Source organism: Janthinobacterium sp. TPC_1, from assembly GCF_056037845.1.
On the sequence record NZ_CP195157.1, the window covers coordinates 2,510,586 to 2,568,256 of the forward strand.

Annotated in this window: 41 protein-coding genes, 1 other RNA gene and 15 pseudogenes (2 of these 57 cut by a window edge); 40 read left to right on the plus strand and 17 right to left on the minus strand. The window is 62.7% G+C overall.

The window, feature by feature from the left end; genetic code table 11:
• From ACQVLG_RS12320 to ACQVLG_RS12340, 5 genes and pseudogenes are all read left to right on the plus strand, one after another.
• Positions 1-73: the final stretch of a DUF475 domain-containing protein gene (locus ACQVLG_RS12320; protein WP_474294785.1), read on the plus strand. Its footprint begins 1,001 nt before the window's first position; 73 of the gene's 1,074 nt are visible here — the last part of the coding sequence; the start codon falls outside the window, past its left edge; it ends in the stop codon at positions 71-73.
• A gap of 131 nt (positions 74-204) precedes the next feature.
• Positions 205-780 carry a TerD family protein gene (locus ACQVLG_RS12325; protein ID WP_077399765.1) on the plus strand — a complete coding sequence of 192 codons (576 nt, stop codon included), beginning with the start codon at positions 205-207 and terminating at the stop codon, positions 778-780.
• A 73-nt stretch (positions 781-853) separates the two neighbouring features.
• Positions 854-1,551, plus strand: a pseudogene (locus ACQVLG_RS12330) (TIGR00266 family protein).
• Positions 1,552-1,590: 39 nt separating this feature from the next.
• Positions 1,591-2,171: pseudogene (locus ACQVLG_RS12335) on the plus strand (TerD family protein).
• An 81-nt stretch (positions 2,172-2,252) separates the two neighbouring features.
• A complete protein-coding gene (locus ACQVLG_RS12340; protein WP_034784905.1) occupies positions 2,253-2,471 on the plus strand; it encodes a hypothetical protein in 219 nt (72 codons plus the stop codon).
• A gap of 70 nt (positions 2,472-2,541) precedes the next feature.
• On the opposite strand, the gene ACQVLG_RS12345 is transcribed toward ACQVLG_RS12340, so the two are convergent.
• The 5 genes from ACQVLG_RS12345 to ACQVLG_RS12365 form a co-directional block, all read right to left on the minus strand.
• Entirely contained in the window at positions 2,542-4,194 is a 1,653-nt protein-coding gene (locus ACQVLG_RS12345) for a patatin-like phospholipase family protein (protein ID WP_474294788.1), read from the minus strand.
• A gap of 72 nt (positions 4,195-4,266) precedes the next feature.
• Positions 4,267-6,549 (minus strand): lysostaphin resistance A-like protein, encoded by a 2,283-nt coding sequence (locus ACQVLG_RS12350; protein WP_474294790.1) that lies wholly within the window; start codon positions 6,547-6,549, stop codon positions 4,267-4,269.
• Positions 6,546-7,271 carry an ABC transporter ATP-binding protein gene (locus ACQVLG_RS12355; RefSeq protein ID WP_474294792.1) on the minus strand — a complete coding sequence of 242 codons (726 nt, stop codon included), beginning with the start codon at positions 7,269-7,271 and terminating at the stop codon, positions 6,546-6,548. The genes ACQVLG_RS12350 and ACQVLG_RS12355 overlap by 4 nt, the downstream gene beginning before the upstream one ends.
• Before the next feature lie 76 nt (positions 7,272-7,347).
• Positions 7,348-8,205: a DUF3667 domain-containing protein gene (locus ACQVLG_RS12360; protein WP_474295633.1), complete on the minus strand. Its 858-nt coding sequence runs from the start codon at positions 8,203-8,205 to the stop codon at positions 7,348-7,350.
• A 139-nt stretch (positions 8,206-8,344) separates the two neighbouring features.
• Positions 8,345-9,031 carry an ArsR/SmtB family transcription factor gene (locus ACQVLG_RS12365; RefSeq protein WP_474294794.1) on the minus strand — a complete coding sequence of 229 codons (687 nt, stop codon included), beginning with the start codon at positions 9,029-9,031 and terminating at the stop codon, positions 8,345-8,347.
• A gap of 80 nt (positions 9,032-9,111) precedes the next feature.
• On the opposite strand from ACQVLG_RS12365, the gene ACQVLG_RS12370 reads away from it, so the two are divergent.
• Both ACQVLG_RS12370 and ACQVLG_RS12375 read left to right on the plus strand, forming a co-directional pair.
• A complete protein-coding gene (locus tag ACQVLG_RS12370) occupies positions 9,112-10,227 on the plus strand; it encodes a cytochrome P450 (RefSeq protein ID WP_474294796.1) in 1,116 nt (371 codons plus the stop codon).
• Positions 10,224-10,580: an antibiotic biosynthesis monooxygenase family protein gene (locus tag ACQVLG_RS12375; protein WP_474294798.1), complete on the plus strand. Its 357-nt coding sequence runs from the start codon at positions 10,224-10,226 to the stop codon at positions 10,578-10,580. The genes ACQVLG_RS12370 and ACQVLG_RS12375 overlap by 4 nt, the downstream gene beginning before the upstream one ends.
• A gap of 3 nt (positions 10,581-10,583) precedes the next feature.
• Here ACQVLG_RS12375 and ACQVLG_RS12380 read toward each other — a convergent pair whose 3' ends face one another.
• On the minus strand, positions 10,584-11,036 hold the full coding sequence (locus tag ACQVLG_RS12380; RefSeq protein ID WP_474294800.1) for a hypothetical protein: 453 nt from the start codon (positions 11,034-11,036) through the stop codon (positions 10,584-10,586).
• 179 nt (positions 11,037-11,215) lie between these two features.
• Between ACQVLG_RS12380 and ACQVLG_RS12385 the strand changes: the two genes are divergently transcribed.
• Entirely contained in the window at positions 11,216-11,479 is a 264-nt protein-coding gene (locus tag ACQVLG_RS12385; protein WP_474294802.1) for a hypothetical protein, read from the plus strand.
• A gap of 27 nt (positions 11,480-11,506) precedes the next feature.
• On the opposite strand, the gene ACQVLG_RS12390 is transcribed toward ACQVLG_RS12385, so the two are convergent.
• The 7 genes and pseudogenes from ACQVLG_RS12390 to ACQVLG_RS12420 all read right to left on the minus strand — a co-directional run bounded on the left by ACQVLG_RS12390 (position 11,507) and on the right by ACQVLG_RS12420 (position 17,702).
• Positions 11,507-11,809 carry a hypothetical protein gene (locus tag ACQVLG_RS12390; protein WP_474294804.1) on the minus strand — a complete coding sequence of 101 codons (303 nt, stop codon included), beginning with the start codon at positions 11,807-11,809 and terminating at the stop codon, positions 11,507-11,509.
• On the minus strand, positions 11,806-12,468 hold the full coding sequence (locus ACQVLG_RS12395; protein WP_474294805.1) for a hypothetical protein: 663 nt from the start codon (positions 12,466-12,468) through the stop codon (positions 11,806-11,808). The genes ACQVLG_RS12390 and ACQVLG_RS12395 overlap by 4 nt, the downstream gene beginning before the upstream one ends.
• Before the next feature lie 88 nt (positions 12,469-12,556).
• Positions 12,557-13,449, minus strand: a pseudogene (gene rpoH / locus ACQVLG_RS12400) (RNA polymerase sigma factor RpoH).
• 410 nt (positions 13,450-13,859) lie between these two features.
• Positions 13,860-14,780, minus strand: a complete 921-nt coding sequence (ftsX, locus tag ACQVLG_RS12405; RefSeq protein ID WP_070222518.1) for a permease-like cell division protein FtsX — start codon at positions 14,778-14,780, stop codon at positions 13,860-13,862.
• A complete protein-coding gene (locus ACQVLG_RS12410) occupies positions 14,777-15,520 on the minus strand; it encodes a cell division ATP-binding protein FtsE (RefSeq protein ID WP_070312921.1) in 744 nt (247 codons plus the stop codon). The genes ftsX and ACQVLG_RS12410 overlap by 4 nt, the downstream gene beginning before the upstream one ends.
• 8 nt (positions 15,521-15,528) lie before the next feature.
• Positions 15,529-16,584 (minus strand): signal recognition particle-docking protein FtsY, encoded by a 1,056-nt coding sequence (gene ftsY, locus ACQVLG_RS12415; RefSeq protein ID WP_474294808.1) that lies wholly within the window; start codon positions 16,582-16,584, stop codon positions 15,529-15,531.
• A 122-nt stretch (positions 16,585-16,706) separates the two neighbouring features.
• Positions 16,707-17,702, minus strand: a complete 996-nt coding sequence (locus ACQVLG_RS12420; RefSeq protein WP_474294810.1) for a MerR family transcriptional regulator — start codon at positions 17,700-17,702, stop codon at positions 16,707-16,709.
• 193 nt (positions 17,703-17,895) lie between these two features.
• Between ACQVLG_RS12420 and ACQVLG_RS12425 the strand changes: the two are divergent.
• From ACQVLG_RS12425 to ACQVLG_RS12470, 10 genes and pseudogenes are all read left to right on the plus strand, one after another.
• Positions 17,896-19,207: pseudogene (locus ACQVLG_RS12425) on the plus strand (NAD(P)/FAD-dependent oxidoreductase).
• The gene (locus tag ACQVLG_RS12430; RefSeq protein WP_474294812.1) at positions 19,197-19,994 is read left to right on the plus strand and encodes a DUF1365 domain-containing protein; all 798 of its coding nucleotides are present in this window, start codon (positions 19,197-19,199) and stop codon (positions 19,992-19,994) included. Before ACQVLG_RS12425 ends, ACQVLG_RS12430 begins: the two are co-directional and overlap by 11 nt.
• 61 nt (positions 19,995-20,055) lie before the next feature.
• On the plus strand, positions 20,056-21,219 hold the full coding sequence (locus tag ACQVLG_RS12435; RefSeq protein ID WP_474295635.1) for a class I SAM-dependent methyltransferase: 1,164 nt from the start codon (positions 20,056-20,058) through the stop codon (positions 21,217-21,219).
• Between the two features lie 2 nt (positions 21,220-21,221).
• Positions 21,222-21,770, plus strand: a complete 549-nt coding sequence (locus ACQVLG_RS12440; protein ID WP_474294814.1) for a chalcone isomerase family protein — start codon at positions 21,222-21,224, stop codon at positions 21,768-21,770.
• Positions 21,767-22,987 (plus strand): annotated as a pseudogene (locus ACQVLG_RS12445) (MFS transporter); the annotation flags it as partial. The gene ACQVLG_RS12440 and the pseudogene ACQVLG_RS12445, both read left to right, overlap by 4 nt.
• 55 nt (positions 22,988-23,042) lie before the next feature.
• On the plus strand, positions 23,043-23,603 hold the full coding sequence (locus ACQVLG_RS12450) for a DUF3833 domain-containing protein (protein ID WP_230541491.1): 561 nt from the start codon (positions 23,043-23,045) through the stop codon (positions 23,601-23,603).
• Positions 23,600-24,367, plus strand: coding sequence for an SDR family NAD(P)-dependent oxidoreductase (locus ACQVLG_RS12455; protein ID WP_474294816.1), 768 nt, complete (start codon positions 23,600-23,602; stop codon positions 24,365-24,367). The genes ACQVLG_RS12450 and ACQVLG_RS12455 overlap by 4 nt, the downstream gene beginning before the upstream one ends.
• On the plus strand, positions 24,364-24,801 hold the full coding sequence (locus ACQVLG_RS12460) for a nuclear transport factor 2 family protein (RefSeq protein WP_474294818.1): 438 nt from the start codon (positions 24,364-24,366) through the stop codon (positions 24,799-24,801). The genes ACQVLG_RS12455 and ACQVLG_RS12460 overlap by 4 nt, the downstream gene beginning before the upstream one ends.
• Before the next feature lie 975 nt (positions 24,802-25,776).
• Positions 25,777-26,874: a porin gene (locus ACQVLG_RS12465; protein WP_230541488.1), complete on the plus strand. Its 1,098-nt coding sequence runs from the start codon at positions 25,777-25,779 to the stop codon at positions 26,872-26,874.
• A 150-nt stretch (positions 26,875-27,024) separates the two neighbouring features.
• The gene (locus ACQVLG_RS12470; protein WP_474294820.1) at positions 27,025-27,564 is read left to right on the plus strand and encodes a hypothetical protein; all 540 of its coding nucleotides are present in this window, start codon (positions 27,025-27,027) and stop codon (positions 27,562-27,564) included.
• A gap of 72 nt (positions 27,565-27,636) precedes the next feature.
• Here ACQVLG_RS12470 and ACQVLG_RS12475 read toward each other — a convergent pair.
• Positions 27,637-29,403 (minus strand): annotated as a pseudogene (locus ACQVLG_RS12475) (thiamine pyrophosphate-binding protein).
• Positions 29,404-29,573: 170 nt separating this feature from the next.
• Between ACQVLG_RS12475 and rnpB the strand changes: the two are divergent.
• The 17 genes and pseudogenes from rnpB to ACQVLG_RS12560 all read left to right on the plus strand — a co-directional run bounded on the left by rnpB (position 29,574) and on the right by ACQVLG_RS12560 (position 48,559).
• Positions 29,574-29,913, plus strand: an RNA gene (gene rnpB, locus ACQVLG_RS12480) — RNase P RNA component class A.
• A 664-nt stretch (positions 29,914-30,577) separates the two neighbouring features.
• Positions 30,578-31,015, plus strand: a complete 438-nt coding sequence (gene mraZ / locus ACQVLG_RS12485; RefSeq protein ID WP_474294822.1) for a division/cell wall cluster transcriptional repressor MraZ — start codon at positions 30,578-30,580, stop codon at positions 31,013-31,015.
• A pseudogene (gene rsmH, locus ACQVLG_RS12490) lies at positions 31,015-31,985 on the plus strand (16S rRNA (cytosine(1402)-N(4))-methyltransferase RsmH). The gene mraZ and the pseudogene rsmH overlap by 1 nt, the downstream one beginning before the upstream one ends.
• Entirely contained in the window at positions 31,982-32,251 is a 270-nt protein-coding gene (gene ftsL, locus ACQVLG_RS12495; RefSeq protein ID WP_010394930.1) for a cell division protein FtsL, read from the plus strand. The pseudogene rsmH and the gene ftsL overlap by 4 nt, the downstream one beginning before the upstream one ends.
• Positions 32,251-34,040, plus strand: a pseudogene (locus ACQVLG_RS12500) (peptidoglycan D,D-transpeptidase FtsI family protein). Before ftsL ends, ACQVLG_RS12500 begins: the two are co-directional and overlap by 1 nt.
• Positions 34,041-34,048: 8 nt before the next feature.
• Positions 34,049-35,562 (plus strand): annotated as a pseudogene (locus ACQVLG_RS12505) (UDP-N-acetylmuramoyl-L-alanyl-D-glutamate--2,6-diaminopimelate ligase).
• Complete coding sequence (locus tag ACQVLG_RS12510) at positions 35,562-36,992, plus strand: UDP-N-acetylmuramoyl-tripeptide--D-alanyl-D-alanine ligase (protein ID WP_474294825.1); 1,431 nt, start codon at positions 35,562-35,564, stop codon at positions 36,990-36,992. The pseudogene ACQVLG_RS12505 and the gene ACQVLG_RS12510 overlap by 1 nt, the downstream one beginning before the upstream one ends.
• Positions 36,993-36,994: 2 nt before the next feature.
• A pseudogene (gene mraY / locus ACQVLG_RS12515) lies at positions 36,995-38,169 on the plus strand (phospho-N-acetylmuramoyl-pentapeptide-transferase).
• Positions 38,169-39,725 (plus strand): UDP-N-acetylmuramoyl-L-alanine--D-glutamate ligase, encoded by a 1,557-nt coding sequence (gene murD, locus ACQVLG_RS12520; protein ID WP_474294827.1) that lies wholly within the window; start codon positions 38,169-38,171, stop codon positions 39,723-39,725. The pseudogene mraY and the gene murD overlap by 1 nt, the downstream one beginning before the upstream one ends.
• Positions 39,725-40,936: a putative lipid II flippase FtsW gene (gene ftsW / locus ACQVLG_RS12525; RefSeq protein WP_230541480.1), complete on the plus strand. Its 1,212-nt coding sequence runs from the start codon at positions 39,725-39,727 to the stop codon at positions 40,934-40,936. The genes murD and ftsW overlap by 1 nt, the downstream gene beginning before the upstream one ends.
• Before the next feature lie 35 nt (positions 40,937-40,971).
• Positions 40,972-42,025, plus strand: a pseudogene (gene murG / locus ACQVLG_RS12530) (undecaprenyldiphospho-muramoylpentapeptide beta-N-acetylglucosaminyltransferase).
• A gap of 10 nt (positions 42,026-42,035) precedes the next feature.
• Entirely contained in the window at positions 42,036-43,439 is a 1,404-nt protein-coding gene (gene murC / locus ACQVLG_RS12535; protein WP_474294829.1) for a UDP-N-acetylmuramate--L-alanine ligase, read from the plus strand.
• A 1-nt stretch (position 43,440) separates the two neighbouring features.
• On the plus strand, positions 43,441-44,409 hold the full coding sequence (locus ACQVLG_RS12540; RefSeq protein WP_474294831.1) for a D-alanine--D-alanine ligase: 969 nt from the start codon (positions 43,441-43,443) through the stop codon (positions 44,407-44,409).
• A 1-nt stretch (position 44,410) separates the two neighbouring features.
• A complete protein-coding gene (locus ACQVLG_RS12545; RefSeq protein ID WP_230541476.1) occupies positions 44,411-45,223 on the plus strand; it encodes a cell division protein FtsQ/DivIB in 813 nt (270 codons plus the stop codon).
• 42 nt (positions 45,224-45,265) lie between these two features.
• Entirely contained in the window at positions 45,266-46,501 is a 1,236-nt protein-coding gene (gene ftsA / locus ACQVLG_RS12550) for a cell division protein FtsA (RefSeq protein ID WP_474294833.1), read from the plus strand.
• Between the two features lie 154 nt (positions 46,502-46,655).
• Positions 46,656-47,864: a cell division protein FtsZ gene (ftsZ, locus tag ACQVLG_RS12555; protein ID WP_474294835.1), complete on the plus strand. Its 1,209-nt coding sequence runs from the start codon at positions 46,656-46,658 to the stop codon at positions 47,862-47,864.
• 186 nt (positions 47,865-48,050) lie between these two features.
• Positions 48,051-48,559 (plus strand): annotated as a pseudogene (locus tag ACQVLG_RS12560) (redoxin family protein).
• Positions 48,560-48,629: 70 nt separating this feature from the next.
• Here the strand turns inward: ACQVLG_RS12560 and ACQVLG_RS12565 are convergent.
• Positions 48,630-49,396 (minus strand): annotated as a pseudogene (locus ACQVLG_RS12565) (class I SAM-dependent methyltransferase).
• Between the two features lie 104 nt (positions 49,397-49,500).
• Here ACQVLG_RS12565 and ACQVLG_RS12570 point away from each other — a divergent pair.
• The 3 genes and pseudogenes from ACQVLG_RS12570 to lpxC all read left to right on the plus strand — a co-directional run bounded on the left by ACQVLG_RS12570 (position 49,501) and on the right by lpxC (position 52,289).
• Positions 49,501-50,275, plus strand: a pseudogene (locus ACQVLG_RS12570) (helix-turn-helix transcriptional regulator).
• Between the two features lie 160 nt (positions 50,276-50,435).
• The gene (locus ACQVLG_RS12575; protein ID WP_474295637.1) at positions 50,436-51,278 is read left to right on the plus strand and encodes a DMT family transporter; all 843 of its coding nucleotides are present in this window, start codon (positions 50,436-50,438) and stop codon (positions 51,276-51,278) included.
• A gap of 75 nt (positions 51,279-51,353) precedes the next feature.
• On the plus strand, positions 51,354-52,289 hold the full coding sequence (gene lpxC / locus ACQVLG_RS12580; protein WP_474294837.1) for a UDP-3-O-acyl-N-acetylglucosamine deacetylase: 936 nt from the start codon (positions 51,354-51,356) through the stop codon (positions 52,287-52,289).
• Between the two features lie 140 nt (positions 52,290-52,429).
• Here lpxC and ACQVLG_RS12585 read toward each other — a convergent pair whose 3' ends face one another.
• Positions 52,430-52,939 carry a DciA family protein gene (locus tag ACQVLG_RS12585; protein ID WP_070222473.1) on the minus strand — a complete coding sequence of 170 codons (510 nt, stop codon included), beginning with the start codon at positions 52,937-52,939 and terminating at the stop codon, positions 52,430-52,432.
• Between the two features lie 279 nt (positions 52,940-53,218).
• On the opposite strand from ACQVLG_RS12585, the pseudogene secA reads away from it, so the two are divergent.
• A pseudogene (gene secA / locus ACQVLG_RS12590) lies at positions 53,219-55,991 on the plus strand (preprotein translocase subunit SecA).
• A gap of 73 nt (positions 55,992-56,064) precedes the next feature.
• Here the strand turns inward: secA and ACQVLG_RS12595 are convergent.
• Positions 56,065-57,429 (minus strand): alpha/beta hydrolase, encoded by a 1,365-nt coding sequence (locus ACQVLG_RS12595; protein ID WP_474294839.1) that lies wholly within the window; start codon positions 57,427-57,429, stop codon positions 56,065-56,067.
• 183 nt (positions 57,430-57,612) lie between these two features.
• Here ACQVLG_RS12595 and argJ point away from each other — a divergent pair, with 183 nt between their 5' ends.
• Positions 57,613-57,671 carry the start of a bifunctional glutamate N-acetyltransferase/amino-acid acetyltransferase ArgJ gene (gene argJ, locus ACQVLG_RS12600; protein ID WP_230541469.1) on the plus strand. Its footprint extends 1,180 nt past the window's final position, so the window shows 59 of its 1,239 coding nt (coding positions 1-59); it begins with the start codon at positions 57,613-57,615; the stop codon falls past the right edge of the window.

A 57,671-nucleotide genomic window follows, 5' to 3' on the forward strand; every position in this document is an offset into this window, starting at 1 on the left:
GATCCGCTACAAGCGCAGGATGGCCCTCGAAGAAGACAAGACGGAAGCGCTGGAAGCGGTCAAGGCAGTGTAAAGAATGCGCGACAAACGATTACACCCGTTTGTCGGCAAGTTGCAGCAAGCGTCGCCGCCGGCCTGGGGAGTCAGGCCGGTGGAGGGCGCCAGGTGTTTGGTCATACACAACCCACATAGGAGAAATACATCATGGCAATCAGTCTGCAAAAAGGCGGCAACGTCAACCTGAGCAAGGAAGCTCCTGGCATTTCGAAGATGATCATCGGCCTGGGCTGGGATGCCCGCGCCACCGACGGCGCCGCGTTCGACATCGACGGTTCCGTGTTCCTGCTGAAGGCCGACGGCAAGGTTCGCGCCGACGTCGACATGATTTTCTACAACAACCTGAAGTCGAGCGACGGTTCCGTCACCCACTCGGGCGACAACACCACCGGCGCCGGCGATGGCGATGATGAAACCGTCATCGTCGACCTGGCCACGGTGCCAGCCGAGATCGATAAGATCGCCGTCTGCGTCACGATTCACGATGCCGAGGCGCGCAAGCAAAACTTTGGTATGGTATCGAAGGCCTACGTACGTTGCGTGAATGCCAACGGCAACACGGAAATCGCCCGTTTCGACCTGTCGGAAGACGGTTCGGCGGAAACGGCCATGGTCTTCGGCGAAATCTACCGCAACGGCGGCGATTGGAAATTCAAGGCCATCGGCCAGGGCTACAAAGGCGGCCTGGGTCCACTCGCAGCATCGTTCGGCGTCGGCGTGTAAGTTGTAAATAATCAAGGCGGTCCGCAGCGCGGGCCGCCGCCATCACCATCATCGTTGAGGAAGGAATAGTCAGATGCCAGTTTTCAATATTACCGGGGACGTCGACCCGTTCCTGCATGTGTCACTGGCCAAGGGCGAGAAGATTTATTGCGAATCCAATGCGATGGTGATGATGGAAACCAATCTTGAGCTGAAAGGCAAGATGACGGGCGGCATAGGCGCTGCGCTGATGCGCACCTTTGCCAACGGGGAATCGTTCTTTCAGCAGCATATCGAGGCCATGCGGGGCGACGGCGACTGTCTGCTGTCGCCCACCTTGCCCGGCGCGATGCGGGTGCTCGATATTGGAGCCCAACAATACATGATCAGCGACGGCGCCTTCGTGGCGGCCAGCTCTGGCGTGGAATTGAAGGTGCGCACGCAAAGCCTTGGCAATGCGCTGTTTGCCCAGAGCGGTGGTTTTTTTTCATCACCGAGACGGCAGGCAGCGGCCAGCTGGCGGTGTCCGGTTTTGGCGCGATGTCGATACTGGAAGTGACGCCTGGCAAGGACGTGGTGATCGATAACTCGCACGTCGTATGCTGGGACAACCGCCTGCAATACGAAATTTCCATGACGACCGGCAGCAGCGGCGGCTTTCTGGGCAATTTGATCAATAGCCAGACCAGCGGCGAGGGCGTAGTACTGAAATTCTCAGGCACGGGAAAAATCCTCGTGTGTTCGCGCAACCGCGCGGCCTTTCTCGCCTGGACCCAAAGCAAGCCGGCGTAACTAATATTTGATGTAACTAAGCAAACAGGAGCTATGCGTATGTCTGTCAATTTGAGCAAGGGCCAGAAGATTTCTCTGGACAAAGAAGCTGGTACCACCCTGACCCGCATCACCATGGGCCTGGGCTGGGATGCGGCCAAGACCAAGGGTTTCCTCGGTTTCGGTTCGAAGACGGAAGCCGTCGACCTGGACGCCTCGTGCGTTATGTTCGATGACAACAAGAGCACGTCCGATATCGTCTGGTTCCGCCAGCTGAAAAGCAAGGACGGCAGCATTGTCCACACGGGCGACAACCGCACGGGCGCGGGCGATGGCGACGACGAACAGATCAATGTCGATCTGTCGAAAGTGCCGGCGCACGTGAAAAGCCTGGTCTTCACCGTCAACAGCTTTACTGGCCAGAACTTCTCGCAGGTGGAAAACGCCTATTGCCGCATCTTGAATGCCAGCAATAACCGGAAGTCGCGCGTTTCAACCTGTCTGTGCAAGGTACCCACACGGCACAGATCATGGCCAAGCTGTACCGCCATAACGGCGAATGGAAGATGCACGCCATCGGAGAAAACGGCAACGGTCGCACCTTTGACGACCTGATGCCGCAAATCGCCGTGCATCTATAAGGAGCAGTACGCAGCGGGCGGGGGGGCGGACCGGATACCGGCCCTTGTCCGCTGCTCTATATTGAAGGAGAGTATGTCGTGATGCGATTGCTGATAGCCTTGCTACTTCCGTGTCTCACGTTTTTCATGCTGGGGCGCCCGCTGGCCGGTGCCGCCGCCTTGATTTTGCAGTGCACTGTGATCGGCTGGGCGCCGGCGGCCCTGTGGGCCCTGTACACGGTAAACCAGCATAAAACGGAGCAGGAACTGGAAGGTGCATTAAGCCGCAGCTACATGCGCAGGCGTAGTCGGTTGATATAAGTCAACCGGGCGCCAGGAATCCTTGCGCTAAAGCCCGCACGAGCGATCGTGCGGGCTTTTTTGTGCGCGCTCACTTCTTGCAGCGTATCGGCACGTTCACGGAATTGCCGTCCGAACTCAGGTTGCGGTACTGCAAATCTTCGCTTTCGATGGCGAAGCGGGGCACGGCGTGCACGTAGCGCTGCTTGCAGACGGTGTCGTCATTGATCAGCTGGCCCGCCAGCATGTAATCGCACAGGGCGAAGCGCGATTCCTCGTCGTCGAGGATCAGCACGCGCGCGGCGCTGTACAGGGCCGATTGCAGGACGTCCGGGCTGCAGTTTTCCGGACCCGTCAGTTTCAGATGGGTCTTCGTTTGCGTGGCCAGGCGCTGCAGCTTGACGAGGGCGGCGCGCTCTTCCTTGCGCGCACTGTCGACTTGCGCATCGCCGCTGGACAGGCGCAGCGCCAGCGAGGCGATCTGGTCGATGGAAATATGCCAGGCAAAGCCTTCCAGCCGCGTGCGGATCTGGCCCGGCAAGGGATCGGCCGCATCGACTTCGCAGCGGTACTGGCCCAGGTGGGGGCGGCACAGCACGGGGATGGCAAAGGCCGAGGTGCGCTTGCCCTTGACGAATTTCTGGCTCAGGTCGCCGAAGTTTTCATGCGTGATGGTATCGAAGCGGGCTTGCCCAAAGCCCATCTTGACGAGGTTTTCCTTGCGCTGGCGTGAAAACAGGGCGTCGACGGCATCGTAGATATTCTTGTTGAAGATGCGGTCCAGCGGCTGGCGCTCGTCCGACATCTTTTCGAAGACGGCGCTGGAATTGGGTGCGTTCGCATCGATGGAAAGGAGGATGAAGGGCTTGCTGTTCAGGCGCGGCGGCACGACGGCCATGTCGTTGCCGTACAGCTGAGTCAAGGCCACGTCCCACAGGGTTTCCACGCCCAGGTTGTCGGCCGCGCCGCCGTCGAACAGGTGCACGTAGGACGGCGATTCGCGCGACTCGGAACCGAGTTCCGGCACGAAACTGTTTTTCGGACGGAAACGCTCGAAGGTGACGGAATCGAACACGCCGGGAAAGGCGGCCGAGGTGGCCACGGCCGTGGCCAGGCGGATATCCTGGATCGGCGAATGCAGGGTGCCGTAGAAATACTCGTAGGAAAACACCACGCGCTTGCCGCCATCGGTGGCGTCCGTTGCGTTGGCCAGGAAGATGGGGCCGTCGTGCGGCAAGTCCTGGTAGGTTTTCTTGTCGTACAGCACATCGTCGAACACGTCGGACAGGAACGAGGTGCGCGTCTTGTTCGTGAGCAACATCGTCGTCAGGTTGGCGGGTTTTAATATGGTCTGGCCGAAGAAATCCGTTTTCAGTTTGCTGCGCAGCAAGGGCCAATCCGTCTGCTTGCCATGCAGCGCATAGTAGCCGCCCGCGATGGCGCCGCCCGAGACGCCGGAGATGGCCGAGGCGCCGCTGACGAGGCCGAACTCTTCCAGCTGCTCCAGCGAGGCGGCCGAGAAATTGGCCGCGCGGCTGCCGCCACCGGACAGGGCGATGCCGATGAAGTGGTCGTTGGGCATCGGGTTCTGGATGCGGGCCTTGGGCGCGTCGATGCGCAGGCGCGGTGCTTCCTGCACGGCAAACGTGCGGTTTTCGACGCCGCTGTTGGGGCGCAGGGCGAGTACCGTGCAACCGCTCAGCAGCGCAACGAGGATAAATGGGACAAACAAACGTGGATGCATGCGCGATCTGTGCGTAGTCAGGGGTTGGGATACGGACGGAAACGTGTGCGATTCTAGCAAACTTGCCGGTGATTAAGCATGCAGTCCATACGCGAGGAGGGCGGCGCTGTAGCCGGCGTGTACCAGCATGGGCGCCAGCAGCGCGCCGCTGCGTTCGTACGCGAGGCCCGCGCACAGGCCCAGCACGAAGGCAGGCAGCATGGCGGCCGGTGGATGCACGAGGGCAAACAGTGCGGCGGCGATGCCGACCGCCTGCCAGGCCGGCAGCGCGCGGCGCAAGCCGCCCTGCAGCAAGCCGCGGAAAATGAATTCCTCGCACAGGGGCGCGGCCAGCAGCGTCAGTCCCGCCAGCCACAGTCCGTTGCTATTGATATGCATCAATGGCGAAGCGGCCTGCGGCAACAGGGCCGCGCAGCCGATGCCGGCCAGCGCCGCGATACAGGCGCCTGCGCCTCCCCAGCACCACGGCTGGCGGCCCTGTCCGATGCGCGGCACGCCCGCCGTCCCGGCGCGCCAATACACGAGGTGCAGCAGTACATACGTGAGCATGCCGGCCACCTGGTCCTTGAGCAGGATCAACAGCAGGGTTTGCAGAATAAAAAACAGCATGGCGGCGATCAGGCCGTCGGCCGCCGAGACCGTGGCCGGCGGCGAGGCGGCCGGATCGAGCAGGTAGGGCAGCGCATCGCGCGCCTTTTGCCACAGGGCCACGGCCAGCGCGCCCGTGAGCGCGACAAACACCAGCTGCTGCACGGCGCTGCCGGCGGCCAGCGCCGCGATGTACAGGCTGGTGAGCAGCAGATACAGGTACATGTACGCGGGGCGCACCTTTGCCGTTGCCTCGGTGGCCAGCGGGTCGCTGGCAAACACGCCCAGCGCCACTGCGATCGCCGCGTACAGGGGAATGCCGGCCAGGGCCAGCAGCATCAGGCCCGCCGTCTGCCACGACCAGGCGGGCAGCCAGGCCAGCGCCGCGCCGAACAGGATGACTGGATACAGCAGGGCCAGCACGGCCCACAGTTGCGCCTTTTGCCGCAGCGCCTGCTCGATGGAGACGGGAAACGTGTACAGCAGCCACAGCGCGCCGCCTTCCTTGTTCAGGGTCTGGAAGGCCGACATCATGAGCACATAGCTGCCGAGGAAAAAGCCGGTGCAGGCCAGCAGGACGGGGCTGGCCAGCAGCGCGTGCAGGTCGCGCGCCTGGCCTGTGAACAGGGCCTGGCCGCCGAGGATGAGCAGCGGCAGCAACAGGGTTTGCACGAGAAAATTGCGGTCGCGCAAGAGTAACGTCAATTCGCGCCGCTGGATCGGCGTGCCGGGGCGCGGGCGCCACCGGGGTGGGGGCGATGGCGTCGCTGCCGGCTTGCGCGCCGCTTCGTGCTGGCCCGCGCCCACGACGCCGTGGCGCAACTGGCGGCGCAGCACGGCCATGCCCAGCAGCATCAAGCACACGCATTGCGCCAGCAGCAGGATAGCGGGCAGCAAGGCGGCCACGCCATCGGCATTGAGCAGCCGTACCAGCAGGCCCGGCGGCGTCCAGCCGCTCCAGGCGGGCATGGCGGCCGCCCAGTCATAGGCGAAGCCGCCCATGCCCATGCCGAAGGACATGCCCATATACATGGGAAACAGGCCCGCCAGCGAAATCAGCGCCTGCAGGTTGCCCAGCTGGGCAGGATTGAGCGACAGGCGCAAGCCCGTGTCGACGAGGGTGCGCAGCATAGCGGCCAGGGCCAGCAGGACGAGGCTGGCGAGCAGGCCGGACAGCGGTGAAAGCCAGCCCTGGCCCGCATACCAGGCGATCATGGTCGTGCCGGGCCACAGGGCCAGCAAGCCGGCCGGATTGACGAGCGTGCGTTCGAGCACGCGCGCCCACAGCAAGGTGCTTTTTTCGACGGGCAAGGTGACCAGCCATTCCAGGTCCCAGTCCGGCTTCGACAACTCTCCCATGCCCAGCGGCAATAACACGCTGACCAGCCACAGCAGCGCCAGTTGCAGCGTCAGGCCGCCGATCAGCGCCGTGCTGAACGGCGCGCCCATCAGCTGGGCGATGACGGGGTCGAGCAGGTGGCTATCCGTGTGCAGGCTGCCGCGCACCTGGCAGGCGGCGACCTGGTCCAGCAAACAATGCATGTTCAGGACGCCATGGCGGGCGATGCTGCCGAAGGAAAACAGCATGGGCAGCAAGAGCAGCGCGCCCGGCAGCCAGCGCCTGCTGCGCTTGCCCGGCGTGGCGGGGCGGCTTTTATTGTTTTTCGCGAAGGAAAGGCCCCGGCCGCTGACGTTGAGCAAGCGCTGCAGGCGCAAGCGCGTCAGCAGCCAGACGGCGCGCCAGGCGGTGGGCGGCGCCGGTGTCATGCGGTTTCGTCGGTGAGTTGCAAAAAGAGGTCTTCCAGGCTGCCATCGCTGGACAGTTGCTGGCGGATATCGTCCAGGCTGCCCGTGGCCACCAGGGCGCCCCGGTGGATGATGGCGACGCGGCTGCACAGCTTTTGCGCCATGTCCAGCAAATGCGTGGACACGAAGATGGTGGTGCCGGCGGCGGCGCGGCGCAACAGGCGTTCCTGCACCTCGCGCGACGCGCGCGGGTCGAGGCCGTTGATCGGCTCGTCGAGAATCAGCACGGCCGGATCGTGGATCAGCGCGCACGCCAGGCCCAGCTTTTTCTTCATGCCCAGCGAGTAGTTGACGGCAAAGTCTTCGGCCGCCTCGTCCAGGCCGAATTCCGTCAGCAGGCGCGCGGCGCGGTCGGCCGCTTCCGCGCGCGTAAAACCATGCATTTCGGCCACGAATTGCAGGATTTCACGGCCCCGCAAATAATCGTAAAAGATGGGGGTGTCGGGCAGGTAGCCGACCTTGCGCTTGACGGCGGCGCCATCGCGGTGGCAATCGAGGCCATCGACCAGCACGCGGCCGCTGCTGGGCACGAGGATGCCCATCAGCATGCGGATGGTGGTGGTCTTGCCGGCCCCGTTCGGACCCAGGAAACCGAAGAGCTCCCCCTTGCTAACCTGTAAGGTCAGCGGCTTGACGGCTTCGAACGTGCCGTAGTGTTTGGACAAGCCTTCGAAGGCGATCATCATGCTTCCCAAAAAAGATGGCGTGCAGGATGATAGCCCGAGACGGCGCCGCCGGAGCGCCCCTTAGTGGCCTAACTTAATGTCGCAACATCACGCCGATGGCGATGCAGGCCACGATCGCCAGGCCCATGGCGAGGCAGTAGGCTGCCATCAACAGCAGCCAGCGGCAGACGGTAGCGAGCTTGCCGCTTGGATACACGCGCCACATGGCCCACGGCAGATAGGCCCAGCACAGCCAGGCGCCGAGCGCAAGGCGGACAAGGTCGACGGGGATGAGGATCATCAGCGCCATCGTGATGAAGGCGAAGGCATTCGTATGCAGGGCGAACAGGAAATGCTCGCCATAGCGCCGTCCGCTGCCCAGGTAGAGGATTTTCAGGAACAGGGCGAACAGCGGCATCAGGCCAAACATGGCGTACGGCGCGTAATGGAAAAAGCTTTCCACCACGAGTTTTTGTTTCTCGGCCGTGGGCAGTTGCTCAAAGTCTTGCCATTGGCGCGGCAGGGTGGGCGTCTGGCCCAAAATGCTGACCTGCATAGGCGATGTCTTGCTTTCCGGAATTTGACGTGGGCCGTGGGCGCTTGCCTGGGCTTGCTGGTCGTGGACGGTGAGGAATACGTCGGGGCTGCTGAACTTGAGGATGGCAAAGAACAGGATGCTGAAGCTCAGGTAGACGCGCAGCGGCTCGACGTAGCGCACGCGGCGTCCCGCGATGTATTCATTGCTCAGTGCGCCAGGGCGGAACAGCAGCAGGGCCAGCGTACGCCATAGCTTGCCTTCGAGCGCCACATAATGCGCGACAAATTCATGCAGGAATTCGCGCGCGCTGGGTACGTGCAGGGTGGTGGACTGGCCGCAGGCGCTGCAGAAGTTGCCTGGCGCGTCGGTGTGGCAGTTATGGCAGGTACTGGCGGGACTGGTGCTGGACGACACTGTTTTCAAGATGGACTCTTTCCATGGCCGAAAGGGAAAAATGCACGCTCAAGGGCGCAGCCTATGATGAATGAAAACAATGATAAAAGGGCATTTTTCTCTCGATAGTTGCTTATGAGATACAAAATGCCTGTACCGTTCAGCGGCAGGCAAATGCGGCCAGCAGGCGCCGCTCCCCGCTTGGCGCGATGCGCAGGGCGCGGCTGTCGAGTTCGCGCTCGGCCCAGCCCTGGCGCAGGGCCAGTTGCAGGACGGCGGCGCCCAGCGCGCCGCCCAGGTGGGCGCGCCGTTCGCTCCAGTCCAGGCAGGCACAGGCGAAGCGGCGGCGCTGGCGCTGCAGTTGCGGCACGTCGATGCCCAGGGCCGCCATGCCGGCCGTGCCCGCTTCCGACAGGCGATATTCTGCGCCATCGTCGAGCAGCCAGCCTTGCGCATGCAACTGGTCGTGCAGGGCGACGGCCACGGTGCCGGCCATGTGGTCGTAGCAGGTGCGCGCATGGCGCAAGCGGTCCGGCGTGGTGGGCGTAAAGGGCGTTGCGGCCACGCCGGCCACCACCAGCAGCGCTTCGAGGGCGTGGCCCACCTCCATGCTGGCCAGGCGGTAATAGCGGTGCTTGCCTTGCGCCAGCATGGACAGCAAGCCATTCTCGCGCAAGCGGCTCAGGTGGGCGCTGGCCGTCGAGGCGCCCACCTCGGCCAAGGTGGCCAATTCCGTGGCCGTGCGCGCATGGCCATCGAGCAGGCTGCACAGCATGCGCGCGCGCGCCGGTTCGGCGATGGCGCCGGCCAGTTGCGCCACCCATGTCGGCCGAGGGAAGCTTGTCATCCATGATTCGTCCGTGGGCGAAGTGTTGTGGTGGAAGGGCCAGCATACTCGTGTCCCCACTTCACTGCAATGGAATGCGCATGCCGCTCGCCGACTTTGTTATCGATCCCGCCAACCCTTTTTCTGCCGTCACCCACGCGGCGCCGTACGGCTACTATCGCCGCCTGGCGGACGGCCCGCCCCTGCGCTTCGACGCGCAGCTCGATTGCTGGCTGGCGACGGGCGTGGCCGGCGTGCAGGCCGTGCTGGCGCATCCCGCTTGCCGCGTGCGCCCGCCGGGCCAGGCCGTGCCGCAGAACCTGGCAGGCACGCCGTGCGGCGCGATTTTTGCCGAACTGGTGCGCATGAACGATGGCGAGCGGCATGCCGTGCCGAAACAGGTGCTGGCGCGGGCGCTGGGCCAGGCGGATTTGGCGCGCCTGCATGGACGGGTGGTGGATCTTGCCGGCGACCGCGTTCCCGGCAGCGCCACGCAGCTGAATGACGCGATGTTTGAACTGCCCCTGTTCGCCATGGCGGACTTGCTGGGCTTTGCGCCAGCGCAATGGCCGGCGCTGGCCGCCTGGACGCGCGCCTTTGTCGCCTGTTTGTCGCCGCTGAGCAATGGAGAACAATTGGCAGGCGCGCAGGAAGCGGCTGATGCCTTGCTGCAATGTTTTGCCGCCTTGCTGCGTGAGGGCGACGCGCGGCCCGGCAGCGTGCTGCACGACATCGTGGCCGGGGCGGATGCCATGGGCGGCGGCATGCTGGCCAACCTCGTGGGCTTGCTGTCGCAGACCTGCGACGCCACGGCCGGTTTGCTGGGCAATGCCATCGTGGCCTTGCGCGCGCAGCCGCAGTTGTTCGCGCAACTGCGCGCTGCACCCGAGCGCTGGCCGGCCATGCTGCGCGAGGCCAGCCGGCATGATCCCGCCATCCACAACACGCGCCGCTACACGGCCGATGCCGTGGCATTGCACGGCGTGCGCATACCGGCCGGGCAGATGATCGTCGTCGTGCTGGCCAGCGCCGGCCATGCGGAGTTGGGTTTTGGCCATGGCCGCCACGCCTGTCCGGGCCAGTCCATCGCGCACACCATCGCCACGGCTTGCCTGCAGGCATGGGCCGGTGCATTGGAAGGTATGCCGCTGGCGTGGACCTATCTGCCGTCGCTGAACGCCCGCATTCCCGTGTTTGCGCAAGGAGACAACGCATGATTGCCGTGATTTTTGAAGTCTGGCCCAGCGCCGATGGCCGCCAGCAATATCTTGACCTGGCGGCCGCGCTGCGGCCCTTGCTCGATGAAGTGGACGGTTTCATTTCCATCGAACGTTTCAGCAGCCTGAGCGAGCCAGGCAAATTGCTGTCGCTGTCCTTCTTTCGCGACGAGGCGGCGCTGGCCCGGTGGCGGCAGCTCGAAGCGCACCGCGCGGCGCAGTCGGCCGGCCGGCACGGTGTGTTCGACGATTACCGGCTGCGCATCGCCGGCGTGGTGCGCGATTACGGCGATTACGGCATGCTGGAGCAGCAGCAGGCGCCCGCCGACAGCCGCCAGCGTCACGATGCCTAGCGTTTAGCGGGGCAGCGCGCCCTGCGTAATTTTCACTTTGACCCGGTAGGTGGGCTCGGCCGCGTTGAGGGCGGGCGGCGTGGCCGGGTCGACGTCGAGCAGGGTGAACGTCAGGTGGTTGACGGTGACGGAACTGGCGGCGCCGGGCATGGATTCGGACAGCACGATGTCGGTAGCGCCAGCGCTGTTGAGCAAACTGAAACTGTAGCTGACGTAGCCTTTCCACACGCATACGGCGCCCTTGCGGCAGCGGCTGTCGTTGACGCGCTCGAGTTTCAGGGTATCGGTGGCCGTGATGGCCACCTGTTCGCCCGGCGACAGCACGTGGGTGACGCTGCGCGGCGTATTTTCCGCGTCGCCGGCGCTGCCGGCCGCGCCGCAGCCCGCCAGCACGGCCAGGCAGGCGAGGAACAGGAGGAGCAACCACGTTCGGTACGATTGATGTAGGTAATCCATGTTTTTCCTTTCAGTTGGAGCGTCCCCCCGCGTGGCGTGCACGCATGGGATGAAAATGATAATAACAAAATGATATTTTTCCGGCGCACCATTGGCGCGCTGCGGATGAATTGACGCGCCGGCCACGCGGCGCGCCGATTACTGCGTAGAATGGCTGTTTTGAAAATCAGGAAACAACCATGAAAAAAACCGACCTGGCCAAAAGCGATGCCAAGAAACTGATGGGAAAGATGAATGTTCCCGGCGCCGGTGCATTCGGTAAGGAAGCGGTGGTCGTCGACCGCCGCGAGCAGCGCAAGCGCGATCAGGCCCTGGGCCTGGTGCCGTTCGCCGTCAAGCTGAACAGCGATCTGGTGTTGCAATTGCAGACCCTGGCCAAGGAACGCGGCGCGGATCTGAATGAATTGGTCGCCGAAGTCCTCGTCAAGGGCTTGGCTGCCTGAGCGACGGGCGTCCGTCACCCCCGTACATCAAACGGTTTTTGCCCGTTTCGTACGGGGTTTGGCCATTGCCGCGTCAAGACCGCTGGGCCTCACCGCCGCGTGCGGCGGCAACTTTTTAATGGCGTCGAGCAAACGCTTTTTTAGTGCATCCTTGGGCAGTCCGGGCACGGCCACGTTGAACTGCTCCGGTGACGCGCGCTTGAGCGCGGCGATGCGCGGTGCTCCTGCCGGCCGGCGGGTTTGCATCTCTGCGAGCCGAGCTTGTATCTCTTCCTCGGTTTTTGCCTGAAGAATCTCATTGAGATTGATGATTTTCTTGGTGGTATTCATATGATCACACCTTTTTCAGCCAGATACAGATGCAGTATATCCCAATGGGCACTCGCAGGCGCGAGGTCAAACTCGACCTGGCGTCCCCGTCCATGTCTGCGCCACCAGTCGACGCCTTCCGGCGTGCGCATCAAGTCGTGCAAGGTACGGGCCGAGCGCAGCGCAGGCGCGGTTTCACCGGCAAGCTGCGCGCGTTCGGCGGCGTCCAGGTCCGCCTGGAAGCCGGCCCTGGCCCACAGATACCAGCCGCTGAATTCATCGCCGACTTTCCCTGCCGCTAGAGCCTTGATTTTAGCGATACCCAGGCGTTGCGCTTCCCTTGCTTCGATCGCAAAACTTCGGATGGCGATGCCCAAGCCTCTGAACTCTTTCTTGATGACTAAAATATCGTTGCTGACAAGCTGAAAGCCGTCCGCGCTTTGCTGTACCGTACGTTGCATCGTTTCAATAATATCGTCATGGGCAACTTCGATTTCAAGATCGCCGCCTGACGTGATGACGGGCAGCATGTAGCTGCCGTCGGGCGCTCCGGTCAGTTTTGCAAACGCGGCAGTATCGAGCACATGTCCATTTAACAGGAATTGACTTGCCGTGGTCTCGTGCAGGACACGTACTTGGCAATTAAATAATTCCGCGGTGAGTGCATCGCGCTTGCTCATCGTCACGCCCTTGAAGCATAGCGTTCATAAAAAAAATGCCGCTTCGTGTGACGCAGCGGCATTTTGAGCTTCAGGCGGCAGGCGCCGCTCAGACATACGCCGCCAGGGCGCCCTTCATTTTTTTCAGCGCCGCCACTTCGATCTGGCGGATGCGCTCGGCCGATACGCCGAACTCTTCCGCCAGGGCGTGCAGGGTGGCGCCGGAACCGTCGTCGTTGGCCAGCCAGCGCGCTTCGATGATGCGGCGCGAACGGGCGTCCAGCTTGGACAAGGCCGTTTCCAGGCCTTCCGATTGCAGGCGCGTCACTTGTTCCGCTTCCAGCACCTTGGTCGGCTCGCTTTGCTCCGACGACAGGTAGGCGATCGGCGAAAACTTGTCGTCTTCATCGTCGGTCGGCGATTCCAGCGCAATGTCGCGGCCGCTCAAGCGCGTTTCCATTTCGATCACTTCTTCGCGTTTCACATCGAGCAGCTTGGCCAGCGCATCGATCTGCTTCGGCGTCATCGCATCGAGGCCCGTCTTGTGGCTGCGCAGGTTGAGAACAGCTTGCGCTGCGCCTTCGTCGTCGCGACCTTGACCAGGCGCCAGTTTTTCAGGATGTACTCATGCATCTCGGCTTTCACCCAGTGCATGGCGTAGGACACCAGGCGCACGCCCTGGTCTGGATCGAAACGTTTCACGGCTTTCATCAAGCCGATATTGCCTTCCTGAATCAGGTCGGCGTGCGGCAAGCCATAGCCCAGATAGCCGCGGGCAATCGAGACCACCAGGCGCAGGTGCGACAGCACCAGCTCTTGCGCGGCGGCCAGGTCATTTTTTTCGCGCAGGCGTTTCGCCAGCGAAATTTCTTCGTCGTGGGTCAACATGGGCAGACGGTTCACGGCCGAAATATAGGCGTCAATATTGCCCAGATTGCCAGTGAACCCGAGGCCCAGCGCATTACTTTTGGTCGGAACCAATGCGGATGTTGCGGACATCATAGTCATGTTTTCTCCCTCGTAGTCTTGCTTTGTTCCAGTTGGCCGCGTCACACGACGTGGCCCGATTGTCTGTTCTGTTTTGCGTATTCGGTCTTGCACTTTGCAGACCGCGGCACCATCTTCATCTGGCGTCCATGGCGGTTCTGCTGTTGGTATGTCCCTATATTAGCACTCTCTGCCTGAGAGTGCCAATCAGCACATTTAATCGTCCTGATAGCCTAAATACTATGATGATTTAATGTTTGATAAATATGTCTGAACAGCGCTGCAGGCCGCTTTACGACAACATGGCTAGTCTACGGGCTCTGGCTGAAGCGAACCTTAAGAATACTTGCTAAATATCAAGATAACAGCAGATGGGGATGGCGAGGCGCATGGCGGCACCGCAGGCGCCGCCATGGAAGGGAAGGTCAGTTCAGGCGCGCCAGGTGGCGCTGCACGCAGAGGAAGGCGCCGATCAGGCCGAGGCCTGCGCTGACGGCCAGCAAGCCGGCCATCGGCAGCGGCGCCAGCGGCACCAGCTGGAATTCGGACGCGTACAGGCGTGCAAACTCGGCAATCGCGGTATTGAGCGGCTGCAAGGCCAGCGCTACGGCGCCCAAGGCCAGCGCCCCCGCGCACAGGCCCAGCAGGGCGCCCGTGTAATAGAAGGGGCGGTGGATGAAGGTGTCGGTGGCGCCAATCAATTTCGAGATGCTGATTTCATCGCGCTGCTGCATCACCTGCAGGCGGATGGTATTGAAGACCACGGCGATGACGGCCACGCCCAGGGTGATGGCCAGCAGCAGCAGCACCAGGCGCAGCACGCCCAGCAGGGCCGCCAGGCGCTTGACCCAGGCCGAATCGACTTGCGCCGATTCCACGCCGGGCAGGTGGCGCAGCTGTTCCGCCACGGCATCGACATCCTGCGCTTCGCTGGCGCTGCTGAAGGCGTCCAGTTTCAGCACATAGCTGTCGGGCAAGGGATTGTCGCCCAGGGTGCTGAGCACGTCGGCCAGGCCGTTCTTGTTTTTCAGCGTGTCGAGTGCCTGTTCGCGCGGGATGAAGACGATCTTTGCCTTTTGCTCGCCGACGATCTTGCGCATGGCGCTGGCCAGGGCCACGGCCTGTTCGCGCGGCGTGTCGATCTTCAGGAAAACGCTGATTTCCGGGTCGACCGACATCTGTTCCGACATGGGGCGCACGTTGTCGAGCATGGTCAAGCCGGCGAACGGCAGCGACAGGGCGATGGCGACGACGAGCACGTTCAACAGGAAGCCGCCCGGCGACTTGCGCAAGTGAATCAGCGCCGAACCGAGCGCGAAGCGGTGTTGGCGGAACCAGCCTCTCATGCCTGTTCTCCCTGCGCGTCGTCCGCATCGGGGGAGGGGGCGAAATCAGGATCGGGCGGGGCGAACACGGGGGCCTGCGTGGCCTTGTCGATGGCGACCAGCTGGCCGTTCTTCAGGTGGATCACGCGGGCGGCGGCGTCGAGCATCTGTTCGTCATGGCTGGAAATGAGGCAGGTCACGCCCACCGAATGGAATGCTTTGAGGGCGTCGAGCACCTTGTTGGCGCTGGCGCGGTCCAGGTTGGCCGTCGGTTCGTCGGCCAGGATGATCTGCGGCCGGTTGACGATGGCGCGCGCAATCGAGACGCGCTGCTGCTCGCCGCCCGACAGCGACAGCGGACGCGCCATGGCGCGGTCGAGCAGCCCGACTTTGTCGAGTGCGGCGCGCGCGCGTTGCTCGGCAGCAACTTTATGCGCGCCGACGACGAGCAGCGGCAGCATGACGTTGGCCAGGATGGAGCGGTCGTTGAGTAATTTTTGCTGCTGGAAGATCAGGCCCATGTTGCGGCGCAGGAAGGGCACGCCGGCCGGCTTGATCTTCGCCATGTCCTGGCCGTTGACGATCAGCTTGCCCGACGTGGGGCGTTCCATGGCGGCAATCATTTTCAGCAGGGTGGACTTGCCGGCGCCGGACGGGCCGGCCAGGAAGACCAGCTCGCCTTTGGCAATACTGAGCGAAATGTCGCTGAGCGCCACGGCGTCGGGGGAGTATTGCTTGGAGACGTGCTGAAATTCAATCATGTATGGGCTTATCCGAGCAGCGCTTCGACAAATTCGGCAGCCACGAAGGGCTGCAAGTCTTCAATTTTCTCACCGATGCCGATGAAGTACACGGGCACGGGGCGCACGCGGGCGATCGCCGCCAGCACGCCGCCCTTGGCGGTACCGTCCAGCTTGGTGATCACCAGCCCGCTCAGCTGCAGGGCATCGTCGAAGGCCTTGACTTGCGTCAATGCATTCTGGCCCGTGTTGCCGTCGATGACGAGCAGGGTTTCATGCGGCGCGCCCTCCATGCCCTTGCCGATCACGCGCTTGATTTTCTTCAATTCTTCCATCAGGTGCAACTGCGTCGGCAAGCGGCCGGCCGTGTCGACCATGACCACGTCGATGCCGCGCGCCTTCGCCGATTGTACGGAATCGTAGGCCACGGCGGCCGGGTCGCCCGATTCCTGCGAAATCACGGTGACGTTGTTGCGCTCGCCCCAGACCATCAATTGTTCGCGCGCGGCGGCGCGGAAGGTGTCGCCCGCGGCCAGCAGCACGGACTGGTTATTCGACTGCATGTGCTTGGCCAGCTTGCCGATGGTGGTGGTCTTGCCGGCGCCATTCACGCCGGAAATCATCATCACCAGCGGCTTGTGGCGGCCCAGCTCGAAACGCTTTTCCAGCGGGCTCAGCAGCTCGATCAGCAGCACTTTCAGCGCGGCCTTGACGGCGGCCGCGTCGAGCAGCTTGTCTTCCTTGACCTTTTTCTTCAATTCCGTGAGCAGGAATTCCGTGGCGTCGATGCCCGCGTCGGACATCAGCAGCGCCGCTTCCAGTTCTTCGTACAGGGCGTCGTCGATCTTCGCGCCGACGAACAGCACGGACAGGGTGTTCGAGGTTTTCGACAGGCCCGCCTTCAGGCGCGTCATCCACGATTTTTTCTCGGGTTCGGCGGCCACGATCACGGGCACGAGCTCGGCCGGCGCGCCGCTCAGGGGCGTAGCGGCAGGCTGCGGTGCGGGCGGCGTGGCGGGAAGGGCGAGGGGCTCGGCTGGCGCAGCCTCGGGAGCGATGGGTTTTTTCTTGAAGAAACTAAACATGGATGTGTGGTGGCGGGTGCTGACCTAAGGCCCGGCGGCGCCGGACACTGTTGTTACGGGCTATTCTACCAGAGCGCGCCCGGCCCTTCATGCTTTACTGTTCGATTGGCAACATTGCGCGGCTATCCACGGAGATCGCCGCAGTTGCCGCGCTTTCCAGCCGGATCAATGGGTTTGCAGGGCCAGCGCCTGATGGCGGCGGCGCCAGTCGGCGATGCTTTCGTCGACTTGCCGCAAGTCCAGCACATGCAGGAACGAGGGCGGCTGCTTGTACAGCACGGGACTGCGTCCTCCAGCCCACAATTCCATGCTTGGTGGCAAGCTTGCATGCAGCTGCTGCAGGCTGTCGCGCGTTTGCCGCTGCTTGCTGGCGCTGGAAAACGACAGCGCCACGATGTCGGCCCGCTGCGCGCGGGCAGCCGCGCGACGATGTCCGTCAGCGGCGTTTCCACTCCCAGCGACATGCAATGGGCGCCGGCCGCCGCGCATAGCGCCTCGGCCATCAGCAGTCCCAGGCCATGGCGCTCCTGCGGCAAGGTACTGAGGACGATGCGCGGCGTGCGCGTGGACGGGCTGCTTGCTTGCGGCAGGGAAAAAATGGCGTGGCGCATTACCGTCTGCAAGGTTTCGCTATACAGATGCTCTTCATACACGGCCAGGTCGCCGCAAGCCCACGCTTCGCCCACCATGCCCGTCAGGGGCGCGATGACGTCGATGGTGAAGCTTTTCAAGCCCAGCACGGCCAGCGCCTGGCGCAGGGCCTCGCCCAGTTCCGCCATCTGGTGGCCGCGGCACAGGGCCAGGTAATGTGCCAGCTGCGGTTGCGGCGCGGGCGGCGCCGCGCTGCCGGCGCTGGCCAGTTGCTGCAGTTGTACAGTGCTGTGCTGCATGATTTTGCCCGGACGAAATCCGAGATCCAGCAGGCGCTTGATCATGCGCAATTTTTGCACTTGCTCGGCCGGATAGCTGCGCTCGCCGAAGGCGTCGCGCTGGGGCTGGGGAAAGGCGTAGCGGCGCTCCCAGACACGCAAGGTTTCCTTGGCCAGCCCCGTATCGCGCTCGACGTCGCTGATGCTGAAGGCGGTAGGGAGGGGCAGTGCTTGCAGGTCAGTATCCATACCAGGTTTTTTGCTCGCTTGCGGAAGAACGTGGCATGCATTTTACGCCTTCCGCCGCCCCGGGGCCAAATAGCTGAATCCGATTGGAAATGGTCCGCGTATAAGTTTCTGAGCGGCTCGCGCCCTCATTGACATAAATCAATATTTGATTGAATATTGTTTTGTCCTGGACAAACTTGATACGGATACTGTTATGAAAATCGCTGTCGTCGGAGCGGGAATTGCCGGTTTGTCGTGTGCCTATCGCCTGGCGCAGGCGGGCCAGGATGTCACCTTGTACGAGGCGGGCGACTACTTTGGCGGCCACAGCCATACTGTCGATGTCACGCTCGATGGCGTCACGCATGGCGTCGACACGGGTTTTCTCGTGTTTAACCACGCCACCTATCCGCACCTGGTGCAACTGTTTGATGAACTCGGTGTCGAGGCGGCCGACAGCGACATGTCGTTTTCCGTGAAGATGCCGCTGGGCGCCTCGTCCGGCGCCCGCGTGCTGGAATGGGCGGGCGCCAATCTGGATACCGTGTTTGCCCAGCGCGGCAATCTGCTGCGCCCCGCCTTCCTGCGCATGCTGCGCGACATCCTGCGTTTCAACCGGCAAGCCAGCGCCCTGGCCACGGCCAGCGTGCCGGCGCCGGCCATGCCGCTGGGCGAGTTCCTCGACCTGCACGGCTATGGCGACGAGTTCCGCCACTGGTATCTGCTGCCGATGGCCGCCTGCATCTGGTCGTGCCCGGCGCGCCAGATGCTGGCCTTTCCGCTGGCCACCTTCATCCGTTTCTGCCACAACCACGGCTTGCTGCAAGTGAGCGACCGGCCCCAGTGGCGCACGGTGCGGGGCGGCGCGCGCGTGTACGTGGAAAAACTGCTGGCGGGCATCCCGCAGCAGCGCCTGGCGTGCCCCGTGCTGGCCGTGCGCCGCCAAGCCCACGGCGGCGCGCGCATGATCGAACTGCACACGGCCGCCGGCGTCGAGCATGCCGACCACGTGGTGCTCGCCTGCCACAGCGACCAGTCGCTGGCCCTGCTGGCGGACATCCGCGACGACGAACGCGGCGTGCTCGAAGCCGTGCGCTACCAGCCGAACCGGGCTGTGCTGCATACGGATGCGTCCTGCCTGCCGCAGCGCCGCCGCGCCTGGTCGGCCTGGAATTACCAGGGCAGGCCGGCCGCGCAAGGCGAGGCGCCGCAGGTATGCGTGCACTATTTGCTGAACCAGTTGCAGCCCTTGCCCTTCAATACGCCCGTCCTCGTTTCGCTCAATCCGCTCGACGAACCCGATCCGGCCAAGGTGATCGACGAGTTTTCCCTACGCGCATCCCGTGTTCGATGGCGCGGCCATTGCCGCCCAGGCGCGCCTGGCCGCTTTCCAGGGCGCGCAGCACACGTGGTTTGCGGGCGCCTGGACGGGCTATGGTTTCCATGAAGACGGCTTGAAGTCGGGCCTGGCGGTGGCCGAAGCGCTGAACGGCATGGCGGCGGCGGAGCTCGGCCGTGCCGCGTGATCGCACTCAGCCGTCCCAGCCGCAGCCCCAGCTGTGCCTGGGGCGGGTGCACCATGCGCGCCTGCGCCCGCGCGTGCATGCCTTTGCTTACGGCATGTTTTATCTGCGCCTGCCCTTGCGCAGCATGGGGATGCAGGATTTCCCGGCACGCTTGATTTCGCGCAATGGCGCCAATCTGCTGTCCTTCCGCGACGGCGACCATGGTGACGGAACCACGCCGCTGCTGGACTGGATCGACGGCTTGCTGCGCCAGCATGGCGTGTTGGACGCGGGCGGCGAAATCTGGCTGCAAACCATGCCGCGCATGTTCGGCTACGTCTTCAATCCCGTCAGCTTCTGGTTTTGCCACCGTCCGGATGGCGCCTTGCGGGCCGTGGTCTGCGACGTGCGCAATACCTTCGGCGAGCGCCACCTGTACCTGCTCGAGCAGGGCGGGCCCATCGCCTATGGCAGCGAATTGCAAGCCAGCAAAATTTTCCATGTGTCGCCATTTTGCAAGGTGGAAGGCCATTACCGCTTCCGTTTCCTGCGCAACAGCGAGCAGGGCGGCGAGCGCCACCTGGCCCGGGTCGATTACGACGACCTCGACGGCCCATTGCTCCAGACGAGCTTGTCCGGCACGGCGCAGCCGCTGCGCGATGGCGCCATCGCCTGGGCCTTGCTGCGCTACCCATTGATGACGTTCGGCGTGATGGCGCGCATCCATTGGCAAGCCTTGCGCCTGTGGCTGCGCCGCGTGCCGTTTTTCAGCAAACCCCTTCCCCCACAAGAAAAGGTGTCCCGATGAGTTCCGATTCCTGCCGACCGGTCTGCATGCGCGCAGCAGCGTATGCCCCGTGCATCTGGACATGCCCGCCAGCGCGCGCATGATCGTGCGCCTGCTGCAAAAACTGCAATATGGCGCCCTGCGTCTGCGCACGCCCGATGGCAGCGTCTTGCTGTACGGCGACGGCAGCCAGCCCGTCACCCTGGACTTGCACAACTGGCGCCTGTGTTCCGCCGTGCTGCGCTCGGGCGACATCGGCTTCGCGGAAACGTTTATCGCCGGCGACTGGCGCACGGACAATTTGCCGGGCCTGATCGAATTGATGATACGCAACCGCGCACAGATCGAATCCTTGATCTACGGCAACTGGTGGGGCAACCTCTTATATAGAGTGCGCCATCTGCTGCACCGCAATTCGCGCGCCGGCAGCAAGAAGAATATCCACGCCCATTACGACATCGGCAACGCCTTCTATCAGCTGTGGCTGGACCCGTCGATGACGTACTCGAGCGCGCTGTTTACCGAAGGCGCCAGCCTGGAGCAGGCGCAAGTAGCCAAATACCGGCGCATCGCGGACCAGCTGCAGCTGCAGCCAGGCGCCAAGGTGCTGGAAATCGGCTGCGGCTGGGGCGGTTTCGCGGAAACGGCGGCGCGCAGCTATGGCGCCCATGTGACGGGCCTGACCTTGTCGACGGAGCAACTGGCGTATGCGCGCCAGCGCCTGCGGGATGCGGGGCTGGCAGGGCAGGCCGACTTGCAGCTGTGCGATTACCGCGACAGCCATGGCCAGTACGACGCCATCGCCTCGATCGAAATGTTCGAAGCTGTGGGGCAAAGCTACTGGCCCGGCTATTTCGCCTGCGTGGCGCGCAACCTGAAGCCGGGCGGACGCGCCTGCATCCAGACCATCGTCATCGCCGATGACTTGTTCGAGCGCTACAGCAAGAGCACGGATTTCATCCAGCAATACATCTTCCCGGGCGGCATGCTGCCTTCGCCGATGGAATTTCGCCGCGCCGCCGAGGCGCAGGGCTTGCGCGTGGTGGACGCCTTCCGCTTTGGCCTCGATTACGCGGAAACCCTGCGCCAGTGGCGCGCCAGCTTCCTGGCCCAGCGCACGGCGCTGGAAAAACAGGGTTTCGATGGCCGTTTCCTGCTGACCTGGGAGTTTTACCTCGCATACTGCGAGGCCGCCTTCCAGGCGCACAACACGGATGTGATGCAATTTACCCTGATCAAGGACTGACCATGCGCCGCTGGCTTGCCATTATCGTGTTGTCGTTGAGCATATCCAGTGCCATGGCCGCGCCGCCGGCCTTTGTCGCCGCCGACGTGCCCGAGGCCCGGCTGGCGGGCGAGGGCGAATACACGTGGTTCGGCATGCGTATTTATCGGGCGCAACTGTGGGTGGGTGCGAACGGCTACCAGGGCGCGGCGTCGGCAACGGCGCCTTTCGTGCTGGAATTGCGCTATGCGCGCGCGCTCGACGGCAAGAAGATCGCCGAGGCCAGTTATGAACAGATGCAGAAAATCGGCGCCGGCACGCCGGAGCAGCGCCTGGCCTGGCTGTCCACCATGCAGCGTATCTTTCCTGACGTCAAGGAGGACCAGCGCATCGCGGGCGCCTACCGGGCCGGCATCGCGCCCGGCGTGCGCTTTTATCTCGATGGCAAGGTGCTGGCCGATGTGAGCGATGGCGATTTCGCGCGCGCGTTTTTTGCGATCTGGCTGTCGCCCGAGTCGACGGCGCCCAAGCTGCGCGCGGCCTTGCTGCAGAGTGCGGCGCCGCTGCCATGAACGCCGGGGCCAGCGCATTGACCTTGCCCGCCCTGTTCAGCTATGGCTTGTTCGGCTTGCCGCTGGCCATGCTGGCGCTGCCCATCTATATCTATGTGGCGCCGTTTTATGCGCAGCGCAGCAGTCTTGACCTGGCGCAGATCGGCGCCGTGCTGCTGGCGGCCCGCATCGCCGCCGCTTTCATCGATCCGGCCCTGGGTGCCTGGATGGCGCGTGGCGGGCGCAGCTATGCCGTGTATGTCGGCGCCGCGCTGCCTTTGCTGCTGCTGGGTTTTGGCGCCCTGTTTCATCCGCCCGCCATGCAGGAAGCGGCTACCCTGGTCTGGTTTTTGGCCGCCTTGCTGCTCGTCTACGCCGCCTATGGCCTGGCCGGCATCGCGCACCAGAGCTGGGGCGCGGCCCTGAGCCAGGCGCCCACGCAGCGGGCGCGCGTGGCGGCCGTGCGCGAAGGCTGCGGCTTGCTTGGCGTGATCCTGGCGGCCGGGCTGACTTCCGTGCTTGGCTATGACGGTTTGTCGCTGGCCTTTGCCGCCTGCCTGCTGGCGGCGGGCGCGCTGCTGCTGGCGCGCGCGCCGCGTCCGGCCTTGTCCGCCGTCACGGCGGCAGCGTCCCGTGGCGGCTGGCGGCTGCCATTGCGCCAGCGCGCGTTCCGCTGGCTGTTCGCCGTTTTGCTTGTCAATGGCGTGGCCGCCGCCATCCCCGCCACCCTGTTCCTGTTCTTTGCCGGCGATTATCTGCGCCTGGGCCACTACGCTGGCCCCTTCCTGATCGTCTACTTTTGCGCGGCGGCCGCCTCGATGCCCGTGTGGGTAGCCCTGGCGCGCCGCTTTGGCGAGGCGCGCGCCTGGGGCGGCGCCATGCTGCTGGCCGCCAGTGTGTTTGTCTGGGCGTATGGCCTGGGCGCGGGCGCCGCCTGGGGTTTTGCCGCCATCTGCCTGCTGTCGGGCCTGGCGCTGGGTGCGGACCTGGCCTTGCCGCCGGCCTTGCTGGCGGGGCTGATCGGCGCGGCTGGCCATGCCGGACGGCATGAAGCGGCGTATTTCGGCTGGTGGAACTGGGGCGTGCAAATGAGCCTGGCGCTGGCGGCCGGCATCGCCTTGCCCCTGCTGGCCTGGCTTGGCTATGTGCCCGGGAGGAGCGGCGGCTTGCCGGCCCTGTCCGCCGCGTACGCCTTGCTGCCCTGCATATTGAAACTGCTGGCGGCGCTGCTGCTGTGGCGCGCGCCCCTGCAACTATATATAGCGAACATAGCGAACATCGGGAGAATCACGCATGCGCCTCATGACATTGTATACACGCGGCATGACGGCCGCCGCCTTGCTGATGGCGCTGGCCGCCTGCTCCACGCCGCCCCTGCCAGCCTCGTACGCGCAGGAAACACCCAAGCTGGACTTGCAGCAGTACTTCAACGGTACGCTGGATGCCCACGGCATCTTCCAGGACCGCTCCGGCAAGGTCGTGAAACGCTTCACGGTGGTGATGCGCGCCAGCTGGGCGGGCGAGACGGGCACCCTGGACGAAGATTTCACGTATGCCGACGGCAGCAGGCAGCGCCGCGTGTGGACCCTGCGCAAGACGGCGCCCGGACGCTTCATCGGCACGGCGCCCGACGTCATCGGGGAAGCTGTCGGCGAAGTGGCCGGCAATGCGCTGCGCTGGCAATACGTGCTGGCCTTGCCCGTCGATGGCACGGTGTATCACGTCGACTTCGAGGATTGGATGTTCCTGATGGATGACAAGGTCATGCTCAACCGCGCCGCCATGAGCAAGTTCGGTTTCAGCCTGGGCGCCGTCACTTTATCGTTCAGCAAACGCCCGCAGGCGGCCCCATGAATCGCAAGATCACCAGCTGGGCAGGCAAGCGCGTGTGGATCATCGGTGCGTCCAGCGGCATCGGCGCCGCCTGCGCCACCTTGCTGCTGCAGCAGGGCGCCTGCGTGGCCTTGTCGGCCCGCCATCGCGCCAGCCTGGAGCAGCTGTGCGAGGGACAGCCGCTGGCGCAGGCCTTGCCGCTCGATATCACCCAGCCCGCGCAAGTGCGGGCCGCGTGCGCCGAACTCATGCAGCAGTGGCCGCACGTCGACCTGATCCTGGTGGTGGCTGGCGGCTATCAAGCCATGCGCGCCGATAGTTTTGACCTGGAGGCGGCCCAGGGCTTGCTGGCCCTGAATGTGGGCGGCGTCTTCCATTGCCTGGAACAAGCCTTGCCGTGGCTGTTGCGCCAGGGCAGTGGCGGCATCGGCATCGTCGCTTCGGTGGCCGGCTATGGCGGCTTGCCCAAGGCGCTCGCGTATGGCGCCAGCAAGGCGGCGCTGATCAACCTGACGGAGTCGCTGTACCTGGATTTGCATCCGCGCGGCATCGGCGTGTATCAGATCAACCCGGGTTTTGTCGCCACGCCCTTGACGGCAGGCAACGATTTCACCATGCCGGCTCTGATGACGGCGCAGGATGCGGCCGCCGCCATGCTCGACGGCATTGAGCGGGGCCAGTTCCACATCCATTTCCCCAAACGCTTCACGAATACCATGCGCCTGGCACGGCTGTTGCCGTACCGCGCCTATTTTTGGCTGATCCGCAAGGTGACGGGACTATGAGCGCAAGCATAGATGGCCCGCTGGCGCGCCTGGTGGCGTTTTACGAACACCTGAGCATCGAAAACCTGGCGCAGCTGGGCGCCGTGTATGCACCGGACGCCCTTTTTAAGGACCCGTTCAATGAGGTGCAGGGCCATGCCGCCATCCTCGCCATCTTCGAGCATATGTTCGTGCAAGTCGATGCGCCCCGGTTTGTCGTGCTGGAAAGTATGGGGCAGGGGCAGCAAGCCTTCCTGACGTGGGAGTTTCGCTTTCGCATGAAACGCCTGGTATCTGGCGAACAATGTATTCGTGGCGCAACACATGTGCGTTTCGATGCGCAGGGACGGGTGGTCTTGCACCGCGATTATTGGGATGTCGCGGAAGAATTGTATGAAAAGCTGCCTTTGCTGGGCCCTTTCATGCGCATGCTGCGGCGCGCAGGCCAGCGTTAAGCTGTTTCTTGATGCTTTTAAGCAAAAAATGCGAAAAAGAAAAAGTAAATTATGTGGAATGGGGCTGCGGAAAACTTGATTTCGGTCAATGTGTCGTTTTTTTTGACACAAATATGTCAAAATATTGAGAAGGCAACATTGTAAGAAATTGTTTCAACTGATGTGCAATTTGCAAGCAAGAGTCGTCCTCATCCGTTCAAATCGGCGCGCTGCGGCGTTGACTGGAAAACATGGAAAACATTTCTATGTGAGCAATTTAAATTACCGGAAAGTCAGTAATTGTGTTGATACTCTGCCTATTTTTCTGATTCTTGCGCCGACGTCGGAATTGGCGCCTACGCCCCTGAATAATGCGGCAACGCACCAAAACAGGGCGCAAAATTTCCCGTTTTTGTGCGTCCGGCAGCAAACTTTGGCGATGCCGTGTATGCTTCGTCCCGTTTATCCATTATCACCTTACAAATTGCACGCTTTGTCGTGTAAGTCGTGGACGGTAAATGATGGGTGAAGCATGTTGACGTTTTCATCATGCGCCTGATACTGTTGCACTAATACAACGGGTGTCGACTAGGCATGCGCTATGATGGAATGGTCAATCAGGCCAATGCATTGGTTGGCAAGGGGCACTGGCTCTGTCGCGTAGTACGGTTGGCGATGGTCGGGATGCCTGAAAAAGCCCTCGGCCTGGTACCGGAAGTAACATGTTGGAACTTGATGGAATGTGAAACGGTCGTTATAGTGCCGCTTCCGGTGCCCTTTGAGCACCGAACCGGCGCACGAAAATACGGTCGCTCTGCAGCCTTCAAGCTTATCGGCGCAATAGCGTGCCGATACCGATATGAATTGTTCCCCTGACCGGAACAGCAATGTGGCAGGTGGAGACCTTGCCCTCACTCATAAAAAGCGCTCTGCTAGAGCGCAGCTCGAGATGCATAGGCTGTATTACTTTTTGCTTCAAAATTAAAGGAAATCGCAATGAAAAAAACTCTGATCACCCTGGCAGTTCTGGCAGCAGCCACTGGCGTAGCCCAAGCTCAATCGAGCGTTGTTATCTACGGTACCGTTGACGCTGGTTTCGTCAGCGAGCGCGGCGGTGTTAACGGCAACGTTAACAAAATCGACAGCGGCGTAGCTTCGGCTTCCCGTCTGGGCTTCAAAGGCACCGAAGATCTGGGCAGCGGCCTGTCGGCACTGTTCGTTCTGGAATCGGGTTTCAACGTTGATTCCGGCGCGCAAAACGCTAACGAAGGCCTGTTCGGCCGTCAAGCCTACGTAGGCCTGAGCAGCAAAACGACCGGTACCCTGACCCTGGGTCGTCAATACACCCCTTGGTACAACACCCTGTCGAAAGTTGCTGATCCATTCGCAGTTGGCTACGCTGGTTCCGCTAAGAACTTGTTCCCAGCGAACACGACCCGTACCAGCAACACCGTAATGTACTCGTCGCCTAACTTCAGCGGCTTCGATGCTGACGTTTCGTACAGCGCTGCCAACAAAGGCAACGAAGATGCACTGTCGAGCAAAATCGGTCGTCAAATCGGCGCGTCGGTTGGCTACTCGAACGGTCCTTTGAATGCACGCCTGGCATACAACACCACGTCGAACGACGTAGCGAACAATGCTCACACCGCTGTTGTCGAAAGCGGTAGCGCACGCAACTGGCTGGTAGCCGCAAACTACGACTTCGCAGTAGCGAAAGCGTACGCTGCCTACGGCATCAACAAAGGTGCAAACAGCTCGCTGCGTAACAACGGCGACCTGAATGCATTCAACTACACCTCGGCTAAGACCAGCGATGACAGCACCACCGCCCTGATCGGCGCAACGGTACCAGTTGGTCCAGCCGGCACCGTGATGGCTTCGGTTATCCACGTGAACGACAAATCGGGCCTGAACGCCGATGCGAACCAGTTCGCACTGGGCTACTCGTACGCTCTGTCGAAGCGCACCAGCACCTACGCTTCGTACGCCAAGATCTCGAACAAAAACAACGCTGGCTACACCGTTGGTAACAACAGCAATGTTGGTACGGGCGACAAAGCCTTCAACGTTGGTGTTCGTCACTCGTTCTAATATTCGCGCAAGCGAAGCTTAGTACCGCTACGGCATCCCTTCGGGGATGCTGCAAGCAAGGAAACGCGCTGTCTGGCTTCGGCCTGGCGGCGCGTTTTTGCATGTGCGGCGCCAGTTATAATGACGCCGTTATTCAAGTAAAGGAATGCCATGTCTTCATACCCATCGCCGCGCCTGGCCGCCATGCTGGCCGCGCTGCTGTTCGCTGGCGCCACGGGCGCCGTTGCCGCCGCCGTCAAGGGCAAGAAGCCGGCCGGACTGGAACGCTACGGCGTGGCCGTCTACTCGGACCTGTGCCTGCAAAAGGACAGCGGCGAAATCGGCGGCCAGCGCGTGACCCTGCACCGCTTTGCCGAGGCCGATTCCGTCATCTATGAATTTACGGCCGGCGCCCTGAGCTGGCCTATCGTGGCCAACGACGTCAACCTCGATGCCGCCACGGGCGCCTTCGACTTCACCATCGCCAGCCCCGACAGCGAAGAGCGCACCATCGTCGGCAAGTTTTCCAAGGATGGTCAGACCCTGACCCTGGAAGGTGATTACTGCGGCGGCAACGTGCGCATGCCCATGAAGCTGAGCCGCGTGCGCGATTTCGGCCGTCCGCTGAAAAACTGCACGCCATGTCCGCCGGTGCCGGAAGCGCCAGCGCAGGTGCCGGCGCAAGACGGCGCCGAGGCGCCTGCCGCCTGAGTTATTGTGACTTGCGCATGAAAAAGGCCCGGTATTGACCGGGCCTTTGCCATTTTCAGCCTTGCAAGTGGCTTATTTTGCCGCTTGCGCCTTTTCCGCATTCGCGCGGATGGTGGCCAGCGTCGCGTTCGGCGTGATCAGGTTGCCGTCGTAGCGCAGTTCGATCAGGGCTGGCAAGCTGTTGGTCCTGGCGTGCGCCAGCGCCCGTTGCAGGGCAGGGGCGAACTCTTCCGTCGTATTCACCACTTCGCCATGCGCGCCATACGCCTGCGCCAGCGTCGCAAAATCCGGGTTGTGCAGGGTCGTGCCCGACACGCGGCCCGGGTAGTCGCGTTCCTGGTGCATGCGGATGGTGCCAAACATCTGGTTGTTGAAAACGATGATGACCACGCCCGCCTGGTATTGGACTGCCGTGGCCAGTTCCTGGCCATTCATCATGTACTCGCCGTCGCCCGCAAAGGTGATGACGGTGCGCTCCGGGTGCACGATCTTCGCCGCCACGCCCGACGGCACGCCGTAGCCCATGGCGCCATTCGTCGGCGCCAGTTGCGTGCGCATGCCGCCGTAGCGATAAAAACGGTGCGCCCACGAGGCGTAATTGCCGGCGCCATTCGTCAGGATGGTATCCAGGGGCGCCTGCGCCATGATGTCCTGCGTGACTTGCCACAGGTCCAGCGGCGCCTGGCCATCCTGGAAGATGGGCGGCTGCTCCTGGTAGGCGGCCAGCTCGGCTTTGGCTTCGGCCGGCGTATGTTTCCATGCGGAAGCATCGACGGGAGCCATGGCGGCCAACATGGCGCAGACCTGCGGCATGCCGCTGTTGATCATCAGCTCAGCCTGGTAGACGCTGCCCAGCTCTTCGGCATCCGTATGGATGTGCGCCAGGCGCTGGCGCGGCACGGGCGAGTCGAACAGGGTGTAGCCGCCCGTCGTCATTTCCCAGGCGCGGCCCGATGGCGATGACCAGGTCGGCATTTTTCACGCGCGCGGCCAGTTTCGGGTTGATGCCGATGCCGACGTCGCCGATGTAGTTCGGGTGTGCATTGTCGAGCAAGTCCTGGAAGCGGAAGGCGCAGGCGACGGGCAAGTGATTCGCTTCGGCAAACTGTTGCAGGTCGGCGCAGGCCTGCGGCGTCCAGGTGGTGCCGCCGAGCAACACCAGCGGCTGCTTGGCCGTCGCCAGCATGGCGCGCAGCTGCTGCAGTTGCGCATCCGACGGCGCCGCCTGCACGGCTTGGTAGGCGCGCGTGTCGGCGACAGTCGCCATGGAAATGAGCATGTCTTCCGGCAAGGCCAGCACGACGGGGCCGGGCCGGCCGCTGGTGGCCACCTGGAAGGCGCGCGCCAGGTATTCGGGGATGCGCTCGGCGCGGTCGATCTGCGCCACCCACTTGGCCATCTGGCCGTACATGCGGCGGTAGTCGATTTCCTGGAACGCTTCGCGGTCGATGAAATCGTTGCCCACCTGGCCGATGAACAGGATCATAGGGGTCGAATCCTGGTAGGCCGTGTGCACGCCGATCGAGGCGTTGGTGGCGCCCGGTCCGCGCGTGACGAAGCAGATGCCCGGCTTGCCCGTCAGCTTGCCGTAGGCTTCGGCCATGAAGGCGGCGCCGCCTTCCTGGCGGTTGATGATGAAGCGGATGCCCGAATCGTGCAGGGCGTCGAGCACGTCGAGGTAGCTTTCGCCAGGCACGCCAAAGGCGGTGTCGACACCGTGGATCTGCAGGGCATCGACCAGGATCTGGCCGCCGGTACGGGGTTGTTGCGTCATGTTCGGCTCTTTATATTCTAGTGGGTGGCAAAGAAGTGGGGCAAGCGGTGCGCATGCGCCTGCATGCAAGCAGCTTGCCCCATTCTATGTGAGCCGATTTGGCCCGGCTTTTGAAATGGCGACACCGAATTACACAATCTCCCGGGCCGTGGCCCGATGAGGGACCCGGCGAGCGGTGTCGTTCCTGCGCAGGCCTTTTTGCAGAAACATGCTGCGGCGCGGTACAATGGCGGGTGAAGCAGGCCAGACAGTCGCTGGCTGGCGCAGCAATGCGCTGGCGGGAGGAAGGTCCGGACTCCATAGAGCGGGGTGACGGTTAACGGCCGTCCGCTGAAAGCCGCAAGGTATAAGGCGAGGAATAGGGCCACAGAGACGAGCGTATTAAGTTACGGTGAAACGCGGTAACCTCCACCTGGTGCAATTTCAAATAGGCACGCGATGATGCTGCTCGCGGAGCGTGCGGGTAGAAAGCTTGAGCGCCCGAGTAATCTGGCGCCTAGAGGAATGACTGTCATAGCGCCGACCTGCAAGGGAAGGCGCCGTAACAAAATCCGGCCTACCGGCCTGCTTCACTTGAATTCCTGCTTCCTGGCTTGCCATGGAGTATCTCGCCCGCAGCGTTTTGCCAGCTGCGCGCCGCCCAAAAAAGCCCCCGCAATGGGGCTTTTTTTGTTTCTAAAAATATAGCAATCAAGATAAAGTTGTATATACAACTAAAGTGGACAATTGGTTAAAGTTTCTTGCTTCCAATTAATTGCTGCATTGCAAAAATAGTTTTCCCGCAGCAGGCCAGCCCCCGGAAAACAGGGCCGATGCGCGCCATGGGCGAATTTCTTTTGCTTTAAACCAAGTCTTTCGCTGGGACTGATTGCTGTTGTGCCTGGATGACGAAAGTATTGTCATGTGTCAACTAACTGTAAAAAATTCAATTTTCCGATTTCGTTTTTTTCGATGTTTACGGTAGGAAAACACATGTGTGCAGATGAGGTAGCACATTCACTATCTTTCATAAGTATCTAATTTATCGATATATTTTTATTTGAGACTCCTTCAACGATATGCGCTAAGTCCTTAATTTCATTAATAAAATTCCTGTTTTGCCAATCGGAAACCGCTTGACCACTATCTTTGCTTCCTCTAAAGTGGGCAACTGTGTGAAAAAGTGTGTTTTTGTGGGAAATTTTCCCTTTTCATCGTGATGCGCAAGCGTCGCAAGCCAAGCTCAAAAAAAGGTCTTCCGTGTTTCAAGGCGCGTCCGCAATCAATCTCGATGCCAAAGGCAGGATGTCTATCCCTGCCAAGCACCGTGACGCGCTGTCGATTCAATGCGAAGGCCGCTTGACCCTGACCAAACACCCCGATGGCTGCCTGCTGTTTTTCCCCCGTCCCGTGTGGGAAAGCCACCGCCAGCAAATCGCCGCCTGGCCCATGTCGGCGCGCGCCTGGCAGCGCATCTTCCTCGGCAACGCCGTCGACGTCGAGCTGGACTCGGCCGGCCGCGTGCTGATCTCGCCCGAATTGCGCAACGCCGTCGGACTGGCGCGCGAAGTCATGATGATCGGCATGGGCAGCCACTTTGAAATATGGGATGCCGCCAAGTTGGCCGACAAAGAACAGCAGGCGATCGATGCCGGCACCCCCGATGTACTTTCCAATTTTTTTTCTAAGGCTCCGTAATGACACAACTCACGGTGCCGGAATTTCAGCATCGCACGGTGCTGCTCGATGAAGCGGTCGATGCGCTCGACCTGTCGGGCGACCGCGCGCACGGCATTTACGTCGATGGCACGTTTGGCCGCGGCGGCCATAGCCGCTTGATCCTGTCGCGCCTGGCCGCTGACGCGCGCCTGATCGGCTTCGACAAGGATTTGCAGGCCATCGCCACGGCTGAACAGATCGGCGACCCTCGCTTTGACATCGTCCATGACAGCTTTGCCACCATGACGGCCAGCCTGGCCGAACGCGGCGTGCAGCAGGTGGACGGCATCCTGCTCGACCTGGGCATCTCGTCGCCGCAGGTCGACGACGCGGCGCGCGGTTTCAGCTTCCGCAACGACGGGCCGCTGGACATGCGCATGGATACTACGCGCGGCATCTCCGCGGCCGAATGGCTGGCGGTGGAAACCGAGCAGAATTTAGAGAAAGTGATACGCGATTATGGGAAGAACGGTTTGCTTTTCAGATTGCAAAGGCGATTGTTGCTGGCCGGGCAGTCCAGCCAATTTCAAGCACACGACAGCTTGCCGGCATCGTGGCAGGCGCCGTCAAGACCCGCGAGAAGGGTAAGGACCCCGCTACCCGCACCTTTCAGGCCATACGCATTTTCATTAACAAAGAGCTCGAGGATCTCGAGATCGGCTTGAACCAGGCATATGCCTGCCTGGCGCCCGGTGCGCGCATGGCGGTGATCAGTTTTCATTCGCTGGAAGACCGCATGGTCAAGCGCTTCTTCGCCTCGAAGGCGAACGTGGAGCAGCCGGATCGCCGCCTGCCGATCCGCGCGGTCGACTTGCCGCAGCCGGAAATGAAGCTGATTTCGAAGATGAAGCCGTCCGACGCCGAGATCGAGGGCAATCCCCGTTCGCGTTCGGCCGTGATGCGCGTGGCGCAGCGTTTGCCCATCCCAGTCAGTGGCGGCGCCCGATGACTGGCAAGCTGTGTGTCGTGCTGTCGGCCCTGCTGGTGTGCTGCGGCCTGTCGCTGGTGAACGCGCAGTACCAGTCGCGCCACCTGCTGATCGACCTGGAGCGCGCGCAAGCGCTGTCGCGCCAGCTCGACATCGACTGGGCGCAGCTGCAGCTGGACCAGTCCACCTTGGGCAAGCATGAACGCATCGAAGCGATTGCACGGCGCGACCTGAGCATGACGCCGCTGACGGCGGCGCGTACGCAATACCTGACGGAGGGCGAATAATGAAGTTGGGCGGTAACAGCAACGGCCGGGTGGCGGCATCGAAAGGCGTGCCATTCTCGAAGAATCCCGTACTGGCAGTGCGCCTGCCCGTCTGGCGTTCGCGCGTCGTGCTGTTCCTGCTGTTCTTCGCTTTCGCCGGCCTGGGCGCGCGCGCGCGCTGTGGCTGCAGGGCGTGTCGACGCAGTTCCTGCAAAAGCAGGGCAAGGCGCGCTACGAGCGTACGCTGGAACTGCCGGCCACGCGCGCGGCAGATCACCGACCGCAACGGCCAGGTGCTGGCGTCGTCCGTCCCCGTGAAAGCCATCTGGGCCATTCCCGACGACGTGCTGCAGGCGTCCCCTGAAAAAATCAATGCGCTGGCCGGCCTGCTGGAAATGAACGTCAACGAATTGCGCAAGAAGCTCGATTCGGACCGCAGCTTCGTTTACCTGAAACGCCAGGTCGAGATGGACGTGGCTGACAAGATTTCCAAGCTGGGCATCGACGGCATCGACGAGCGCAAGGAATACAAGCGCTTTTATCCGCAGGGCGAAGTGATGACCCACGTGGTGGGCTTTACCAACGTGGAAGACGTGGGCCAGGAAAGCATGGAACTGGCGCAGCAGAAAACCCTCGTCGGCACCACCGGCAGCCGCCGCGTGATCAAGGACCGCCTGGGCCACATCGTCGAAGACATCGGCTTCATCCACGAACCGCATGACGGCAAGGACCTGACCCTGTCCGTCGACAGCAAGATCCAGTACATCGTACATCGTCCTTCACGCAGCTGAAGGAAGCGGTGGAAAAATTCAATGCCAAGGCGGGCGGCGCCGTGGTGCTCGACGTGCACACGGGCGAAGTGCTGGCCCTGGCCAATTACCCGAGCTACGACCCGAACGACCGCCGCAAGCTCACGGGCCAGCAGCTGCGCAACCGCGTCATGACCGATACTTTTGAGCCTGGTTCGACCCTGAAGCCGATCACGGTGTCGCTGGCGCTCGACACGGGCCGGGTCAAGCCGACTACCCTGATCGACACGGGCCCGGGCCGCTACACCATCGCCGACCGCACGATCACCGACACCAAGCCGCACGGCGTGATCAATGTCTCCGAAATCATCGAGATGTCGTCGAACATCGGCACCTCGAAAATCGCGCTGGGCATGCCGTCGCAGGAAATGTGGGAAATGTTTACCAAGGTCGGCTTCGGCCAGCAGCCGAAATGGGGCTTCCCCGGCGCCGTGGCCGGCCGCGTGCGTCCGTATAAATCATGGCGTCCGGTGGAACAGGCGACCATGAGCTACGGTAACGGCATTTCCGTGTCGCTGATCCAGCTGGCGCGCTCTTATATGATGTTCGCGCGCGACGGCGACACGATTCCCCTGTCGTTCCAGAAGGTCAATGAACTGCCCGTGGGCCAGCAAGTGATCAAGCCGAAGACGGCCGCCGAAATGCGCGCCATGCTGGAACTGGTGGTCTCCGGCGCGCACGGCTCGGCCAAGCGCGCCCAGGTTGCCGGCTACCGCGTGGGCGGCAAGACCGGCACCGCCTATAAAGTTGAAAACGGCCGCTATGCGATGCCGCGCAAATACATCGGCTCTTTCGTGGGCATGGTACCGATGTCGGCGCCGCGCTTCATCATTGCCGTGATGATCGATGAACCGACCGGCCCCGCCCACTATGGCGGCCAGGTCGCCGCTCCCGCTTTCGCGGCGATTGCGACCAACGCGCTGCGCGCGATGAACGTACCGCCCGATTCCTCCGTTACCGAAATCGTGGTCCCGGCCAATGCCGGCCCGGAGGCCATGTGAAGTCACTCATGACCATACAAGACATCAGTTTGTGGATCAAAACGGCTGCCCCGTCGGGGCAGCTGACGTCCGATTCGCGCCGCGTGCAGCGCGGCGACGTATTTTTCGCCTACGCGGGCGCCACACATTTCATCGACGCCGCCATCGCGCAGGGCGCCGCCGCCATCGTGCATGACGCCGTGGAATCGAACGCCGCATGGACCGTGCCGCATCTGCTGGTCAGCGACCTGAAACGCCTGGCCGGCCCCGTGGCGCATGCTTTTTACGATATGCCCGACAGCGCCATGTTCAGCGCCGGCGTGACTGGCACGAATGGCAAGACCTCGTGCGCGCTCTGGCTGGCGCAAGCCCTGGCGCGCCTGGGCGAAACATCGTCCGTCATCGGGACCTTGGGCGTGGGCCTGTGCAAGCCGCGCGGCGCCGTCGAATTCGACGTCACCGGCTACACCACGCCCGACGCCGTGCTGCTGGCACGCAAACTGGCCGTCATGCGCGACGCTGGCGCCAAGGCCGTTGCCATCGAAGTGTCGTCGATCGGCCTGGACCAGGACCGCGCGTCTGGCATGCATTTCGATGTCGCCATGTTTACCAATCTGACACGCGACCACCTCGACTACCATGGCGACATGGTGGCCTACGAGGCGGCCAAAGTAAAACTGTTCGACTGGCCCGGCCTGAAAACGGCTGTCATCAACCTGGACGACCCCATGGGCCTGCGCCTGGCGGCGCACGTGGACGGCAAGCTGGCCGGCGCGTATCCCGTCATCGGCTATACCTTGCAGGATGCGGCGGCCTTGCCCGATCTGCCTGGCGTGCTGATGCTGCGCGCCAGCCAGTTCCGCAGCCGTAATGCCGGCACAGACTTCCACCTGGAGTGCGCGCTGGGCGTGGCGCTCGTCAAGACGCAGCTGGTGGGCCATTTCAATATCAGCAACGCGCTGGCCGTGCTGGGCGCCTTGCTGGCGCACGGCACGGCACCGGCCTGCGCGCCGCCATCGACGGCATTGAATCGCTGCAGCCGGCCCCGGGCCGCATGCAGCAGGTGGGTGGACAGGAAGCGCCGATGGTCGTCATCGATTACGCGCATACGCCGGACGCGCTGGAAAAAACCCTGGCCGCCTTGCGCCAGGTGGCGCAGGAGCGGGGCGGCCAGCTGTGGTGCGTGTTCGGCTGCGGCGGCGACCGCGATCCGGGCAAGCGTCCACAGATGGGCGCCATCGCGCAGCTGGCCGATCACGTGCTGGTCACCAGCGACAATCCGCGCAGCGAAGACCCGCATACCATCATCGCGCAGATCGTCGCAGGCATGCGTGCCGACGGCCCGCAGCCGCAAGCCATTGAAGACCGCGCCGCCGCCATCCTGTCGGCCATCAAGCACGCGGCCAAGCCGGACGTGATCCTGTTGGCGGGCAAGGGCCATGAGCCGTACCAGGAAATCAAGGGCAAGAAGCTGCCGTTCTCCGACGCCGACCATGCGCAGCTGGCCCTGTCCGCGCGCCTGACCATGATGAGGACGAACTGATGCGCGGCACCCTGACAGAACTGATGCCGTCGCTGCAAGGGGCGCAGCTTACGGGCGACGCCGTTTTTGACGGCGTTTCCACCGACAGCCGCAGCGCTCAGGCCGGTTCGCTGTTCGTCGCCCTGCGCGGCGAGAGTTTCGACGCCCACGATTTTCTTGAACAAGTGGCCGCCAGCGGCGTCGCCGCCGTGGTGGTCGAGCGCCTGCCCGCAGGCTGGGACAGCGGCAAGGTAGCGGCCATCGTGGTGCCCGATACCCTGGCCGCGCTGGGCCGCATCGCCAACCACTGGCGCGGCCGTTTCAATGTGCCCGTTATCGGCGTCACCGGCAGCAACGGCAAGACCACCGTCAAGGAAATGATTTCATCGATCCTGGCGGCGGCCTTTGGCGAAGAAGCGCGTCTGGCCACGCGCGGCAACCTGAATAATGAAATCGGCGTGCCATTGACCCTGTTCCGCCTGAGTGGGCAGCACAAGGCGGCCGTCATCGAGATGGGCATGAACCATCCGGGCGAAATCGCGCGTCTGGCCGCGATTGCCGCGCCGACCCTGGCGATGGTCAACAACGCGCAGCGCGAGCACCAGGAATTCATGCATACGGTCGAAGCGGTGGCGCGCGAAAACGGCGCCGCGCTGGCGGCCCTGGGCGATGACGGCGTGGCTGTCTTCCCGCAGGGCGACGAATTCACGCCCTTGTGGCGCGAGCTGGCCGGCGCGCGTGCCGTCATCACCTTCGGCCTGTCGAAGGACGCCGACGTGAGCTGCACGCACCGCGCGGCCGAGGATTTTGGCAGCGACTTGTTCGTCAGCGTGCGCGCGCAGGATGGCAGCTTGCGCCAGTTTTTCGTCGGCCTGCAGGCGGCGGGCGACCACAATGTGCGCAATGCGCTGGCCGCGGTGGCATGCGCCGTCGGCGCCGGCATCGCCATCGAACATATCAAGCAGGGCCTGGAGGCGTTCGCGCCCGTGAATGGCCGCTTGCAGAAAAAACGTGCCGCCAACGGCGCCACCATCATCGACGACACGTATAACGCCAATCCGGATTCGGCGCGCGCGGCCATCGACGTGCTGGCGCAGGCAGCAAAACCGCGCATCCTGGTGCTGGGCGAGATGGGCGAAGTCGGCACGCAGGGGCAGCAGTTCCACGAAGAGATCGGCGCCTACGCCGCCGCCAAAGGCATCGAATACGTGCTGGCGACGGGCGGCCTGGCGCGCCATCTGGTGAATCCGGCGCAGGCTGCCGCAAGCCAGGAATCAGGCACGGTCGTGGAGTATTTCGAACAGTTCGACGGCTTGCTGGCGGCGCTCGATGCGCGTCTGTCCGGCCGTTCGGATGCAACAGTATTAATCAAGGGCTCCCGCTTCATGAAGATGGAACGGGCCGTGCAGCATTTGATTGGTTCAAACAACAAAAACAAGGAAGCTCACTAATCATGCTGCTCTGGCTCGCTCATTATTTCCAGGACGACATTGGCCCATTGCGGGTCTTTAACTTCATCACTTTCCGCGCCGTCTTCGCCACCCTGACGGCGATTTTGATCGGCCTGTGCGCCGGCCCCGCCGTGATCCGCATGCTCACGCGCATGAAGGTCGGCCAGGCCGTGCGCACGGACGGCCCGCAAACGCATCTGAAAAAGCACGGCACGCCCACCATGGGCGGTGTGCTGATCCTCATTGCCATCGGCATTTCCACCTTGCTGTGGGCCGACCTGTCGAACCGCTTCATTTGGCCCGTGCTGATCGTCACCCTGGGCTTTGGTGCCGTCGGCTGGGCCGACGACTACCGCAAGGTGGTGCACCAGGATCCGGAGGGCATGCGCTCGCGCGAAAAATACTTCTGGCAGTCGCTGATCGGCATCGTCGCCGCGTTCTACCTGGCGTTTTCCGTCTCCGTCTCGGAACCGGACGCGGGCCACGTGTGGAACCTGATCTACGCCTGGGTGCAGCCGGCTTCGCCATGGACCTGCCGCCGAAGGCCGACCTGATCGTCCCGTTCTTCAAGACCATCAGCTATCCGCTGGGCGTGTGGGGCTTCATCGCGCTGACCTATTGCGTCATCGTCGGCACCAGCAACGCCGTCAACTTCACGGACGGTCTCGATGGCCTGGCCATCATGCCTACCGTGATGGTGGGCACGGCCCTGGGTCTGTTCGCCTATCTGACGGGTAACGCCACGTATGCGCGCTACCTGTTCATCCCGCACATTCCGGGCGCCGGCGAACTGGTGATCTTCTGCGGCGCGCTGGCCGGTTCCGGCCTGGCCTTCCTCTGGTATAACACCCACCCCGCCAAAGTGTTCATGGGCGACGTGGGCGCGCTGGCGCTGGGCGGCGCACTGGGCACCATCGCCGTCATCGTGCGCCAGGAAATCGTCCTGTTCATCATGGGCGGCATCTTCGTCGTCGAAACGCTGTCCGTGATCATCCAGGTCGTCTGGTTCAAGTACACCAAGAAGCGCTATGGCGCGGGCCGCCGCGTCTTCCTGATGGCGCCGTTGCACCACCATTTTGAACAAAAAGGCTGGAAGGAGACGCAGGTGGTCGTGCGTTTCTGGATCATCACCATGATGCTGGTGCTGCTCGGCCTGACCACTTTGAAGCTGCGCTGATGATGTACCAAGATAAAACCGCACTGGTACTGGGCCTCGGCGAATCGGGCCTGGCCATGGCCCTGTGGCTGGCCCGCAGCGGTGCGCTAGTCCGCGTGGCCGACACGCGCGAGGCGCCCGAGCGCCTGGCCGCGCTGCAGGCCGCCGTGCCGCAGGCGCAGTTCATCGCCGGCGCCTTCACGGCCGAACTGCTCGATGGCGTCGATTTCGTCGCCGTCAGCCCTGGCCTGGCGCCGGGCCGCGAACTGGCTGGAATCGCCCCGGCGGCGCAGGAAAAGAACATCCCCGTGTGGGGCGAGATCGAACTGTTCGCGCAGGCGCTGGCGGCGCTCAAGGCGGAACGCGGCTATGCGCCGAAAGTCATCGCCATCACGGGCACCAACGGCAAGACGACGGTCACCAGCCTGGTGGGCCTGTTGTGCGAACGCGCGGGCCTGGCCACGCGCGTGGCCGGCAATATCAGCCCGGCCGCACTGGACGTGCTGCGCGAGGTGCTCGATGCCGAGCCCGCGCCGCAGCCGGTGGAGGCGGACGCTGAAGCGGTGGAACCCGTCGCCAGTACCTTGCCGCAGGCATGGATACTCGAGTTGTCCAGCTTCCAGCTGCACACGACGTTCAGCCTGCAGGCCGATGCGGCCACGGTTCTGAATCTGTCGCAGGATCACCTGGACTGGCATGGCGACATGGCGGCCTACGCTGCCGACAAGGCGCGCATCTTCGGCGACCAGACCGTGCGCATCCTGAACCGCGACGATGCGGCTGTCATGCACATGGCCGATCCGCTGGCCGAGACGATTACCTTCGGCACGGGCGAGCCGGCGGACGTCGACAGCTTTGGCCTGGTCAATGAACGGGGCATCTTCTGGCTGGCGCAAGCCGTGCCCAGCGAAGAAGTGATCGAGAAAAAGCGCAGGAAGAACGATCCGGCGCCGGAACCGGTGCCGACGATGGCGAAGAAACTGATGCCGACCGACGCGCTGAAAATCCGCGGCCAGCACAACGCCTCGAATGCGCTGGCGGCGCTGGCCCTGTGCCGCGCCATCGGCCTGCCATTCGCGCCGCTGCTGCACGGTTTGCGCGAATATCAGGGCGAGCCGCACCGCGTGGAGCTGATCACGGCAGTCAATGAAGTCGAATACTACGACGACAGCAAGGGCACGAACGTGGGCGCGACGGTGGCGGCCCTGTTCGGCCTGGGCAAGGCGTTTGGCGGCGCGGAACAGCGGTTGGTGCTGATCGCCGGCGGCGACGGCAAGGGGCAGGATTTCTCGCCGCTGGCCGAACCCGTGTCGCGCTATGTGCGCGCCGTGGTGCTGATCGGCCGCGATGCGCCTGCGCTGCGCGCGGCCCTCGAGCCGGCCGGCGTGGACATCGTCGATTGCAGCACCTTGCCGGAAGCCGTCAAGCGCGCCAGCAGTCTGGCGCTGGCCGGCGATGCCGTGCTGCTGTCGCCCGCGTGCGCGAGCCTGGACATGTTCAAGAACTATGCGCACCGCGCGCAGGTGTTTGTCGACGCCGTGCGCGACATCGCCCTGGAAAACGGACAGGATATCTGATGGCCTTCCAACTGCCCTTCAGCTTTGGTTCCGGCTCGGCTGCCAAGCCGCTGGATGGCCGCGCGCGGCAGTCGAAGATGATGGACTATGACAAGCCGCTGGTGTGGGTTGTCCTGCTGCTCATGTTGCTGGGCATGGTGATGGTGTATTCGGCGTCGATCTCGCTGTCGGATGCGCGCAAGTTCGCCGCTTATACGAACAATTATTTCGTCGTGCGCCAGGCGCTGTTCATCGGCGTGTCGGTGATCGCCGGCGCGCTGGTGTTCCGCATCCCCGTCGCCACTTGGCAAAAGATGGCGCCGTGGCTGTTCATCGGCACCCTGGTGCTGCTGGTGATGGTACTGATACCGGGTCTGGGCGTGTCCGTCAACGGCGGCCGTCGCTGGCTGAACCTGCCGGGCCTGCGGCCGCAGCCGTCCGAACTGATGAAGGTGGTGATGGTGCTGTACGCGGCCGACTACACGGTGCGCAAGCAGGAATACATGCACAAGCTGACCAAGGGCTTCATGCCGATGGCGCTGGCCGTCAGTTTCGTCGGCCTGCTGCTGCTGATGGAACCCGACCTGGGCGCCTTCGGCGTGATCGTCTGCATCGCCATGGGCATCCTGTTTTTGGGCGGCGTCAACGCCATCTGGTTCGGCGGTATCGGCGCCATGCTGACGGCGATCTTCGTCACCATCATCGCCTTGTCGAAATTCCGCCGCGAGCGGTTTTTTGCGTATCTCGATCCATGGCAGGAAGACAATGCGCTCAACAAGGCGTATCAGCTGACGCACTCGCTGATCGCTTTCGGGCGCGGCGAACTGTTTGGCGTGGGCCTGGGCGGCAGCGTGGAAAAACTGCATTACCTGCCCGAAGCGCATACGGACTTTTTGCTGGCTGTGATCGGCGAGGAACTGGGCCTGGTGGGCGTGCTGGTCGTGATCGGCATGTTTTACTGGATTATCAAGCGGGCCTTCGACATCGGCCGCCAGGCGATCGCCATCGACCAGACCTTTGCCGGCCTGACGGCGAAGGGCATCGCCATCTGGATCGGCGTGCAGACCTTCATCAACATGGGCGTGAACCTGGGCCTGCTGCCGACCAAGGGCCTGACCTTGCCCTTGATGAGTTATGGCGGCACGGGCGTACTGATTAACTGTATCGGCCTGGCGATTTTGCTGCGCATCGATTACGAAAACCGGATCCTGATGCGCGGAGGCCGGCTATGAACAACGTGACGAACTTGAAAACGACGAAAAGACTGATGATCATGGCGGCCGGTACCGGCGGCCATATTTTCCCGCCTGGCGATTGCGCAGACGATGCGCGCGCGCGGCTGGGAGGTGAGCTGGCTGGGCACGACGCATGGCATGGAGCAGGAACTGGTGCCGAAAAGCGGCATTCCCATGGACGCCATCGCGTTCTCCGGCATGCGCGGCAAGGGCCTGGCGCACACCATCCAGGGCGGCTTCAAGATGCTGGCCAGCTTCATTGCCATCCGCCGTTTCATCGCCAGCCGCAAGCCGGACGTGGTGATGGGCATGGGCGGCTACGTCACCGTGCCGGGCGGTCTGATGGCGCGCCTGAAGGGCGTGCCGCTGGTGCTGGTCAATGCCGACGCGGCGCTGCTGTTGTCGAACAAGACCCTGGTGCCGCTGGCGCAGCAAGTGTGTTTCGGCTTTCCCGCCGATTTCGGCAGCGCCGCCGGCAAGGCCGTCGTCACGGGCAATCCCGTGCGTGCTGAGATCCTCGCCATGGCGCCGCCAGCGCCGCGTTTCGCGGGCCGCAGCGGACCGCTGCGCATCCTGGTGGTGGGCGGCAGCCTGGGCGCGAAAGCGCTGAACGATAATTTGCCGGCGGCGCTGGCGCTGATGCCGCCGGGCGAACGCCCGCTGGTGACGCACCAGTCGGGCAAGAAGAATATCGACGCCCTGCATGCCGCGTATGCGCAGGCGGGCGTGCAAGCCAATGTGGTCGACTTCATCGACGACATGGCCCGGGCGTATACGGAAGCCGACCTGGTGATTTGCCGCGCGGGCGCGATCACCCTTTCGGAATTGACGGCGGCCGGCGTGGCCAGCGTGCTGGTGCCGCTGGTGGCGTCGACCACCAGCCACCAGCGCGACAACGCGCAATGGATGGCGAAGCAAGGCGCGGCGATTCATCTGCCGCAGACGGAAATGAGTGCGGTGTCGCTGAGTACTCTGCTGGCGTCCTTGACGCGCGATACTTGCCAGCAGATGGCGCAGGCGGCACTGGCAGCAGGCAAGCGCGACGCCAATGAGGCGATCGCACACGTATTGGAAAAATTGGCATGAGGTTAGCTCTGTGAAGCATAAAGTAAACAATATCCACTTTGTCGGCATTGGCGGCAGCGGCATGAGCGGCATCGCCGAAGTGCTGGTCAACCTTGGCTACAAGGTGTCGGGCTCCGACCTGGGCAGCAATGCGGCGACGCAGCGCCTGGCGAGCCTGGGCGCGACCGTCATGCTCGGCCACGCGGCCGAGAACATCGGCGACGCCGATGCGGTAGTGACGTCGGGCGCCGTCCCGCAAGACAATCCGGAAGTGGCGGCAGCGCGCGCGCGCAAGATTCCGCTGGTGCCGCGCGCCGTGATGCTGGGCGAGTTGATGCGCCTGAAGCGCGGCATCGCCATCGCCGGCACGCACGGCAAAACCACCACCACCAGCCTGGTCGCTTCCGTGCTGGCGCAGGGCGGTCTCGACCCGACTTTCGTCATCGGCGGCCGCCTGACCAGCGCCGGCGCGAACGCCAAGCTGGGCTCGGGCGACTACCTGGTGGCTGAAGCCGATGAATCGGACGCCTCGTTCCTGAACCTCACGCCGATGATCGAAGTGATCACGAATATCGACGCCGATCACATGGATACCTACGAGCACGATTTCGAAAAGCTCAAGCAGGCTTTCGTGCAGTTCACGCACCGCTTGCCGTTCTATGGCCGCGCCATGCTGTGCATCGACGATCCGCACGTGCGCGCCATCATCCCGTCCGTCACCAAGCCCGTCACCACTTACGGTTTCGCGGAAGACGCGCAAGTGCGCGCCATCAACGCGCGCGCCGTGGGCCTGGAAATGCATTTCACCGTGCTGCAGGAAGGTTATCCTGACCTCGACGTGGTGCTGAACCAGCCCGGCATGCACAACGTGCAGAATGCCTGCTCGGCGATCGCCATCGCGCGCGAAATCGGCATCGCCGACAGCGCCACGCAGCAGGGCCTGGCCGAGTTTTCCGGCGTGGGCCGCCGCTTCACGCGCTATGGCGACGTGGCGCTGCCGAACGGCGGCAGCTTCGCGCTGGTCGACGATTTCGGCCACCATCCGGTGGAAACGGAAGTCACTCTGGCCGCCGCGCGCGCCGCCTATCCGGGCCGCCGCCTGGTGCTGGCGTTCCAGCCGCACCGCTACAGCCGCACGCGCGACCTGTTCGAGGATTTCGTCAAGGTATTGGGTGCGCCCGACGTCTTGCTCTTGTCCGAAGTGTATGCGGCGGGCGAGGCGCCTATCGTCGCCGCCGACGGCCGCGCACTGGCGCATGCGCTGCGCGCGCGCGGCAAGATCGAACCGATTTTCGTCGAGTCCATGACGGACATGGCCGACACCATCATGAGCGTGGCGCGCGACGGCGACGTCGTGCTGACCATGGGAGCCGGCTCCATCAGCGGCATCCCGAATCAACTGACAACGTATCAATCCAACACTGTAAAGGCCTGATGTGAACCAAGCTTCAGCTATCGACGTAAAACAATTGGGCAAGGTCGGCGTCCTGTTCGGCGGCCGTTCGGCCGAGCGCGAAGTGTCGCTGATGTCCGGCGCGGGCGTGCTGGCCGCTTTGAAAAGCCATGGCGTGGATGCGCATGGCTTCGACACGGGCGAACGCAGCCTGGCCGAACTGGCCGCTGAGAAGTTTGACCGCGTCTTCATCGCGCTGCACGGCCGCTTCGGCGAAGACGGCAGCCTGCAGGGCGCGCTGGAACAGCTGGGCATCCCGTACACGGGCAGCGGCGTGATGGCCTGTTCGGTGGGCATGGACAAGGTTTACACCAAGATGATCTGGTTGATGCACGAGCTGCCGACGCCGAAGTACGCGGTGCTGGACGACAGCTCCGACCTGGCTAAGGTCGCCGCGGAATTGGGCTTGCCGCTGATCGTCAAGCCGCCGCATGAAGGCTCGAGCATCGGCATCACGACGGTCAACGAAGCGTCCGCCTTCCAGGCCGCCTATGACATCGCCGCCGGCCTCGATGATTCGGTGCTGGCCGAGGAATTCATCAAGGGCCGCGAGTTCACCGTGGCGATCCTGGGCAAGGGCGCCATGGCGCGCGCGTTGCCGCCGATCGAAATCGTCGCGCCGCAAGGCAATTACGATTACCAGAACAAGTATTTTACCGACGACACGCAGTATTTCTGCCCGCCGCAGCTGGACCCGGCCATCATCGCAGAGATGGAACGCATCGCCCTGGCGGCGTACCGCGCCCTCGGCTGCGAAGGCTGGGGACGGGTCGATGTGCTGATGCGCGCGGCCGACAGCAAGCTGTTTTTGCTGGAGGTGAATACCTCGCCCGGCATGACGGGGCACTCGCTCGTGCCGATGGCGGCGCGCGCGGAAGGCACCAGCTATGAAGACCTGTGCCTGGAAATCGTCTCCGGCGCAAGCCTGAAAATGCACAAGGGACAGCGCTGATATGTGGCATGACGCTAAAAGCCTCAATACGACTGCCAACGGCCTGCTGGCCGCGGTTCTGGTCGTGTGCGTGGCCGCCGGCGTCTGGTGGGTGTCGCAGCGTCCCATGTTCGACCTGCGCACGATCAAGGTGGAAAGCGCGGACGACAAGGGCCTGCGCCACGTGAATTACCTGACCCTGCGCAGCGGCACACTGGGCCGCATCAAGGGCAATTTTTTCACGACCAACTTGGAAAGCGTGCGTGGCGTGTTCGAATCGGTGCCCTGGGTACGCCGCGCCAGCGTGCGGCGCGAGTGGCCGAACCAGTTGATCGTGGCGCTGGAAGAACACGAAGCGCTGGGCACCTGGGGCGAGGATGGACGCCTGCTGTCGGTCAAGGGCGACGTGTTTACGGCCAATGTGGCCGAGGCCGAGGATGACCATGAACTACCCGCGTTTTCGGGACCGGATGGCAGCGAAAAGGAAGTGCTGGCCACCTACGTGCAGCTGGCAAAGTGGTTTGCGCCGCTGAAGATGGTGCCGGAAACCCTGTCGCTGTCGAGCCGCTATGCGTGGACGGTGAAACTGGATAACGGCATGAGCGTGGCGCTGGGACGCGAGCAGAATCATACGACCCTGAAGGCGCGGGTGGACCGGCTGGTGGGCATCTACCCGCAACTGGCGAGCCGGCTGGAGAATATCGACACGATCGATATGCGCTACCAGAATGGCCTGGCGCTCAGTTCCGCCGGCCTGGTGATACCGGCCGAAGGCAAGGATGGCAAGCCGGTGATGAAGAAGAAAAACAGTAGTCCGATTAAAAAACCGACTTAACCCAATAATCTTAATTTATAGCCCATACAGTAGGCGACAGAAATGACAAAAGACGCGAAAAACCTGATCGTCGGCCTCGACATCGGCACCTCGAAAGTGGTGGCGGTGGTAGCCGAAGTGATGTCCGACGGGCGCCACGAAGTGATCGGGCTGGGCCAGCACGAATCGAAGGGCCTGAAAAAAGGCGTGGTGGTCAATATCGAGGCCACGGTGGAGTCCATCCAGCGGGCGCTTGAAGAGGCCGAGCTGATGGCCGACTGCAAGATCCGCAATGTCTATGCGGGCATTGCGGGCAGCAGCCATATCCGCAGCTTCAATTCCAGCGGCATGGTGGCCATCAAGGACAAGGAAGTGACGGCGACCGACGTGGCGCGCGTCATCGAGACGGCAAAAGCGGTTAACATTCCGACCGATCAGCAATTGCTGCATACGGTGCCGCAAGAGTTCATCGTCGACAGCCAGGAAGATGTGCGCGAGCCTATCGGCATGAGCGGCATCCGCTTGGAGGTAAAGGTGCACATCGTCACCGGCGCCGTGTCGGCGGTGCAGAATATCGTCAAGTGCGTGCGCCGCTGCGGCCTGGAAGTGTCGGACCTGATCCTGCAGCCGATGGCGTCCGCCGATGCGGTGCTCACGCCGGACGAGAAGGAACTGGGCGTGGTGCTGATCGACATCGGCGGCGGCACGACCGATGTGGCGGTATTTTCCGATGGCGCGATCCGCCATACGGCCGTTATTCCCATCGCCGGCGACCAGATCACCAACGACATCGCCATGGCCTTGCGTACCCCGACCGCGGAAGCGGAAGAAATCAAGATCCGCTATGGCGTGGCCAAGCAGGTCCTGGCCGATCCCGGCGAATCGCTGGAAGTGCCTGGCCTGGGCGACCGCGGCCCGCGCAACCTGTCGCGCCAGGCGCTGGCGGCAGTGATCGAACCGCGCGTCGAGGAGCTGTTCGCGATGGTGCACCAGGTGGTGCGCGAATCCGGCTATGAAGGCGTGCTGTCGTCGGGCATCGTGCTCACGGGCGGCACCTCCATCATGCCCGGCATGGTGGAAATGGCGGAAGACATCTTCCTGAAACCGGCGCGTCTGGGCACGCCCGAGTATCGGGGCCAGCTGGCCGACGTGGTGCGCAGTCCGCGCTATGCCACGGTATTGGGCCTGCTGCTGGAAGCGAAGAAGCAATACCTGCGCGGCCACATCGTGACGCGTCAGGACGGTTCGGTGAAGGCGGTCTGGCAGCGCATGAAGGAATGGTTTTTGGGGAATTTTTAAGGGCGTGCTTCAGGCCCGGCAGGTCAGGTTTTTTGGCAGCATCGCAGGTACACACACATAACTTTATTTTATATTTAACCGCAGTTTTCAATCTCCAGTTCTCCTACCAATATGAGGCCTGGCGCTTGGAAACCGCATCTGATAGGAGCACATCATGGAGTTCGATATGGTCGATAACACAGCTTTAGGTACCGTCATCAAGGTCGTCGGCGTCGGCGGTGCGGGTGGCAATGCAGTCCAACACATGATCAACAAAGGCATGTCGGGTGTGGAGTTCATTGCCGCCAACACCGACGCACAGGCCCTGTCGACATCGAAGGCCCATAACATCATCCAGATCGGCGATACCGGTCTGGGTGCCGGCATGAAGCCTGCCGTCGGCCGCCAGCTGGCCGAAGAATCGCGCGCTCGCATCGCCGATTCGCTGCGCGGCGCGCACATGGTCTTCATCGCTGCCGGTATGGGCGGCGGCACGGGCACGGGCGCCGCTCCTATCGTGGCCGAAGTGGCCAAGGAACTGGGCGCGCTGACGGTGGCCGTGGTATCGAAACCGTTCTCGTACGAAGGCCAGAAGTGCATGGACATCGCCGACGAAGGTCTGGAGCAGCTGTCCCTGCACGTCGATTCGCTGATCATCATCCTCAACGAGAAGCTGGAAGAGATCTATGAAGACGAAAGCATGCTGGAATGGATGCAGCACGCCGATGATGTGCTCAACAACGCGGTGGCCGGCATCGCCGAGATCATCAACGTGCCTGGCCATATCAACGTCGACTTCAACGACGTGAAAACCATCATGGGCGAGCAGGGCAAGGCCATGATGGGCACAGCGACCGCTTCCGGCGTCGACCGCGCGCGCATCGCCGCCGAACAGGCTGTCGCTTCGCCGCTGCTGGACGGTATTGATCTCTCTGGCGCGCGCGGCGTGCTGGTCAACGTCACGGCCAGCCGTGGCTTGAAGGGTAAGGAGATCAAGGAAGTCATGGCTGCCGTGCGCGCGTTTGCCGCGCCGGACGCGTCGATCGCGCAAGGTATCGCCTACGACGACGCCATGGGCGATGACATCCGCGTCACCGTGGTGGCCACAGGCCTGGGCCGCGCGAAGAAAAACATCCAGCTGGTACCGCAGCAAGTGCTGCGCACCGGCACCCACAACAGCCCGCTGACCCCGTCGGCTGCCATGGGCGGCGCGCAAGCGGCGGCGACGACGGTCGGCGTGGCTACGCCGGCAGCCGGTTTCGACGGCATGAAGGCACCAGCCGTATGGCGCCGCGAATCGGCTTCCGAGCAAGTGCGCGCGATGGAAAAGAATGGCATGGAAACGTATGACATTCCAGCGTTCCTGCGCAAGCAAGCAGATTAAGGTGATCTGATGTCAGTAGCGATGACGGCGGCCTGAGGGCCGCCGTTTTTTTTTTTGCCGTTTTTTGACTTTTGCCTTTGCCTTTCCAGCCGTTTTCTGCACAAATACGGCAAGTCAGGCATACTATCGCGCAGTGTCGGCATCATGCCGGCAGCATCCTCAACCGACAGTACACAAGGAGTCAACATGACCATCAAGATCGGCGACACCCTGCCAGAAGGCACCCTGGCCGAATTCATCGAAAGCGAAACCGAAGGTTGCGCACTGGGCCCGAACACGTTCAACGTGCAAGACCTGGTCAAGGGCAAGAAGATCGCCATTTTCGGCCTGCCAGGCGCGTATACCCCGACCTGCTCCGCACAGCATGTGCCGGGCTACGTCCAGCACGCTGCCGACCTGAAAGCCAAAGGCGTCGATGAAATCTGGTGCATCTCCGTCAACGACGCGTTCGTGATGGGCGCCTGGGGCCGCGACCAGAAAGCCACCGGCATCGTACGCATGATGGCTGACGGCAATGCCGCCTACAGCAAGGCCCTGGGCCTGGACGCCGATTTCTCCAAGTTCGGCATGGGCACGCGCTCGCAGCGCTACTCAATGCTGGTCGACAATGGCGTCGTGACGCAATTGAACATCGAGCAGGGCGGCGGCAATTTGAAGTGTCGAATGCGGAAACTTTGCTGGGCCAGCTGGCTTAAGCTATGTGGGGTCAGGCCCGACGGGTCTGACCCCATCAAAAAAACGGCGCCATCGGCGCCGTTTTTACGTTTACTGTACCGATGGCTTGGTCGCCTCGAACATGGCCGCATCGATGCTGAACGAATAGTCGTCCTGCAGCGCGAAGTAGCGGCGCGCTTCCTCGGGCGCGCCATCGAACAGGTTGCGGATGGCCGCCACTCTTTCGTGCGGCGTGCGCATGCGCGCCACCCACTCGTCGAACTGCATCGTCAGCTTCCACACGCTGCGCAAGCTGTGCGTAAAGCCCGCGTTGTCGAACTTGGCACCCCATTCGCAGGTACGGTAGTCGCGCACGTGAGATGCGTCGCGCAGCATTTCCACCGCCTGCAAGGTGCTGTCGTACAGGGCCGTTTTCGGCGCGACGATATCGACCACTAATAACGTGCCGTTCGGGCGCAGCACGCGCCAGGCTTCGCCAGGGCAGCGGCCACGTCGTTCCAGTGGTGCGCGGAAAAGCGCGTGACGACCATGTTGAAGCTGGCGTCGGCAAACGGCAGGCGCGCCACGTCGCCCTGTTGCGTGCGGATATTGTGCAAGCCGCGCTGCACCCTGGCGCAGTCGACGACGTCGAGCATGGGCTGCGCCAGGTCGTAGGCGACGACCGATTGCGCCACAGGAGCGACGGCGAAGCTGGCGTGGCCGGCGCCGCAGCCCAGGTCCAGTACCACCGGCTTGCCGTGGCGGCGCGCGCATTCCTGCATCAGCACCAGATCGGCCCCTTGCGCGTGCACCGCGCTGCTCAGGTAGGCATTCGCCGTCTTGCCAAACTGTTCGGTAACGACATCGTGCTGCTGCATGGTTTTCTCCTGTTGATGGGTGAGTTCCTGCAGAATAAGGATAAAATTATCCTGTAACAAGACCATAACTTATACTGGTATATCTACTACCATGCAGGCATCTCATGTCGAATAAGCTCGCTGAATTCATCCGCGCGCGGCGCGAAGCCGTTACCCCCGCCATGGCTGGCTTGCCCGGTGGCGGACGCCGGCGCACGCCGGGTTTGCGGCGCGAGGAACTGGCGCAGCTGTGCGATGTCAGTCCCACGTGGCTGACGTGGCTGGAGCAGGGGCGGCCCGTGTCGGCGTCGGCCAAGATGCTGGCGCGGCTGGCGCAGGTGCTGCAACTGAGCACGGCCGAGCGGGCCTATCTGTTCGAGGTGGCCGACAAGCATGACCCCAGCCATGGCACAGGCGAGGGTGGCGGGCCTGCCAGCGCCGAGCTGGCCGCCATCGTCGCCGCCATCGACGCGCCCGCATACATCCTCGACCGCGAATGGAACGCCGTGGCGTGGAATGGTGCCGCGTCCAGCTTGTTCATGGGCTGGCTGCATGCCGGGCAGGCCGCGCCGAACCAGCTGCGCTTCATGTTCCTGGAACCTGGCGCGCGCGAGCTGATCGTCGGCTGGCCCCGAGCGGGCACAGCGATTGGTGGCGGAGTTTCGTGCCGATATCGGTCGCCAGGCGGACCAGGCGCCGCTGGCCGGCCTGATCGCGGAGCTGGCCGACGCCAGCCCTGAATTTCGCCGGTGGTGGGGGGCGCAGCAGGTGCAGGGCCGCGATGGGGGCTTGCGCCGCTTCCAGCATGCGCAGCAGGGCGCGCTCGGCTTCAACCAGGTCACCCTGCACCTGGCGCGCCAGCATGAGCTGAAGCTGGTGATGCTGTTGCCTGTGTCATAAGGAAAAACAGCTGCGCTTGCTATAATCGGGCGGACAGCATGGCCCTGCCTTTCCAGACCGTGCTGTCCTGGCTCCGGCCGTCGCCATGATGACGGTCCCGTTTTTTCGCCAGGAGTCTGTCCTGTTACCCCGCAATCCCAACCTGCGCAGCATCTATGTGATGCTGGTCGCCGTCGCCATGTTTTCCCTGATGGACACGGCCATGAAGCTGTTGTCTGCCCATTATCCGCCCATGCAGGTGACGGCCTTGCGCGCCCTGTCGTCGTTGCCGCTCGTCTGCCTGTACCTGCTGTACCGCGGCGCGTTTAACAATGTGATGAAGGTGCGCTGGCCGCTGCATTTGCTGCGCGGCGCGCTGGGTGTGCTGATGATTACCCTGTTCGCCTACGGCTTGAAGCGCATGTCGCTGGCCGAGACGTATGCGCTGTTCTTCGTTGCCCCCCTGATCATCACGGTCCTGTCTGTTTTTATCCTGAAGGAAAAAGTTGACTTTGCGCGCTGGTGCGCCATCGCCGTGGGCCTGCTGGGCGTGCTGGTGGCGCTGCGTCCCGACGGATCGGGCTTCTTTTCGCTGGCTGGCCTGGCCGTGCTCGGTTCGGCCGCCTGTTACGCCATTTCCGCCGTCACGGGGCGCATCCTGAGTCGCACGGATGCCAGCGAAAGCATGGTCTTCTGGCTGATGGTGATGATGGCCGGCGGCGGCGTGGCCCTGTCGGCGCATGAATGGGTGGGCATCCGCCACGAAGACTGGTGGCTGCTGGCGGGCTTGTCGCTGAGCGGCTTCCTGGGCCAGCTGGCCATTACCGAGGCGTTTCGTCATGGCAAGGCGTCCAGCGTGGCGCCGTTCGAGTACTCGGCCCTGGCCTGGGGCATGGCCCTGGACTGGGTGCTGTGGCGCGCCTTGCCCGACGAATACACCCTGATCGGCGCGGCCATCATCATCGGCAGCGGCATTTACCTGGTGCGGCGCGAAGCCGTGCATGCGGAAAGCGAGCATCCATGATGGCGCGGTGTGGTTTTTCTGACGCGCAGACTGCCGCGTCACAACGAAAATCCGGCAACTGGATATAATCGACAGATGTTAAAACAACGCACTATCAAACAACAGGTCCGCACCATCGGTGTCGGTTTGCATTCTGGCACCAAGGTGGAGCTGATTCTGCGTCCTGCCGCGATCGACACGGGTATCGTGTTTCGCCGCATTGACCTCGATCCCATCGTGGAGTTTCCCGCCAGCGCCATGGCCGTGGGCGATACGCGCATGGCTTCCGTGCTGATCAAGGATGGCGCCAGGGTATCGACCGTGGAACATCTGATGTCGGCCGCGGCCGGCTTGGGTGTTGATAATATGTATATCGACGTGAATGCGGAAGAAATTCCCATCATGGACGGTTCCGCCTCGTCCTTCGTCTACCTGCTGCAGCAAGCCGGCGTGGAAGAGCAGGAAGCGCCGAAGAAATTCATCAAGGTCATCAAGCCGGTGGAAGTGCGTCACGGCAAGGGCGACGCGGAGAAATGGGCGAGATTGTCGCCATACGACGGTTTCAAGCTCGATTTCTTCATCGAATTCAATCACCCGGCCGTCGATGGCACGATGCAGCGCGCTTCCGTCGATTTCGGCGACGTGTCATACGTGCACGACGTGGCGCGCGCGCGCACCTTCGGTTTCATGCAGGACGTGGAAAGCTTGCGCGGCATGGGCCTGGCGCGTGGCGGTTCGCTGGAAAACGCCATCGTCTGGGACGAATACCGCATCCTGAATGCCGATGGCTTGCGCTACGAGGACGAGTTCGTGCGCCACAAGATCCTCGACGCCATCGGCGACCTGTACCTGGTGGGCCATCCCTTGCTGGCCTACTACACGGCGCATAAATCGGGCCACGCACTGAACAACCAGCTGCTGCTGGCGCTGCTGGAGCAGCCGGAAGCGTATGAAATCGTCTCGTTCGCCACGAACGAGGCGGCGCCGCAGTCGTATTTACGGCAAATGGAGCGCGAGTGGTCGCTTACCTGAGGGACGCCTCATTAAACCTACTGCGCGTGCCGATTTCCGGCCTGCGATGCTCACCGTACCTTCGTACGGTTGCGCTTCTTGACCAGAACTAGGCCCGCTCGCTACGGTTTTCTGAGGTGTCAAGACGCCGCATGGTGTTCTTAGTCTTTTGGTTCGCGGTGGTGGCGCACCATGTTGCGCAGCGCCGCGATCAATTGCTCGTTCTGCTTCGATGGCGGCAGGGCCGTGCTCAGTTCTTCCAGGGCCGACATGGCCTTTTCCGGCAAGACCAGCGCCCGCGTATGCACGATGGGCGCGATGCTCTTGATGACTTGCACTTTCAGCTTGATGCCTGAAATTTGCCAGCCCTTTCTTTCCAGTTCCCCTTGCAGTTTCGGCAATTGCTGCTTGAGCTTGGCCGCCAGTGCCGCGTTCGGCGTGGCCAGCACCAGTTGGCCGCCCTCGAATTGCAGGATGTCGCAATGCTCGAACATCGCCGGCAAGGCCTTGGCGCAATCTTTTTGCAGGGCGGCCAGGCGCGTGACGGTGGGCATCAGGGAAGCCATCGTGGCGTTGCCGCGCAGAAAATCGGTTGCGCCCGTCGCGGCCGGGCCGGAACGGGCGAAGCCGTAGCCGCGGCGCGGTGCCGGAGAATAAGTGGGAGTTCGCATGGCCGAAACATAGCACACTCGCCCGCGCATGACGAGTGCGGCGGCGGGTGCGGTGCAGGCGGGCGGGCCGCATTGCTTTACAGTATGGGAAATGTCCGCAATTTCTGCCATTTGTTTGTCATTAAGCTATTGTTATATGGTGCATTACCCCAACCTTGGCGGGAACGCATGATAAAATCATCGTCTTTTGCCATAGTCGAACTCCGTGCGGTCACGCGATTGTTATCTCGCTGTCAGCTACCGAGCTTTTTTTAACGGCGTTTTTTCAAGAATTCAAGCATGTCATTACTGACCCAGATTTTCGGTAGCCGCAACCAGCGGCTGCTCAAGCAATACCAAAAAACGGTACGCGAGATCAATGCGCTCGAGCCGGCCATCGAAAAGCTGTCGGATGCCGAGCTGCAAGCGAAAACGCCTGCCTTCAAGGAACGCATCGCCGCCGGCGAATCGCTCGATGCCTTGTTGCCGGAAGCGTTTGCCGTTTGCCGCGAGGCCAGCAAGCGCGTCCTGCGCATGCGCCATTTCGATGTGCAGATGATCGGCGGCATGGTTTTGCATTTCGGCAAGATCGCGGAGATGGGCACGGGCGAAGGCAAGACCCTGATGGCAACCTTGCCAGCCTACCTGAACGCCTTGTCGGGCAAGGGCGTGCATATCGTCACCGTCAATGATTACCTGGCGCAGCGCGATGCCGAGACCATGGGCCGCCTGTATGCGTGGCTGGGCCTGTCGACGGGCGTGAACATGTCGCAGATGGAGCACAGCGCCAAGCAGCAGGCGTACAACTCCGACATCACATATGGCACGAACAATGAATTCGGTTTCGACTTCTTGCGCGACAACATGGTCTACGAAGCGCGCGAGCGCGTGCAGCGCAGCCTGAACTTCGGCATCGTCGATGAAGTCGACTCGATCCTGATCGATGAAGCGCGTACGCCGCTGATCATTTCGGGCCAGGCCGAGAACCATACGGACCTGTATCACAAGATCAATGCAGTGCCTGCGCGCCTGACCCTGCAGATCGGCGAAGAAACGCCGGACGGCAAGGGCAAGGTCGAAGTGCCGGGCGACTACACCAAGGATGAAAAAGCGCACCAGGTGCTACTGACGGAAGCGGGCCATGAAAAGGCCGAAGGCATCCTGATGGAAATGGGCCTGCTGCCGGAAGGCGCGTCGTTGTACGATTCGGCCAACATCACCCTCGTGCACCACCTGTATGCGGCCCTGCGCGCGCATGCGCTGTACTTCAAGGATCAGCACTATGTGGTGCAGAACAATGAAGTGGTGATCGTCGATGAATTCACGGGCCGTCTGATGACGGGCCGCCGCTGGTCCGATGGCTTGCACCAGGCCGTCGAAGCGAAAGAAGGCGTCAAAATCCAGAACGAGAACCAGACCCTGGCCTCGATCACCTTCCAGAACTACTTCCGCATGTACGCCAAGCTGGCCGGCATGACCGGTACAGCCGATACCGAAGCGTACGAATTCCAGGAAATCTACGGTCTGGAAACGGTCGTGATCCCGCAAAACCGTCCGCTGCAGCGCAAGGACCGCCAGGATCAGGTCTACAAGTCGATCGGCGGAAAAATACAACGCGATGTTGAACGACATCCGCGACTGCTACGAGCGCGGCCAGCCCGTACTGGTCGGCACGACCTCGATCGAGAACTCGGAACTGCTGTCGGGCATCCTGACCAAGGCCGGTTTGCCGCATAACGTGCTGAACGCGAAGCAGCATGCGCGCGAAGCGGAAATCATCGCCCAGGCAGGCCGTCCGAAAGCCATCACCATCGCCACCAACATGGCCGGTCGCGGTACGGACATCGTGCTGGGCGGCAACGTCGAAAACCAGATCAAGTTCATCGAAGCCAATCCTGAACTGAGCGATGCCGACAAGGCCGCCCAGTCTCAGACCTTGCGCGATGAATGGCAGTCGCTGCACGACCACGTGGTCAATGCGGGCGGCTTGCACATCATCGGCACCGAACGCCACGAATCGCGCCGCGTCGACAATCAGCTGCGTGGCCGTGCCGGCCGCCAGGGCGATCCCGGTTCGTCGCGCTTCTACCTGTCGCTCGACGACGCGCTGCTGCTGCGCATCTTCGCCGGCGACCGCGTGCGCGCCGTGATGGACCGCCTGAAAATGCCGGAAGGCGAACCGATCGAGGCAGGCATCGTCTCGCGTTCGATCGAATCAGCCCAGCGCAAGGTGGAAGCGCGCAACTTCGATATCCGCAAGCAATTGCTGGAATACGATGACGTCGCCAACGACCAGCGCAAGGTCATCTACCAGCAGCGCAATGAGCTGCTGGAAACGACCGACATCTCGGACATGATCGCTTCCTTGCGCCACGGCGTGTTCACCGACCTGGTGCACGAGTACGTGCCGCACGAATCGGTGGAAGAGCAGTGGGATATCAAGGGCCTGGAAAATACCCTGGCCAGCGAATGGCAACTCGATTTGCCGCTGCATGAAATGCTGGAAGCCGATTCGACCTTGACGGACGAAGAGATCCTGGAAAAAGTGCTGGCCGCGGCCGATGCCGTGTACCAGTCGAAGATCGACATCGTCGGCAAGGAATCGTTCAACGGCTTCGAGCGCAATGTCATGCTGCAAAGCGTGGACAGCCACTGGCGCGAACACCTGGCGGCGCTCGACCACCTGCGCCAGGGTATTCACCTGCGCGGTTATGCGCAGAAGAACCCGAAACAGGAATACAAGCGCGAAGCGTTTGAACTGTTTGGCCAGATGCTCGACATGATCAAGAACGACGTCACGAAACACGTGATGACGGTACGCATCCAGTCGCGCGAAGAAGTCGATGCGGCCGAACAGGCGATGCAGCAGTCGCACGTGGAAAACGTGCACTACCAGCACGCCGAATTCGACCCGAACGCGGCGCCGGAAGAGCTGCTGGCGCCTGTCGCCGGCACTAATATGGACAACGTCGACGACATGAGCGTGAGCATGGGCGTCAAAGTGGGCCGCAACGACCCATGCCCTTGCGGCAGCGGCAAGAAGTACAAGGCTTGCCACGGCAAGCTGGCGTAAAGCCTGTTTGACCGCCTGAACAAGAACGGAGACTGCGGTCTCCGTTTTTTTTCGGCTGTACGTGGCCGGCGGCTCAGGGAAAGGCCCAGTATTGCGGCGCCTGCGAGGGAATGCCTTTCAAGCCGCCGCGGTTTTTTGCCCGCTGGCCCGTCTTGATCATGGTGGCGATGTCGGTCAGCAGGACGCGGTTGCTGGCGAAGTAATCGTGGCCCATGAAATTCATGATGACGGCCGAGGCATCGATGATTTCCATGCCGGGGATGCTGACGACGGGACCGCGGATGTCGCCTATCCTGTCCCAGTCGGCAAAATTGTAGGAAGCCCGCATGGCCTTGTCGTTCGCGGACGCGTACAGGGTGGCGGGAAGCTTGAGGCTGGCAAAACGGGGAGCGATCTGCTCGCGGAAGATATCGGCATTGATGTCCGGCGCCGCCAGCACCACCTGCTTGAACAGGGGCCGCAGCTCGGGACGCTTTTCCAGCAGGTTGGCCATGGCCACGGACATCGGGCGGTTGCCCATGCTGTGGGCGATGATGTAGATATCCGTGGCGGAAGAGTGCTCCGCGAAGTCGGCCAGGAAGGCTTGCAGGTGTGCCTGCGTCCATTCGGCGGCATTTTCATCGAACTCATAGCCGGCCAAGGTGCCTTTCGACGGCCAGCTGTAGAACACGGGCAGGGCGCCGATATCGAGGTCGACCGCCATCTGCGCCGTGCGCCGGGCGGCGTCGTCAAATGAGTTGCTGTAGCCATGGATGTAGATGAGGGCGGCGTGCCGTTCCGGGGCGGCCTGTATCCTGGCCTTGACGGTGGCGAGAAAATCCGTGCGCGACAGGCGCGTGCTTCCCTTGATCAGCACATATTTTTGCGCATTGTCGCCGGACAGGATGGCGTACCAGGGCGGCAACGGCAACTCGCCCGGCGCTCTTTTCTCCGGGATGCTCACGACGACGCTGCCGTAACTCAGGTAGGGCGCCACACGGTTGGGCTGCCAGCCATAATTGTGGCTGCCGGGCTGGTATTGCCGGTCGGTGGCGTAATACACGGTGACGTGCACGGCGCCGGGCGGCGGCGCATCGTTGCCGTACCTCGGCGTGCCGCCGCTGCCCGTGCTGCCGACCAGATTGCCGAGGTTGCCGAGCAGGCCGCCCGTGCCCGACCATGCGCTGCTCCACGGACTGGTGGGTGCTGGCCACGGTACCTTGGGAGGCGGCGGAACTGCAGCCGCTGGGTGCGCTTCAGAGGCCTGTCCGATCGAGTCGTCGCCTATGTGCTGCGTCGCGCCATCTGGCACCGTACAAGCCGTCAACCACGCCAGCAGACAAAACAGGCATAACAGGTGCAACAGGCATGACCGACCCGCATCGCTGCGCTGCATCCGGTTTGACTGGCCCTGCACCATGACACCCTCCCTGGACGGCGCGATTGCAAGTCTCGCCATCGTCCATTCCCATACCTTAGCCCCGCCAGGCAGGCAGCGTTTTGATAAATCGCAAGCCTGGCCACGCTGGCGGCCCCTCTCGCCGCAGCCGGGGCCGTCGCGACTATTCCTTTGCCGCATGTTCACCCGCGCCGCGAAGGCGCTACAATAGCGCTTCCCTTTTCCCTCGCAGAAGAAATCACCATGGCCGTCAATTCCCCCAAGCCCGTCGCCGCCGACTTGAAAGCCGTCGCCGGCATTGA

Bases quoted from the DNA above. Each gene is read 5' to 3' on its own strand.
- ACQVLG_RS12325 (WP_077399765.1), top strand. From the start codon at position 205: ATGGCAATCAGTCTGCAAAAAGGCGGCAACGTCAACCTGAGCAAGGAA.
- ACQVLG_RS12340 (WP_034784905.1), top strand. From the start codon at position 2,253: ATGCGATTGCTGATAGCCTTGCTACTTCCGTGTCTCACGTTTTTCATG.
- ACQVLG_RS12345 (WP_474294788.1), bottom strand. From the start codon at position 4,194: ATGCATCCACGTTTGTTTGTCCCATTTATCCTCGTTGCGCTGCTGAGC.
- ACQVLG_RS12350 (WP_474294790.1), bottom strand. From the start codon at position 6,549: ATGACACCGGCGCCGCCCACCGCCTGGCGCGCCGTCTGGCTGCTGACG.
- ACQVLG_RS12355 (WP_474294792.1), bottom strand. From the start codon at position 7,271: ATGATCGCCTTCGAAGGCTTGTCCAAACACTACGGCACGTTCGAAGCC.
- ACQVLG_RS12365 (WP_474294794.1), bottom strand. From the start codon at position 9,031: ATGACAAGCTTCCCTCGGCCGACATGGGTGGCGCAACTGGCCGGCGCC.
- ACQVLG_RS12370 (WP_474294796.1), top strand. From the start codon at position 9,112: ATGCCGCTCGCCGACTTTGTTATCGATCCCGCCAACCCTTTTTCTGCC.
- ACQVLG_RS12375 (WP_474294798.1), top strand. From the start codon at position 10,224: ATGATTGCCGTGATTTTTGAAGTCTGGCCCAGCGCCGATGGCCGCCAG.
- ACQVLG_RS12380 (WP_474294800.1), bottom strand. From the start codon at position 11,036: ATGGATTACCTACATCAATCGTACCGAACGTGGTTGCTCCTCCTGTTC.
- ACQVLG_RS12385 (WP_474294802.1), top strand. From the start codon at position 11,216: ATGAAAAAAACCGACCTGGCCAAAAGCGATGCCAAGAAACTGATGGGA.
- ACQVLG_RS12390 (WP_474294804.1), bottom strand. From the start codon at position 11,809: ATGAATACCACCAAGAAAATCATCAATCTCAATGAGATTCTTCAGGCA.
- ACQVLG_RS12395 (WP_474294805.1), bottom strand. From the start codon at position 12,468: ATGAGCAAGCGCGATGCACTCACCGCGGAATTATTTAATTGCCAAGTA.
- ftsX (WP_070222518.1), bottom strand. From the start codon at position 14,780: ATGAGAGGCTGGTTCCGCCAACACCGCTTCGCGCTCGGTTCGGCGCTG.
- ACQVLG_RS12410 (WP_070312921.1), bottom strand. From the start codon at position 15,520: ATGATTGAATTTCAGCACGTCTCCAAGCAATACTCCCCCGACGCCGTG.
- ftsY (WP_474294808.1), bottom strand. From the start codon at position 16,584: ATGTTTAGTTTCTTCAAGAAAAAACCCATCGCTCCCGAGGCTGCGCCA.
- ACQVLG_RS12420 (WP_474294810.1), bottom strand. From the start codon at position 17,702: ATGGATACTGACCTGCAAGCACTGCCCCTCCCTACCGCCTTCAGCATC.
- ACQVLG_RS12435 (WP_474295635.1), top strand. From the start codon at position 20,056: ATGCCCGCCAGCGCGCGCATGATCGTGCGCCTGCTGCAAAAACTGCAA.
- ACQVLG_RS12440 (WP_474294814.1), top strand. From the start codon at position 21,222: ATGCGCCGCTGGCTTGCCATTATCGTGTTGTCGTTGAGCATATCCAGT.
- ACQVLG_RS12450 (WP_230541491.1), top strand. From the start codon at position 23,043: ATGCGCCTCATGACATTGTATACACGCGGCATGACGGCCGCCGCCTTG.
- ACQVLG_RS12455 (WP_474294816.1), top strand. From the start codon at position 23,600: ATGAATCGCAAGATCACCAGCTGGGCAGGCAAGCGCGTGTGGATCATC.
- ACQVLG_RS12460 (WP_474294818.1), top strand. From the start codon at position 24,364: ATGAGCGCAAGCATAGATGGCCCGCTGGCGCGCCTGGTGGCGTTTTAC.
- ACQVLG_RS12465 (WP_230541488.1), top strand. From the start codon at position 25,777: ATGAAAAAAACTCTGATCACCCTGGCAGTTCTGGCAGCAGCCACTGGC.
- ACQVLG_RS12470 (WP_474294820.1), top strand. From the start codon at position 27,025: ATGTCTTCATACCCATCGCCGCGCCTGGCCGCCATGCTGGCCGCGCTG.
- ftsL (WP_010394930.1), top strand. From the start codon at position 31,982: ATGACTGGCAAGCTGTGTGTCGTGCTGTCGGCCCTGCTGGTGTGCTGC.
- ACQVLG_RS12510 (WP_474294825.1), top strand. From the start codon at position 35,562: ATGCGCGGCACCCTGACAGAACTGATGCCGTCGCTGCAAGGGGCGCAG.
- murD (WP_474294827.1), top strand. From the start codon at position 38,169: ATGATGTACCAAGATAAAACCGCACTGGTACTGGGCCTCGGCGAATCG.
- ftsW (WP_230541480.1), top strand. From the start codon at position 39,725: ATGGCCTTCCAACTGCCCTTCAGCTTTGGTTCCGGCTCGGCTGCCAAG.
- ACQVLG_RS12545 (WP_230541476.1), top strand. From the start codon at position 44,411: ATGTGGCATGACGCTAAAAGCCTCAATACGACTGCCAACGGCCTGCTG.
- ftsA (WP_474294833.1), top strand. From the start codon at position 45,266: ATGACAAAAGACGCGAAAAACCTGATCGTCGGCCTCGACATCGGCACC.
- ftsZ (WP_474294835.1), top strand. From the start codon at position 46,656: ATGGAGTTCGATATGGTCGATAACACAGCTTTAGGTACCGTCATCAAG.
- ACQVLG_RS12575 (WP_474295637.1), top strand. From the start codon at position 50,436: ATGCTGGTCGCCGTCGCCATGTTTTCCCTGATGGACACGGCCATGAAG.
- lpxC (WP_474294837.1), top strand. From the start codon at position 51,354: ATGTTAAAACAACGCACTATCAAACAACAGGTCCGCACCATCGGTGTC.
- ACQVLG_RS12585 (WP_070222473.1), bottom strand. From the start codon at position 52,939: ATGCGAACTCCCACTTATTCTCCGGCACCGCGCCGCGGCTACGGCTTC.
- ACQVLG_RS12595 (WP_474294839.1), bottom strand. From the start codon at position 57,429: ATGGCGAGACTTGCAATCGCGCCGTCCAGGGAGGGTGTCATGGTGCAG.